Origin of the sequence: Paracoccus sp. SSK6 (assembly GCF_039770665.1) — a bacterium.
In the GTDB taxonomy this organism is placed as follows: Bacteria; Pseudomonadota; Alphaproteobacteria; order Rhodobacterales; family Rhodobacteraceae; genus Paracoccus.
Genome location: NZ_JBDPNJ010000004.1, coordinates 1 through 55,910 on the forward strand (window position 1 = coordinate 1; position 55,910 = coordinate 55,910).

Sequence of the window (55,910 nt, forward strand, 5' to 3'; positions counted from 1 at the left end):
CGGGCTTGCCTGCGGGCCGGATTTCCTGTGAATAACAGGCCATGAGCCAGCCCGACCGCATCCACCTTCGCGACCACATCACCCAGGCCGAGATCGGCGCCTTCCAGTCCGAACGCGGCCGCACGCAGCGGCTGCGGTTTTCCCTGACGGTCGATCTGCGCGATCCCGTGGACGCCGGGGACGACCATGTGGACCGCATCCTGTCCTATGACGTGCTGGTCCAGGCGGTGGACACGGCGCTTGCCGATCAGCGCTACAACCTGGTCGAAACCCTGGCCGAACGCATCGCGGCCGAGGTTCTGGCCCATCCGCAGGCCGCCCGGATCGTTGTCACGGTCGAAAAGCTGGACCGGGGGCCGGGGGCGCTTGGCATCACCATCAGCCGCGACGCGGGCCGCATGGCGGTCGCCGCACAGCATTGGCCGGTCCGCATGGTCGTGGGCCAGCCCGCCATGCTGCCCGAAGGCGCCGTGGTCCTGCTTCCCGAAGCCCCGGCTGGCCCCGTTCCACAGGGCGGCGATCCCCGGCGCCTCGCGCTGCTGGCCCTGGACCAGGCGGCCTGGATCCTTGCCGCCACCCTGGGCGTCGAGGTGGCCGAGACGCGGACCGAACTTGATGCCGCGATCCGCGACGAACGCCCGGTCGTCTGGGCGCCCGCGCGGCTGGCGGTCGAGGCGCCGGGCGTCGCGCCCGAGGCCCCTGCCCTGGCCTTCTGGCTGGCCCCCCGCCTGTCAGCGGACCGCGTCGATTTCGCGACAGCGGCACCGCTGCCTCCCGCGCCGGACGGACTTGCCATGGGCCGTCTTCCGGGGGCTGCCCGGTGACCGTTTACCACCGTCCCATTCCCATTCCCCATGGCCGCCATGTCCTTGCAGGCGGCTGGGCGCGCTTTTCGCAGGTCGAGATCCTGGAACGTGGCCGCCCGCCCCGGATCAGCGACGACATTCCCCCCGATGTCCTGGAGCGGCTGACGGCCCCGCGTCCCGGCATCGCCGAGCTGACCCTGGACAACCCGCGCGTGATGGGCATCGTCAATGCCACGCCCGACAGCTTTTCGGACGGCGGCCGCTATGATCCCGCCGCACATGGTCAGCAGTTGATCCATGACGGGGCCGATCTTCTCGACATCGGCGGCGAATCGACCCGCCCCGGCGCGGCCGAGGTACCGGTGGCCGAGGAGATCGGCCGCATCGCCCCCGCGATCCGCGCCCTGGCGCCCCATGCGCCCATCTCGGTCGATACGCGCAAGGCGGCTGTTGCGCAGGCCGCATTGGCCGCCGGGGCGGCGATGGTCAACGACGTGTCGGGTTTCGACTTCGACCCCGCCCTGGCCGCCGTGGTGGCCGACGCACAGGTGCCGGTCTGCCTGATGCACGCGCAGGGCCTGCCCGCGACCATGCAGGACGATCCGCGCTATGACGATGTCCTGCTGGATGTCTATGACGCGCTGGAAGCCCGCATCCGCCGGGCCGAGGCCGCGGGCATTCCGCGCGCGCGCATCGTCGTCGATCCCGGCATCGGCTTCGGCAAGACGCAGGCGCATAATCTTGCCATCCTGCGGCGGATTTCGCTGTATCATGGGCTTGGCTGCGCGATCCTGCTGGGCGTCTCGCGCAAGCGGTTCATCGGCACGATCGGCGGCGCGGAAGACCCCGCCGACCGTTCGCCCGGCACGCTTGCGATCACCCTTGCGGCGATAGTACAGGGCGTTCAGCTTCACCGCGTCCACGATGTGCGCGGCCTGGTTCAAGGACTGCGGCTGTGGCAGGCCGTCAACGACAACGAAAAGGCAGAACGATGAGCAGAGGCTTGTTCGGGACAGACGGCGTGCGCGGGCGCGCCAACAGCTACCCCATGACGGCCGAGATGGCGCTGCGCCTGGGCGCGGCGGCTGGCCGGTATTTCCGCCGCGCGGGCGACGACAGCGCCCATCGCGTGGTGATCGGCAAGGATACCCGGCTGTCGGGCTACATGCTGGAAAACGCGCTGACGGCGGGGCTGACCAGCACCGGCATGAACGTGCTGCTGCTGGGGCCGGTGCCGACGCCCGCCGTGGGCTTTCTGACCCGGTCGATGCGGGCGGATGTGGGCATCATGATCTCGGCCAGCCACAACCCGGCCGAGGACAACGGCATCAAGTTCTTCGGTCCCGACGGCTTCAAGCTGTCCGACGAGGCCGAGGCCGAGATCGAGGCCATCGTCGCCGGAGAGATCGTTCCGGCGCAGCCCTCCAATATCGGCCGCGCCAAGCGGATCGAGGACGGGCGCGGGCGTTACGTCGAATATGCCAAGACGACCTTCCCGGCGGGCCAGCGGCTGGACGGGCTGCGCGTGGTGATCGACTGCGCCAACGGCGCGGCCTATCGCGCCGCGCCGGACGTGCTGTGGGAACTGGGCGCCGAGGTGATCCCGATCGGCGTCGATCCCGACGGGCGCAACATCAACGCGGGCGTGGGATCCACCCACCCCGAGGCCTGCGCGCGGGCGGTCCTGGACCATGGCGCGCATCTTGGCATCAGCCTGGACGGCGACGCCGACCGGGTCATCATCATCGACGAGAACGGCCGCGTGGCCGATGGCGACCAGGTCATGGCGCTGATGGCGTCCCGCTGGGCCGCGCAGGGGCGGCTGCGGGGCAATGCCCTGGTGGCGACCGTGATGTCGAACCTGGGGCTGGAGCATTTCCTGGGCGGGCGCGGGCTGCGGCTGGAACGCACCAAGGTGGGCGACCGCTATGTGGTCGAACGAATGCGCGAGGGGGGCTTCAACCTGGGGGGTGAGCAGTCGGGCCATATCGTGATGACCGACTATGCCACGACCGGGGACGGGCTGATCGCGGCCATGCAGTTCCTGGCGGCCATGGCCGATACGGGCGAAAGCGCCAGCACGCTTGCGGCGCAGTTCGACCCCGTGCCGCAACTATTGAAGAATGTCCGCTATGCCGCGGGCGCCGACCCGCTGTCCGCCGCCGCCGTCCGCGCGGTGATCGCCGATGCCGAGGCGCGGCTGGCCGGGACCGGCCGCGTGCTGATCCGCAAGTCCGGGACCGAGCCCCTGATCCGCGTCATGGCCGAGGCCGAGAACGAGACCGTATTGCGCGAGGTCGTGGACGGGATCGTCGCGGCGGTGGAAAAGGCGGCCTGAGGCGGTGAGCGCCGGGGGCTTCGCGCCCCCGGACCCCCGCGGGATATTTAAGCACAGAAGATTCAGGCCGCTTCCGCCACCGGGTCGAAGTCATAGATCCAGTCGAAGCGCGACAGGATCGCCCCCGGCGCGACCTTGCCGCCGATGCGCAGCGCGGCATGGGCGGCCAGCCGTTTCGGCCCCGTCAGGTGATAGTTGCGCGCGTTGTCGTTTGCGGCGGCGACGATGCGGGTCGTGCGGGGCTTGCGCAGGTTCTGGTATCGGGACAGCGCGGCGCCCTGGTCGGGCGTCGCGTCCAGGCAGGCGGCCAGGATCCAGGCATCCTCGATCGCCATGCAGGCGCCTTGGGCCATGAAGGGCAGCGTCGGATGGGCGGCGTCGCCCAGGATTGCCATGCGGCCGTCCTGCCAGCGGGCCGCGACGTCGTGACGGAACAGGCCCCAGACATGGACGGCATCGACCCGCGCCAGCCAGCCGGGCACCGGGCCACCGAAGCCCGCGAAGGCCGCACGCAAGTTGGCGGGGTCGTCGGGGTGCGACCAGCCTTCGTCCTGCCAGTCGCGGGTTTCCAGCACGGCCACGATATTGCGCAATCCGCCCGCCAGCGGATAGCTGACCAAGTGACGGCCCGACCCCATGAAGACCTGCGCTTCGGGCGTCCCATCGGTGTCGGGAATGACGGCACGCCAGGCAGTCTGGCCGGTGAAGAAGGGCACCTCGCGCCCATTCAGCGCGGTGCGGATGCGGCTGTGCAAGCCGTCGGCCCCGATCAGCAGGGGGACTTCCGGGGGCGAGGCAATGTCGCGCCCCAGTTCGATACGCACCCCGGCCTGCCGCGCCGCCTGCTCCAGAACCTCGATCAGCCGGGCGCGGTGGATCAGGCGGAAGCGGTCGCCGGGACGGTGGCGGGCCAGATCCAGTCGCACGACATCCGCCCCCGAAGCGTCGCGCAGCCGGACCGCGCGGCTTGGCAGCGACACGACATCAAGCGCCGGGCCAAGGCCAAGCGCATCCAGCACGCGCATCGCATTGGGGGACAGTTGCAGGCCCGCGCCAACCTCTGCAATCGCGGGCGCGCGTTCCAGCACCGTCACATCGGCCCCCCGCAGGCGCAGCGCCAGGGCGGCGGTCAGGCCCGCGACACCGCCGCCGACGACGGTGACGGGTCGCGACTGCAATGCGCCATGCATCGGCCTAGTCGTCGCGGTGGACCCGTTCGCGCCGTTCGTGGCGTTCCTGCGCTTCCAGCGTCATGGTGGCGATGGGGCGCGCGTCAAGGCGGCGCAGGCTGATCGGCTCGCCCGTCATCTCGCAGTAACCGTATTCGCCCGTCTCGATCCGGCGCAGGGCCGCGTCGATCTTGCTGACCAGCTTGCGCTGGCGGTCGCGGGTGCGCAGTTCAAGCGCGCGGTCGGTTTCCTCGGACGCGCGGTCGGCCAGATCGGGGACGGAACGGGCGCTGTCCTGCAGGCCTTCCAGGGTTTCGGCGGATTGATCCAGCAGTTCCTGCTTCCACGCCTCCAGCTTGCGCCGGAAATATTCAAGCTGCCGGTCGTTCATGAAGGGCTCATCCTCGGCGGGACGATAGTCCTGGGGCAGGAAGGTCTGGGCTTTCATAAATCCTCTCCGGCGGCGCCGGGCTGGAACGCTGAACCGGCACCTTGCGCGCCCCCATAAAGTATGACGTGCTGCTTGTCACTAGGCGAAAAGATCAAGGGCGGATGACATGGCATACCACGCGTTGTTTGCCCGCAAGCAATTCACCTGAAAGGAGAGTTTGATGCAGTTCACCGGCACCGGCCGATATGTCGCCCCGCCCGACCTGGCGATTGCGGTCAACGCCGCCGTGACGCTGGAACGCCCCCTGCTGGTCAAGGGGGAACCGGGCACCGGCAAGACCGAACTGGCGCGCCAGGTGGCCGACAGCCTGAAGCTGCCGATCATCGAATGGCATGTGAAATCAACGACCAAGGCGCAGCAGGGCTTGTATGAATACGACGCCGTCAGCCGGTTGCGCGACAGCCAGCTGGGCGATGCGCGGGTCCATGATGTCGGCAACTATATCCGCAAGGGCAAGCTGTGGCAGGCTTTCGAGGCGCCGCAAAAGACCGTCCTGCTGATCGACGAGATCGACAAGGCGGATATCGAGTTTCCGAACGACCTTCTCCAGGAACTCGACCGGATGGAGTTTCACGTTTACGAGACGGGCGAGACGATCCGCGCCGCGCACCGGCCGGTGGTCATCATCACCTCGAACAACGAAAAGGAGCTGCCGGACGCGTTTCTGCGTCGGTGCTTCTTCCATTACATCCGCTTTCCCGACGCCGAGACGCTGCGCGCCATCGTGGACGTGCATTACCCCGGCCTGAAGCGCGGACTGCTGGATCAGGCGCTGACGCAGTTCTTCGAATTGCGCGAGACGCCGGGGCTGAAGAAGAAGCCCTCGACCAGCGAGCTTCTGGACTGGCTGAAGCTGATCCTGGCCGAAGATCTGGCGCCCGAGGATCTGCGACGCGATCCCCACACCATGCTGCCCCGCCTGCATGGCGCGCTGCTGAAGAACGAACAGGACGTGGCCCTGTTTGAAAAGCTGGCCTTCATGGCAAGGCGGCAGCGATGATCATCCGCCCCCTGCGCGCCGATGACAAGAACCAGTGGCAGGCGCTATATGACGGCTATCACCGCTTCTACGACCGGCCCGACCTGCCGCAGGATTTCTTCGATACGGTATTCGCCCGGCTGATGGCGGTTGATCCGCAGGACTTCCATGCCCTTGTCGCCGAAAGCGACGGCGACCTGCTGGGCCTGACCCATTACGTCTTTCACCCGCATATGTGGTTCCCCGAGGGGGTCTGTTATCTGCAGGATCTGTTCACGGCGGATCGGACGCGGGGCAAGGGCGTGGGCCGCGCGCTGATTGAGGGCGTCTATGCCGAAGCCGACAAGGCGGGCCGCCCGCGCGTCTATTGGCTGACGCAGGAACACAATTATGCGGGGCGGATGCTCTATGACCGCGTGGGCGTGAAGTCGCCCTTCATCCGCTATAACCGCCCGCTTTAGGACGGATCGACATTCATCCTTGCGCCGCCCTTGATCTGGCGAAGGCCATCGCCTTCGCTACGCGATGCGATTGCCACCCAACCCGCCGGGCCCCAAAACCCCGGTCAGCGCCCGCCCCGCCAGCGGTGGGCGCTTCACGCCTACCGGGTCGGGCGCCGGCCTCCCGTGGGTTTGAACGGCACTGTCTCTGATGGAACCCGATCACGTGGGCGGGGAAACGCATGCGTTTCCCGGTCCCGCCCGGTCATGGAAGGGGATCGCACCGCTTCTGTATCTACTGAATGTCGATTCTTCCCAAGACTCCCGTTCGGGCACCCCCCCCAAAAGAGATTTCTTTGCCGTTGCGTGACTTAGCCCCGTTCGCCTAGGCTTTGCCCCAACAGAAGGAGGGCCAGATGACACAGGGCTTTGACACGACCGCGATCCATGCCGGGGCGGAACCCGATCCCGCGACCGGGGCGCGGCAGGTGCCGATCTACCAGACCACGTCCTATGTGTTCCGGGATGCCGACCACGCCGCGCGCCTGTTCGGGTTGCAGGAGGTGGGCTATATCTATTCCCGCCTGACCAACCCGACCGTCGGCGCGCTGCAGAACCGCGTCGCGGCGCTTGAAGGCGGGGCGGGCGCGGTCTGCTGTTCGTCGGGCCATGCGGCGCAGATCATGGCGCTGTTCCCGCTGATGGGGCCGGGGCTGAACATCGTCGCCTCGACAAGGCTTTATGGCGGGACGGTCACGCAGTTCAGCCAGACCATCAAGCGCTTCGGCTGGTCGGCCCGCTTTGTCGATTTCGACGATCTGGAGGCCCTGCGTGCGGCCATCGACGGGGACACACGGGCGATCTTCTGCGAATCGATCTCGAACCCCGGCGGCTATGTGACCGACATTCCGGCGGTGGCCGAGATTGCCAATGCGGCGGGCATCCCGCTGATCGTGGACAACACGCTGGCCACCCCCTACCTGTGCAAGCCCATCGAAATGGGCGCGACCCTGGTCGTCCACAGCCTGACCAAATACATGACCGGCAACGGCACCGTGACGGGTGGCGCGATCGTGGACAGCGGCGCCTTCGACTGGTCGGCCTCGGGCAAGTTCCCCAGCCTGTCCGACCCCGAGCCCGCCTATCACGGGCTGCGCTTCCACGAAACCTTCGGCCCGGCGGCCTTCACCTTCCATTCCATCGCCATCGGGTTGCGCGACCTGGGAATGACCATGAACCCGCAGGGCGCCCATTACACGCTGATGGGGATCGAGACGCTGGGCCTGCGCATGGCCCGCCATGTGGAAAACGCGCAGACCGTCGCGGAATGGCTGGAAAACGATCCGCGCGTGACCGCCGTGACCTATGCCGGGCTGGAATCGTCCCCGTGGAACGCGACGGCGAAGCGGCTGTACCCGAAGGGGGCCGGGGCGCTGTTCACCTTTGCGGTCAAGGGCGGCTATGACGCGGCGGTCAAGGTGGTCGGCGCGCTGAAGCTGTTCAGCCATGTCGCGAACCTGGGCGATGCGCGGTCGCTGGTGATCCATTCGGCATCGACCACCCACCGCCAGTTGACCGAGGATCAGCAGCGCGCCGCGGGCGCCGCCCCCGATCTGTTGCGCCTGTCCATCGGGATCGAGGATCCCGCCGACCTGATCGCCGACCTGGATCAGGCCCTGGCGGCGGCGGTCGCATGAAAAAGGGGGCGTGACGCCCCCTTTCGTCGTTCAGTTGGCAGGCGCCGGGGCGTCCGGGGCCTCGCCCATCGGCAGGACAGGCTCGCCCGGTGCGGGGGCGCCGGTATCGGTACCCAGGGGCGGCGGCAGGTCGCCCGGAGCCGGAGCGGCGGGATCGCTGCCGGGAACGGGCGCGGCGGCGCCCCCTTCCGCATCCGGGGCTTCCATGCCGGGCACGGGCGGATGGCCGTGGGGCAGGCCGTCGCCATCGTCGCCGGGACCGTGATCCGGGCCGCGGCCCTCGCCATCAGGCTTGTGCATCGCGCCATGATCGTGGCCGCCCTTGCCGCCCATCGGCCCGCAATCCTGCCCCGACAGGGCGAACTGCATCTCGACCATCGCGGACAGGGCGACCTCTCCGGCGGCGACCGGCACCTTGGCCGCGTCCGAGGCGGCGCGGGCCTCCATCATCATCGGGCGCGGGCCTTCGGGCGTGGGCGTGTCGCGCAGCACCAGCACGGGGCCAAGCGTCAGGCCCGCGGCCTCGGCCAGGATCTCGGCCTTGTGGCGGGCGTCGGTGACGGCGGCGCGGCGGGCCTCATCCTCGGTCCCGGCGCTGTCGTCGCGGGTGAAGCCGATGCCGTTGATCTCGTTCGCGCCAGCCGCGACGATGGCGTCCAGAACCTCGCCCAGGCGGGCCACGTCCTTGACGCGCACCGCGACCATGTTGCTGGCCTGATAACCCGTCACGGTGGGCGCGCGCCCCTCGCCGTAATCCATCATCGGGTTCAGGTTCAGCCCCGAGGTCTGGATGTCGGCCTGCTCGATCCCCGCGCCCGTCAGCGCCTCGATCACGGCAGCCTGCTGGGTCGAGTTCTGGCGCATCGCCTCGGCCGCGCTTTGGGCCTGGGTGGTCACGCCCAGCTGGATCGTCGCCATGTCGGGGGCCACCCGCGCCTCGCCCTGGCCCGTCACCGTCAGGCGCGACATGCCCGGATGGCACATGCCGTGGCCGCCCTTGCCGGGCGCGGCCATGGCCGGCGCAGCAAGCGCGAATGCCGTCGATGCGGCCAGGGCGACCCGTGCCAGCCTGTGCGAAACCTTGGTCATGGTTTTGTCCTTTCTGCACAAAATCTCGTTCCCCAGCTAACAACGGGCCGGGGCGGACAGTTCAAGGCAATTCCGTTCACAGCTGCGCCAGATTCGCTTCCCCCACCCCGCGATTTCCGGTAGATCTGGGGCAATCCCCACCAAATCGCGGACCATCATAACACGCGATCGTAATCGAGCAGTGATCCAAGCCATGAACAGACATATCGCGCCGCCCGAATTCGCCATGAGCTTCACGCCCGAGGCGGTTCTGCTTGAACATCGCGACGGGCTTGGCTGGCGGCCCCTGGGCCAGGCGCAATTCGCGGGGCGCGAGATGACGGCCAGGCTGGCGGCGCTGCGCGACCAGGCCGGGACCGTGCCGAGCGATCTGGATACGGTGCTGGTCATTCCCGACGACCAGATCCTCTATACCACGCTGACGGTTCCCGTGGGGTCCGACACGCCCACAGCCATCGCCCGTGCGCTGGAGGCGATGACCCCCTATCCGGCCAGCGACCTGGCCTTCGACTGGTGCCCGTCGGAAACGGGCGACATCGAGACGCTGCGCGTCGCCGCCGTCGCCCGCCGCACGCTGGAGGAGGCCGAGGATTTTGCCCGCGCGCAGGGCTTCCGCCCGTCGGGCTTTGTCGCCCGGCCCGACGACGCGCGCTTCGACGGCCAGCCGGATTTCGGGCCCAGCCGTCTGGCCGAAGGTCATTTCACCCGCCAGCCCTTCAGCGAACCGGACCTGACCCAGGCCCGCGTGACCGATCCCGTGGTGGCCGAACCCGCTGCCGTGGTCCAGGCGCCAGCGGCCCCCGCAGCCGCAGCGCCGGTCGTGTCCCGCATCGTTCCCCATGTGGCGCTGCCTGTGGTTCAGGCGAATCCCGCTCCGCAGCCCAAGCCTGCCGCCGCTGAAACGGCGCCCCCCATCGCGCCTGTCGCGGAGGTGATCCGGCATAGCGAGCCCAAGGCCCCTGCCGCGCCGCGCGCCCTGCCGCCGCGCGCGCAGGCGGTGCATGAGCGTGCCCGGCAAGCCCGCGCGGTCCGCGCCACCTCCGCCGAGGATCAGGGCATGCCCGCCCCGGCCCTGCTCGACCGCCTGCGGCGGCTGGATCCCGGCCGCCTGCCGGTGATGATGGGGCTGCTGGTCCTGGGCCTTGTGATCGTGCTGGCCTTCTTCGGCGGCACGCCGTCGGAGGAAGCCGTGGCGCCCGCCGAAATCGCGGACACCGCGCCGGCCCCGCAGCCGGTGGATACCGCCGTTGCGACGCCCGAGCCCGTGACGCCCGAGCCGGTGGCGCCGGAACCCGCCGCACCCGTTGAAACCGCCGAAGTCCCTGCGGCAAGCGAGCCGCTGGCCGAGGCGGCGCCCCCCGCTGCCATGCCGCAGCCGGAAGCCCTGCAGCCGACCCTGGCCACCCCAGCCCCCGCGCCTGCGCCCGTGGCGCCGCAGACCGCCACGGCAGAAGCGACCCCGCCCGCCCCTGCCCCCGCGCAGGTCCAGCAGGACGCGGCAACGGCAAACGCCGTTTCAGGGGCCCGGCCTGTTCCCGCACCTGCGCAGGCGCCTGTGCAGGCGCAGGCGGAACCGGCGGCACCCGTCGCGCAAGGCGACGACCGGCTGAGCCAGGCCTTGACCCAGGCGATGAACAGCCGCGAACCGGCGGCCCCGCAAACGCCGATCAGCGCCGCAACCATGGCACGCGATCTGGAAAAGGCGCCGCGCCCGACAGCACCTGCAACCGCCAAGCCTGCAAGCCCTGCCCCTGCTGCGGCCAAGGCCCCGACCCCGGCTGCCCCCGCAGCCACGCCGCGCGCAGCGGCGCCGGCGCGTCAACTGGCAAGCTCGGCCCGTCCGCCGCGCGTGGCGCCCGTGCGGGCCTCTGCCCCCGCGCGGACCGATACCCGTCCGGCGGTGCCCGCGAATCCCCGCCCTTATACGGAACGCGCGCGGTCCGAACCTTCCCGGCAGACCGCGGCCCGTCCGCCCGAACGGCCTGCTGCGGCAGCCCCCGCCCGCACCCCGGCTGCGGTGCCGGCGGCCGCGAGCCCGTCACAACCCGCGGCCAAAGCGTCCCGCCCGCCCGCCCGTCCCCAGCGGCAAAGCAGCCTGGAGGAAGGCAGCCAAGCCGAGGACGGCCAGCCGACCCGCCTGACCCAGGCCGAAAGGCGCGCGCTGACCGAATTGCTGCGCGACCTGCGCACCGCGCAGGCGGGCGCATCGGGGCTGTCGCAGGCTGAACGCGGTGCCGTCATCCGCCTGGCCGATGCCCGTCCGACCCGCAAGCCTGTCGCGGTCAACGCGCCCTCGCAGCGCGCGGTCCGGGATGCGGTCGCCGCCGCCGTGGCGGAGAGCGGCCGCCCCGAAACCCGCGCCGCGTCCAAGCCTGCGGCATCGGCTGGGAAACTTGGCCGGTCGGCCCGCCCCTCCGCCCGTCCCGGCGGATCGCGCACGGCGGTTCGCAGCGATCCCGGCCCCGGCAATCCCAGCCTGTCCAGCGGCGCCATCGACCAGGCGGTCGCCGCAGCCGTTTCAGAAAGCTCTTCCCCGCGTGGCGCCGTCGCCTTGACGGCGCTTCGTTCATCTGCCCTTCCGCCACGCCGCGCGGGCAGGGCCGCCGCTGCGGCCACCGCGACCGTCACCGCCGCCGCAGCGCCCGTGGCGTCCTTGGCACCCACGCTTGGCGACCTGCGCTCTGCCGCCCAGGCCCAGTCCGAGGAAGCGGCGCTTGCCGAACAGCGCCGCCAGGACGCCGAGCTGCAGGCCCAGGCCGAGGCCCGCGCCCGCGCGCGCGCCGCCCAGGACGCCGCAGCCGAGGCGCAGGCCCGCGCCCAGGCCGAAGCCCGCGCCCGCGCCCAGGCCGAGGCCGAGGCCCGCGCCGCCGCCGCCCGCCAGCAGCGCTATGCCCCGCCCGAGGCCGAGGACGAGCCCGAGGTCGCGGCCAATATCCCCGACGGCCGCACGCCGACCACGGCAGGCAATGCCGCGACCGTCAAGGACGGCATCCAGATCAACCGCACCCAGATCATCGGCACCATCGGCGCGGGCAAGGCCAGCCGCGCCCTTGTGCGCCTGTCGAACGGCCGCGTCCTGACGCTGCGGCTTGGCGACAAGATCAACGGCGGCACCATCACCGATATCGGCGACAGCCGCATCACCTTTGTCAAAGGCGGCCGGCCGCAGGCGCTTTCGGTCTTGGGCGGGCGCTAAGGGTCAGCCGTCCAGCCGCTCGATCGTCCAGCCGTCCTTTTCCAGCAGGCGCAGCACGCCCCCTTCGCCCGGCAGGTGCAGCGCCCCAAAGCCCGCGACGATCCCCTTGCCTTGCGCCGCCGCCTTCCTGGCGCCTTCGCTCAGCGGCGCGATCCAGTTCTGGTTGCGCCGGTCTATCAGCTGGTCCTGCGCAAGCTGCATCTGCGCATCGACCTGAGCGCGCGTCAGCCCCGAGGTGCGATAGGCGTCGAAGCGGCCGAATTCCCAGATGGCCCAGACATCGCCCGCGAAATAGGCCTCGGTCAGCGTCACCGCGTAATCGTCGGCATAGGCTGCGACAGGCAGCGCGGTGCGTATCATCTCGATTTCCTGCTGGGGCGTCAGGTCGCGAAACAGGGTGAAGACCGTGTCCCAGGGCTCCAGCGCGCGAACGGGGATGTCCAGGGACTCGGCCCGTTCGACTAGCCGATGATCCAGCCCCTGGGCGCCGGATCGGGCCGCCTGTTCCATCATGCAGGGGCTGATCCCCAACATCATCGCCACATACCAGGGCCGCAGCTTCGAGGTGACGACGGCAGGCGTCCCGCGTTCCGCCATGGCCTTCGACAGCAAGGCCCAGTCCCGGTCGTCCAGCCGTTCCGGCAGGGTCGGCCCGGTCGGATCGACCATCAGCGTCGGATCGGCCGCCAAGGCCTCGGTCAGCTTCCGTTCCTCGGCGGGGCCTGCCTCGACGAAGAGGGCGGCGGCATCGGCGATGATCGGCGTCAGCCGATCCAGCATCGGATCATGGCGCGGATCGCCGAAGTGATAGGTGCCCACCAGCGTCATCGCCTGATCGCCCTTGCTGGCCCGCCACAGCAGTCCCTGGTGGAAGGGAACGCCCGCCACCGCCGCGTCGATTTGGGCGCGCTGATCGGGGGGCATGGTGTCGAACAGGTTGGTGCCCACACATTCGGACGCGGCACCCGCCCCCGCCCACAGCATGAAAATTCCCGCCAGAACAATGCGCATCGGGTTCTTCCTGTTTTTCGAACGCTGCAAGGCTGTCACATCAAGGCCCCCTTTGACCAGCCGGGCCATCGGCGATTTTTCACCATGCCACGCCGTTGACAGGCCAGGTCCAGTGGCCTAGATCACCGCCATTGGCACTCTCTGCCGGTGAGTGCCAACAACGACACTGCAACCTGAAACACGGAGTGTTCACCCATGGCATTCAAACCGCTGCATGACCGCGTTCTGGTCCGCCGCGTCCAGTCGGACGAAAAGACCAAGGGCGGCCTGATCATCCCCGACAGCGCCAAGGAAAAGCCCGCCGAAGGCGAAGTCATCGCCACCGGCGAAGGCGCGCGCAAGGATTCGGGCGAACTGATCACGCCCTCGGTCAAGGCGGGCGACCGCGTGCTGTTTGGCAAATGGTCGGGCACCGAAGTCACGATCGACGGCGAAGAGCTGCTGATCATGAAGGAAAGCGACATCCTGGGCGTCATCGCCTGATCCGCATCCTTCACCATTAATTTCAGGAGATTCACATGGCTGCGAAAGAAGTCAAGTTCAACACCGACGCCCGCGACCGGATGCTGAAAGGCGTCAACATCCTGGCTGACGCCGTGAAGGTCACGCTGGGCCCCAAGGGCCGCAACGTGGTGATCGACAAGTCCTTCGGCGCCCCGCGCATCACCAAGGACGGCGTCTCGGTCGCCAAGGAAATCGAACTGTCCGACAAGTTCGAGAACATGGGCGCCCAGATGGTCCGCGAAGTCGCGTCGCGCACCAATGACGAGGCCGGCGACGGCACCACCACCGCCACCGTCCTGGCCCAGGCCATCGTGAAAGAGGGCATGAAGGCGGTTGCCGCCGGCATGAACCCGATGGATCTGAAGCGCGGCATCGACCTCGCGACCTCGAAAGTGGTCGAGGCGATCAAGTCGGCTTCGCGTCCCGTGAACGACAGCGACGAAGTCGCCCAGGTCGGCACCATCTCGGCCAACGGCGAAGCCCAGATCGGCCGCTTCATCGCCGACGCGATGCAGAAGGTCGGCAACGAGGGTGTCATCACCGTCGAAGAAAACAAGGGCATGGAGACGGAAGTCGAAGTCGTCGAAGGCATGCAGTTCGACCGCGGCTACCTGTCGCCCTATTTCGTTACCAACCCCGACAAGATGGTCGCGGAACTGGAAGACGCCTTCATCCTGCTGCACGAGAAGAAGCTGTCCTCGCTGCAGCCGATGGTGCCGCTGCTGGAAGCCGTTATCCAGTCGGGCAAGCCGCTGGTCATCGTTGCCGAAGACGTGGAAGGCGAGGCCCTGGCCACGCTGGTCGTCAACAAGCTGCGCGGCGGCCTGAAGATCGCTGCCGTCAAGGCTCCGGGCTTCGGCGATCGTCGCAAGGCCATGCTGCAGGACATCGCCATCCTGACCGGCGGTCAGGTCATCAGCGAAGACCTGGGCATGAAGCTGGAAAACGTCGGCATCGACATGCTGGGCCGCGCCAAGAAGGTCTCGATCAACAAGGACAACACCACCATCGTCGATGGCGCCGGTGAAAAGGCCGAGATCGAAGCCCGCGTTTCGCAAATCCGCCAGCAGATCGAGGAAACCACCTCGGACTACGACCGCGAGAAGCTGCAGGAGCGTGTCGCGAAACTGGCCGGTGGCGTTGCCGTCATCCGCGTCGGCGGCATGACCGAAGTCGAAGTGAAAGAGCGCAAGGACCGTGTGGACGACGCGCTGAACGCGACCCGCGCTGCCGTTCAGGAAGGCGTGGTCGTCGGCGGCGGCGTGGCCCTGGTGCAGGGCGGCAAGGCGCTGGAAGGCGTGTCGGCCGAGAACTCGGACCAGGAAGCGGGCATCGCCATCGTTCGCCGCGCCCTGGAAGCCCCGATGCGCCAGATCGCCGAAAACGCCGGCGTTGACGGTGCCGTGGTTGCCGGCAAGGTGCGTGAATCGAACGACAAGTCCTTCGGCTTCAACGCGCAGACCGAAGAATATGGCGACATGTTCAAGTTCGGCGTCATCGACCCGGCCAAGGTGGTTCGCACCGCCTTGGAAGACGCGGCCTCGGTCGCCGGCCTGCTGATCACCACCGAAGCCATGATCGCCGAGAAGCCCGAGCCGAAAGCCGCTGCCGGCGGCATGCCCGACATGGGCGGCATGGGTGGGATGATGTAATCATCCCCGGCCTTCCGGCAGGAACGGAAAAGGGCGCCTTCGGGCGCCCTTTTTCAAGTCCCTTGTGCCCTGTTCTTCAGGCGCCGCTAACCTTGTGTTGATGATTGCCCTGTATCCAGGGGGAAGCCGCAGCCGCAGGGGATTGCCATGATTCGCGTCGTTATCGCCCTGATGGGGATCATCATCGGCATGACCGGCCCCGCGCAGGCTTGCAGCCCCAGGGCGAACAGCACCTTTTGCGCCGATGGCTGGGTCGCGGCGCAGCCGATGGGCAGGGCTGGGGCCGACGAACAGAACCTGGCCTTGGAAGGGGCCGGGGACGGCGCCTGGGATCCGCCCGCGACCGGCGGCGAAGACATCTATGTCGAAGGGGCCGTCATGATCGGCGATCCGCCCGCCCATGACGACGAACCGCTGTAGGGGCGGAACTGGCGGGACGGGGCGCCGGTCAGGCGATCTGCCCTTCCACTTCCAGGGCCCCGCACAGCGCCTTGAAGCGTGCCTCGGCGACCTCTCCCATCAGCTTGCGGCCCGTGGCGGTCAGCTTCAGGCGCAACTGCTTGCCGCTGAAGGTCAGCTTGCCCGCATCCGCCGGATCGTCAAGCGCCAGCATCGCGCCGAAGCGCATGGCCTTGCCCAGAACCTCGGCATCCTTGACCTCGGCCTCGGACAGCAGCTTGAACAAGGGCGCCATGGGCGAACCCGCGCGGCTGTTCTTGTAGCGGTGCAGCAGCGCCAGGCCCAGGAAGACACGCTCGGGGTGGCTCAGCGCGGCCATGTTGGCGCGGGTGACATTGTCGAAGCAGGCATCGGCGCGATAGTCAGGGTGCGCGCGCCAGCTTGTGTCGTGCAGCAGGCAGGCGGCGTGGATCAGGCGGTCGCGTTCGGGCGGCACGTCCTGGAACAGCGGCTGCAGGAACTGATAAAGCTTCTTGCCCGATCCCGGCATCCGGGCCATCTGGCGTTCGGTGAAGCGGGCGGCCTCGATCAGGGGGTCGCGCTTGCGCAGGCTGTCGGACATCTGCTCGTACAGCAGCCCCTCGCGGATGCCATAGCTGGACACGGCCAGTTCGGTCGGCGCAAAGGTTTCGGTCAGTTGCGCCAGCACCTGCGCGGCCAGCGGCACCAGCTCGATCCGCGACGACGACAGCCCGGTCCGCGCCTTGAGATCGCCGATGTCGTTGGCCCCGATCCAGGCCACCGTGTCCGCCACGGCCTTGGGCGTCATGCGGTATTCGTGCAGCACGGTCATGGGATAGGACACGCGCTCCATGTCCAGCCGGGCGATGGCGCGCCAGCTACCGCCGACCAGATAGATCCGTTCGTGATGCGTGCCCATCACCTCGGCCAGATGGGCGACGGTCTTCCTGATATGCTTGCGCAACCCATCCTTGCCGCCGGACACCTGTTGCAGCCGGAAGGGCCCGAGTTGCGAGGAGACGCGATTGCCGATCCGGCCATCCGCGACCTCGGCCAGTTCCATCGAGTTGCCGCCGATGTCGCAGACCAGACCCTTCGCGTCGGGCCAGCCCAGCAGCACCCCTTGGGCGGACAGCCGGGCCTCTTCCTCGCCGTCGATGACATGCATCCTGATGCCGGTTTCGCGTTCCACCCGGTCCTTGAAGGCGGGGCCGTCCTCGGCCTCGCGCACGGCGGCGGTGGCCACGCAGGTCAGGGGGTCGATGTCCATGCCGCGGGCCAGGGCCGCGAAACGCTGAAGGGCGGCAAAGCCGCGCTCGACCCCCTCGGGGTTCAGGCGCCCGGTCTGGGCCATCCTGGCGCCAAGCCCGGCCATGACCTTCTCGTTATAGAAATAGGCGGGGGATCGGGCAGCCCCGTCGAAGACCACCATGCGGATCGAGTTGGAACCCACATCGACCACGCCCACGCGCGACAGCGCCCGTTTTGGCAGTTTCTCGAACCTCTTGCCGAAAGGCTCGACCTTCTTGCCGGTCGTGGTGCGTACGCCGTTCATGGCCGCCTCTCCTGCTTGATCCGCATCGCGCAGTTCATGCCCCGCCGCGCCGGGTGCGTCAATCGTTCGAATGGGTCAGTGCCGGAACGTCGCCTGCCCCCGCCGTGCCCCGCCCGGACAGCGAGGGGTGGTCCATGAAGAAGCGGTGACAGTTGAACAGGTCGTCGCGCCCTTCGGGCAGATAGCGCACGAACCGGCCATCGGGTTGCAACAGCCAGCTTTGCGCCTCGTCCGCCATGTTGGCGGCCAGGATCTGGCTGACGATCTGCGCCTTGACCGTGTCGTTCATGCATTCCACCAGCGTTTCGACGCGGCGGTTCAGGTTGCGGTCCATCCAGTCGGCCGAACTGATGAAGACCCGCGCGCGCTTGGAGGGCAGGCCATGGCCGTTGCCGAAGCAGACGATGCGCGAATGTTCCAGGTAGCGCCCGACGATGGATTTCACGCGGATGTTTTCCGACAGCCCCCGGATGCCCGGCCGGATGCCGCAGATGCCGCGCACCACAAGGCTGATCTTCACCCCCGCAGCACTTGCGGCATAAAGCGCGTCGATCACGTCCTTTTCGATCAGCGAGTTCATCTTGGCCCAGATCGCGGCCGGGCGGCCCTGGCGGGCCAGTTCCGCCTCGCGCCCGATCAGGGACAGCAGGCGGTCCTTGAGGTCGATGGGCGAGATCGAGATGTTTTCCAGCCCGGCGGGCTGCACATAGCCCGACAGGAAGTTGAAGACCTTTGTCGCATCCCGCCCAAGCGCCGGGTCGCAGGTGAACAGCGACAGGTCGGTATAGATGCGCGCGGTGATCGGGTGATAGTTGCCGGTGCCGTAATGGGTATAGGTGACAAGGCTGTCGCCCTCGCGCCGGACAACGGTGCTGATCTTGGCGTGGGTCTTGTAGTTCACGAAGCCATAGACGACATGCGCGCCCGCCCGTTCCAGCCTGCGCGACTGGCGGATATTGGCGGCCTCGTCGAAGCGGGCCTTCAGTTCGACCAGGGCCGTGACGGACTTGCCGGATTCGGCGGCCTCGCACAGCGCGTCCACGATGGGGCTGTCGCGGCTGGTGCGGTACAGGGTCTGCTTGATCGCCAGCACGTTCGGATCGCGCGCGGCCTGGGCCAGGAAGCGCACCACCATGTCGAAGGTCTCATAGGGGTGGTGCAGCAGCATGTCCTTTTGCCGGATGGCCGCGAACATGTCGCCATCATGGTCCTGCACCCGTTCGGGAACGCGGGGCGTGAAGGCGGGCCACAGAAGGTCGCGGCGGTTGTCCAGCACCAGTTCGCGCAGGTCGGCCACGCCCAGCAGACCCTCGACCTCGATCACCTCGTCGGGGCCGACCTCCAGTTCCTCCATGATGAGGCGGCGCAGGCGGTCGGGGGCGCCGCGCGTGATCTTCAGCCGGATGACGCTGCCCAAGCGGCGGCGTTTCAGCGCGGTCTCGAATTCGCGGACCAGATCCTCGGCTTCTTCCTCGACCTCCAGGTCGCTGTCGCGCAGCACCCGGAAGGCGCAATGGCCGGTATCGCGATAGCCGGGGAACAGGCTGGACAGGTGCATCAGCAGCAGATCCTCCAGCTTGAAGAACCGCTCTCCCCCCGGCAGGGGAATGAAGCGGTCAAGCTGCGCGGGGATGGGCAGCAGCGCCTGCATCTGCCGCCCGTCGGTTTCGCGCGCCAGTTCCAGGCCCAGCGAAAAGCCGGTGTTGGGAATGAAGGGAAAGGGATGGGCCGGGTCGATGGCCAGGGGCGACAGGACCGGAAAGACCTTGCGTTCGAAATAGTCGTGCAGGAACTCCTCCTCGGCCCGCGTCAGGCGGGACCGGGACAGGATGACGATGCCCGCCTCCTCCATTTCCCGGCGGATGCGGTTCCAGACGCCCTGCTGCGCGCCCATCAGGCGGCGGGCGTCGGCGTTGATCATTGCCAACTGTTCCGCAGGCGTCAGCCCGTCGTCGGAGGGCGTGGCGTTCCCCTCTCGCACCAGTTCGCGCAGGCCCGCCACGCGGACGGTATAGAATTCGTCCAGGTTGGTCGCGCTGATCGACACGAAGCGCAGCCGTTCCAGCAAGGGCACGCGGGGATTGCGCGCCTCGTCCAACACGCGCCAGTTGAAGGACAGCCAGCTGATTTCCCGGTTGAAGAAGCGCGACCCGTTCTGCGGCACGCCTTCGGGCAGATCCTGCGGTTCGGGAAAGGGCGTTCGAAGGAAATCGGCTTGCGTCATGGGTCAACCTTGGGGACGGCGGTTCATGGCTCGGGCTCGCACAGGCCGGCCAGCAGTTCGGCCGCGATGCGGCGGGTGATCGGGCGCTTGTCGGCCATGGCGGCGCGGTCCATCGCGGCGACAAGCTGGCGGGCCAGCCCCAGGTCACGCGGCATGTGCAGGACCAGCCAGTCGATCAGGTCCGACGACACGTTCTGCTGGCGGTCCGCGAACAGCTTGACCAGCACGGCGGCCAGCAGGGTTTCATCGGGCGGCATCAGCCGGACCTGGGGCATCGCGTCCATGCGCGACCGCAGGTCGGGCAGCACCAGCCCCCAGTCGCGGGGCGGCGTGCGCGCGGTCAGCAGCAGCAGGCAGTCGCGCGGCGCGCACAGGTTCCACAGGTGGAACAGCGCCTGTTCCGCGCCCGCCGCCCGGCCCGTGCGGTCCGCGTCCTCGATCACCAGGGCGCCGCCTTCGGTAGCAAGATGGTCGGCGGCGTCGGGGCGCAGGGCCGCGGCCTTCAGTCGCCGCGCGCCATTCTCGGCCGCCCAGAAGGCGGCAAGGTGCGACTTGCCCGCGCCTTCCGGCCCGATCAGCAGCATCCGCCCCTGCGGCCAGTCCTGCGGCGCATCCAGCGCGGCAAGCGCCGCCCGGTTCGCCGCCGCAGGAAGAAAATCGGCGCGGGAATGGGCGGGCGGCGTCGTCAGGTCCAGCGTCAACTGACGAGAGGTCACGCCCATCTATCCGACATCGGGATGCTTGCGGGCCACTTCCTCGCGCATGATCTCGATCTGGCCCTGGGCGCGGTTCACGTCGGCGCGGATGCGCGCCTCGCGGATGGAATTGGCGACGGTGCCCTGGGGGACGACCTCGACCAGCAGGGGCTGGCCCGGATCAGGGGGCAGCGCCTGGCCGGTGAACAGCGCGCTTTCCTGATAGCGCTGCGTCAGGAACCGCCCGATCACGCCAAGCGCGGCAGCCAGCGGCACGGCCATGACCATGCCGACGAATCCGAACAGCGCGCCGAAGACCGACAGGGCCAGCAGCAGCCAGACCGGATGCAGGCCGACATGCTGGCCGACGATCTTGGGTTGCAGGTAATTGCCCTCGACCACCTGGCCGATGGCGAAGATCGCCACGACCAGGCCGATCCACAGCGGGTCGCCCCAGAAGCTGAACAGGGCGACGCCGATGGCCGTGGCCCCGCCGATCAGCACGCCCACGTAAGGAATGAAGGACAGCATCGCCGCCATGGCGCCGATGAAGAAGCCGAAGGGCAGGCCCACGATCATCAGCCCGATCGCATACCAGATCCCCAGGATCAGGATCACCATCCCCTGCCCGCGCACGAAGCCCGACAGCGCCTCGTCGATTTCCCGCGACAGGCGGCGCAGGGTGGGGGCGTGTTCACGCGGCAGCAGCGTGTCCACCCGGTCCACCAGATGGTCCCAGTCCAGCAGCAGGTAGAAGGCCACGACCGGCACGATCACCAGGATGGCGATGGCGCTGATGATGCCGCCCACCGACGACAGCAGGCTGGAGGCCACCGTGCCCATCTGCTCGCCCATGGCCGCGCCCAGGTCGGTCAGCGCGGTGCCGATGTCGCCGTTCGGGGGCAAAAGCTCGGGGAAGCGCGCCGACAGGAACAGGCGCGCCTGTTCCAGCATGGCGGGCGCGGTCTCGATCAGCGCTGTCGCCTGGCGCAGCATGACCGGCACGACCAGCACCACCACGGCGGCAAAGGCCAGCACGGCGGCCACGGTGATGACCACCACCGACATCACGCGCGACAGCCCCGCGCGTTCCAGCCGGTCGGCGACCGGGTCCAGCAGATAGGCCACGCCCGCGCCCAGGATGAAGGGCAGGATCGCGTTCCCCAGCAGCCACATGACCAGAAGCAGCACGACCGCCGCCACGCCCCACCACATCAGTTGCTTGTGTATCGGTATGCGCATGCCCGGTTCCTGGTGCGAATGTCGATGTGGAATGTGACCGCGACGCGCGGCAGTTGCAAGCGGCTGGCGCGGGTTCTTGGCAAGCAGGGACCGATCCGCTAACGCTGTGCGCCGAATGCCGTCAAAGGATCCCGCCCATGCGTCTGTCGCGCTATTTCCTGCCCGTCCTCAAGGAAGACCCGAAAGAGGCGCAGATCGTCAGCCACCGGCTGATGCTGCGCGCCGGAATGATCAAGCAGCAGGCGGCGGGCATCTATTCCTGGCTGCCGCTGGGCTACAAGGTTCTGCGCCGCATCGAGCAGATCGTGCATGAGGAACAGCAGCGCGCGGGCCACATTCCCCTGCTGATGCCGACGCTGCAATCGGCCGACCTGTGGCGCGAGTCGGGCCGCTATGACGATTACGGCGAGGAGATGCTGCGCATCAAGGACCGCCACAAGCGCGACCTGCTCTACGGCCCCACGAACGAGGAGATGATCACCGACATCTTCCGCAGCCATGTGAACAGCTACAAGGATCTGCCCCTGACGCTGTATCACATCCAATGGAAGTTCCGCGACGAGATCCGCCCGCGTTTCGGCGTGATGCGCGGGCGCGAGTTCCTGATGAAGGACGGCTACAACTTCGACCTGACGCGCGAGGCGGCGCTGCACGCCTATAACCGGCACTTGGTCAGCTATCTGCGCACCTATGAGCGGATGGGCCTGCAGGCGATCCCGATGCGCGCGGATGGCGGGCCGATCGGCGGGGATTACACCCATGAATTCCTGGTGCTGGCGGAAACCGGCGAATCGGAAGTGTTCTACGACAGCCAGATCACCGACCTGACCTTCGGCGACCGGCAGATCGACTATGACAGCGTCGAACAGTGCCAGGCCGTGCTGGAGGAGTTCACCAGCCGCTATGCGCGCACGGACGAAACCCATGACGAGGCGATCTTTGCGCAAGTCCCCGAGGAACGCCGCCGCACCGCGCGCGGGATCGAGGTCGGCCAGATCTTCTATTTCGGCACCAAGTATTCCGAGGCGATGGGCGCCACCGTCGTCGGCCCCGACGGGCAGCGCGTGCCGGTGGAGATGGGCAGCCACGGCATCGGCGTGTCCCGCCTGCTGGGCGCCATCATCGAGGCCAACCACGACGACAAGGGCATCATCTGGCCCGAGGGCGTGACGCCGTTCCACGTGGGCATCGTCAACCTCAAGCAGGGCGACAATTCGACCGACAGCGCCTGCGACGCGATCTATGCCGAATTGCAGGCGCGCGGGCTGGATCCGCTCTATGACGACCGCGACGAACGGGCGGGGGCGAAATTCGCCACCATGGACCTGATCGGCCTGCCCTGGCGCATCACCGTGGGTCCGCGCGGCCTGGCCGCGAACAAGGTGGAACTGACCAACCGCCGCACGGGCGCGACCGAGGAGATGTCGCCCAAGGACGCCATCGCCCGGCTGGAGCAGGTCTATGCCCCCGTCCTGGGCCTGACGGTGCAGGACAAGTGATCGGGCTGCTGCGGCTGGCGGTGGCGCTGTGTTTCGCCGCCGCCCTGTCGCAGTTCCCGGCCTTTTCCGACCAGTATGTCCAGCGGCTTGGCGGGCAGGTCGATGCCCTGTCCCGCGTCGCCGCCGAATTCGACGCAAGCGCCGAAGACACGGGCCTGACGCGCGATCAGGCCCTGGCCGACCTGTCGGGCAGCGCCTTCCGCGATGCGCATCAATCCAACATGCGCGATGTCTTCGCCCGCCTGGACCGGGCGCGCAGCGACCTACAGATGCTGCGCCTTGCCGGGCCGCTGGAACGGATGCTGCTGCCCCACCGGTTGCGCGACGCGGAAACCCTGGCCGCGACCTGGGGCGATTTCCGCCCCGCCGTTCCCGTGACAGTTGCAGGGCTGTGGGCGGCGGGGATCGGGCTTGCGCTGGGCTGGCTGATGACCGCCCTGCCCGGCCTGTTCCTGCGGCGCGACCGGGACCGCCTGGGCTGGCGCTGACGGCGCGTCATCCGTCCGAAAAGGCAGGGATTGTTCCTATTATCCTGCTTTTCTTTTGCAAAAGGCGCTTCTAACCTGCCCGGCAGGACATTGTTCCAACTGGGAGACAATCACATGAAAAAGCTTCTTCTGGCCACCGCCGCCGGGGCCCTTCTGGCCGGTGCCGCGCAGGCCGAGGATATCAAGCTTGGCACCTCGTTCGGGTTCACGGGGCCGCTAGAATCGATGGCGCCGCCGATGCAGAACGGCGTGGAACTGGCGGCGAAAGAGGTGACGGATTCCGGGCTGCTGCTGGACGGATCGACCGTGACCGTGGTGCGGGGCGATTCGACCTGCATCGACGCCGCCGCCGCAAGCGCCACCGTGGAACGCCTGATCACCGGCGAAAAGGTCAAGGGCATCATCGGCGGCATGTGTTCGGGCGAAACCATCGCGTCCCTGCAGAACGTGGCCGTGCCGAACGGCGTGGTGATGATCTCGCCCTCGGCGACCTCGCCCGCGCTGTCCACCACCGCCGATAACGGGCTGTTCTTCCGCACCTCGCCGTCGGATGCCCGCCAGGGCGAGGTGATGGCCGACATCATCATGGAAAAGGGCATCAAGTCGGTCGCCCTGACCTATACCAACAACGACTATGGCAAGGGCCTGGCCGACAGCTTCGAGGCGGCCTTCAAGGCGAAGGGCGGCACCGTGACCGTGAACGCCCCCCATGACGACGGCAAGGCCGACTATTCGGCCGAGGTCGCGGCCCTGTCGGCCGCGGGCGGCGACGCGCTTGTGGTGGCGGGCTATGTGGACCAGGGCGGATCGGGTATCGTGCGCGGTGCGCTGGACACCGGCGCCTTTGAAACCTTTGTCTTCCCCGACGGCATGGTCAACGACACCCTGGTCAGCAACTTCGGCAGCGAGATCGAGGGCAGCTTCGGCCAGAACCCCGCAGCCGAGGGCGAGGGCCGCGACAAGTTCGTGGAACTGGCCAAGGCCGCCGGTTTCGACGGCACGGCCACCTATGCGGGCGAATCCTATGACGCCGCCGCGCTGATCCTGCTGGCGATGGCCGCGGCAGGCAGCAGCGATCCCTCCACCTACAAGGACAAGGTGATGGATGTCGCCAACGCGCCGGGCGAAAAGATCCTGCCGGGCGAGTTGGGCAAGGCGCTGCAGATCCTCAAGGATGGCGGCGATGTCGATTACGTCGGCGCCACCGCCGTCGAACTGGTGGGCGAAGGCGAATCCGCCGGCGTGTATCGCCAGATCGAGATCAAGGACGGCAAAATGAATGTCGTCGGCTATCGCTGACGCGATGCTCATGCTATGGCCCGGCAGCCCTGCGGTTGCCGGGCCATTTTTTTATGACAAAAGCCGCTGAATGCGGTCACACTTCACCAATGGCGTGAAGACGGGGTAGAAAATGATAAGGGTCGAAGACCTTCACCGGCATTTCGGGGGCTTCCGCGCCGTCGATGGCGCCAGCCTGGCGATCGAGAAAGGCTCGATCACCGGGCTGATCGGCCCGAACGGGGCGGGCAAGTCCACGCTGTTCAACGTGATCGCGGGCGTGCTGCCGCCGACATCAGGCCGCGTCTTCATGGACGGAGAGGACATCACCGGCCTGCCGCCGCACCAGTTGTTCCACAAGGGCCTGCTGCGGACCTTCCAGCTTGCGCATGAGTTCAGCTCCATGACCGTGCGGGAAAACCTGATGATGGTGCCAGGCAGCCAATCGGGCGAGACGATCTGGAAGACCTGGTTCCAGCGCGGCCGGATCGAGCGCGAGGAAACCGCCCTTCGCAAGAAGGCCGACGAGGTTCTGGATTTCCTGACCATCCGCCACCTGACCCATGAAAAGGCCGGGAACCTGTCGGGCGGCCAGAAGAAGCTGCTGGAACTGGGCCGCACCATGATGGTCGATGCCAAGGTCGTCTTCCTGGACGAGGTCGGCGCCGGCGTGAACCGCACCCTGCTGATGACCATCGCGGATGCGATCCTCCGGCTGAACCGGGAACGCGGCTATACCTTCTGCGTGATCGAACACGACATGGATTTCATCGGCAAGCTGTGCGACCCGGTCATCGTCATGGCCGAGGGCAAGGTGCTGGCCCGTGGCAGCGCCGCCGACATCATGCAGAACGAGGCCGTGATCGAGGCCTATCTGGGCACGGGCCTCAAGAACAAGGACATGGTGGGCGCATGAGCGATCAGGACGCAGTCTTCGGCAACCGGGGCAACCGCGACCTGTCGGTCGTGAACCCCAAGGGACGCGGCAGCATCGACGGCACCCGCCGGTCCGGTCCCGTCGGGCCGGGCCAGGCGGGCGACCCCTTCCTGATCGGGGAAGGGATGACCGGAGGATACGGCAGGGGCCCCGATATCCTGCACGACTGCACCATCGCGGTCGAACGGGGCCAGATCGCCGTGATCGTCGGCCCCAACGGCGCGGGCAAGTCCACCGCCATGAAGGCGGTCTTCGGGATGCTGGACCTGCGCAAGGGCAGCGTCCGGCTGGACGGGCGCGACATCACCACCCTGAATCCGCAGGACCGCGTGAAGGCGGGCATGGGCTTCGTGCCGCAGGTCAACAACATCTTCCCGTCCATGACGGTCGAGGAGAACCTTGAAATGGGGGCCTTCATCCGCAAGGACGACATCCGCAGCACGATGGAGCAGGTCTATGACCTGTTCCCCGCCGTCGCCGCCAAGCGCCGCCAGGCCGCGGGCGAATTGTCGGGCGGGCAGCGCCAGCAGGTCGCGGTGGGCCGCGCGCTGATGACGCAGCCCTCGGTCCTGATGCTGGACGAACCGACTGCGGGCGTCAGCCCCATCGTCATGGACGAGCTGTTCGACCGCATCATCGCCATCGCGCGGGGCGGCCTGCCGGTGCTGATGGTGGAACAGAACGCCAAGCAGGCGATGATGATCGCCGACAAGGCCTATGTGCTGGTGCAGGGGGCGAATGCCCATACCGGCACGGGCAAGGAACTGATGCAGAACGACGAGGTGCGCCGCACCTTCCTAGGGGGCTGAGCCTTGGATATCCTCAACGCCCTCGTGGCCTTCCTGAATTTCGTCTTCATCCCCGCCGCCGCCTATGGCGCGCAGCTTGCGCTTGGCGCGCTTGGGGTGACGCTGATCTATGGCATCCTGCGGTTTTCCAATTTCGCCCATGGCGACACCATGGCCTTCGGCACCGCCATCACCATCCTGGTGACCTGGGGGCTGCAGGCGCTTGGCGTGTCGCTGGGGCCGCTGCCCACGGCGCTGCTGGCCCTGCCCGTGGGGATCGCCGCCACGGCCGTTCTTGTGCTGGCGACGGACCGGGCGGTCTATCGCTTCTACCGAGCGCAGCGGGCAGCGCCGATCATCTTCGTCATGGCCTCGGTCGGCGTGATGTTCGTGATGAACGGGCTGACGCGCCTGCTGATCGGCGTCGATGAACAGCGCTTCGACGACGGCGCGCGCTTCATCATCAACGTCCGCGATTTCCGCGACTGGACGGGCCTGGCCGAGGGGCTGGCGCTGCGGTCCACCCAAGCGCTGACGCTGGTCGTGACCGTGATCGTCTGCGTGGCGCTGTTCTGGTTCCTGAACCGCACCAAGTCGGGCAAGGCGATGCGCGCCTATTCCGACAACGAGGATCTGGCCCTGCTGTCCGGCATCGACCCCGAAAGGGTGGTGCGCATGACCTGGATCATCGCCGCAGCCCTGATGACCATCGCGGGCGTGCTGTACGGGTTGGACAAATCCTTCCGACCCTTCAACTATTTCCAGATCCTGCTGCCGATCTTCGCCGCCGCCATCGTGGGGGGCCTTGGCAACCCCGTCGGCGCCATCGCGGGCGGTTTCCTTGTCGCCTTTTCCGAAGTCGCGGTGACCTACCCCTGGGTCAAGGTCGCGGGCTATCTGGCGCCCGGCTGGGAACCGGGGGGGCTGCTGCAACTGCTGGGCACCGAATACAAGTTCGCCGTCAGCTTCGTCATCCTCATCGTGGTGCTGCTGTTCCGCCCGACCGGGCTGTTCCGCGGCAAGTCGATCTAAGGGGGGTTTGCCATGTCATCCAACCGTCAAGCCGCCCAAGCCAGCCCCTGGCGCGCGCCCGTCCTGTTCGCGGCCCTCGCCATCCTGTTCGTGCTGGAGGGCACGGTCAGGAACGGCATGTTCTCGGGGTCGTGGAACACGGCCCTGGCGATCCTGAACATGGGGCTGATCTCGGCCATCACGGCCCTGGGCGTGAACATGCAATGGGGCTATGCCGGGCTCTTCAACACGGGCGTCGTGGGTTTCCTCGCCATTGGCGGGCTTGCCCCGGTGCTGGTGTCCCTGCCTCCGGTCGAGGGCGCCTGGTCCGCGGGCGGGCCGCGCCTGATCCTGGCGCTGCTGGTGGGCCTTGGCACGCTGGCCCTGGCGCGCATCGTCTATGGGCGCACGCGCCGGGTCTGGGCCGTGGCCTTGGTGCTGCTGGCGGGCTTCGTCGCCTATCGCTGGCTGTTCGACCCCGCCGTCACCGCGATCGAAGCCAATGATTCCGCCCGCACCGGCAATATCGGCGGCCTTGGCCTGCCGATCCTGCTGTCTTGGCTGATGGGCGGCGCCTTCGCCGCAGCCGCCGCCTGGGCCGTGGGCAAGGTCGCGCTTGGGCTTCGCTCTGACTACCTCGCCATCGCGACGCTGGGCATCGGCGAGATCATCGTGGCCGTCCTGAAGAACGAGGACTGGCTGGCGCGCGGCGTCAAGAACGTCGCCGCCATTCCCCGGCCCGTGCCCTATGAGACCGACCTGCAGCAGAACCCGGCCTTTGCCGATTTCGCCGCCCGCTGGGGTTTCGGCGTGGCCGAGGCCTCGGGCATCTGGGTCAAGCTGTGCTACATGTCGCTGTTCCTGGTCGTGCTGCTCGCGCTCATCCTGCTGGCGCAGCTGGCGCTGAAATCGCCCTGGGGCCGGATGATGCGGGCGATCCGCGACAACGAAACCGCGGCCGCAGCCATGGGCAAGGACGTGACCGCCCGCCATCTTCAGGTCTTCGTCCTGGGGTCGGCGGTGATCGGCATCGCGGGCGCCATGATGATCACGCTGGACGGGCTGATGGCGCCCACCAGCTATGGTCCGCTGCGCTATACCTTCCTGATCTGGGTGATGGTGATCGTGGGCGGGTCCGGCAACAACTGGGGTTCGGTCCTGGGGGCCGTGCTGATCTGGTTCCTGTGGATCAAGGTCGAGATCTGGGGCCCGAACCTGATCGGCCTTCTGGTCAGCCCCCTGCCCGATGGCGACATCAAGGCGCATCTTCTGGGCAGCGCGCCGCATATGCGCTTCATTGTCATGGGCCTGGTTCTGCTTCTGGTGCTGCGCTTCGCGCCACGCGGCCTGGTGCCCGAGAAATAAGGAAGGGGCCGCAAGGCCCCTTTCTTCATCGGCAGTTGTCGCCCAGGACCACGCTGTAATAGGACAGGCCATCGGCGCCCCTGGCATAGCCGCTGCCCACCTGCCGGCTGGGCTGACCCAGCAGCTCGGTCCGCTGCGCCTCGGCGGCAAGCCAGCGCGCGACGGCGTCCGCCGGGCTGCCGCCCCGGCCGACAAGCTGCACGACGCCGCAGGTCGGATAGCCGACGGCCCGCGCCCGGTCCACGACGCTGGATCCGTTCGACCCTTCGACATCCACCCGCCCCAGCAGCGCCATGTCGCAGGCATGGCTTTGCGCGATCCGCGTCAGAAGCGGGGCCGTGGTCAGCGGGATCTTGCCCCCGCCTTCGCGCGCGGCGTTGATGGCGGCGTCCATCTGCGCGGCAATTGCCGGGTCGCCCGCGCATTGCGCCGCCAGCGCTTCCTCGGCTGGGGGAACGGTGGGCGTTTCCCAGGGCATGGCCGTACGGATGCCCTGCTGGCAAGCGGCAAGGGCAGCCAGGCTGGCGGCGGCGGCAAGGGTGCGGAAGACGGACATGGGAACCTCGGCTATTGCTGCTGGGAACGCGGCCCCGACTGTGGCAGTTCCGGGTGCCAAATCCCTTGCGCGGCGGCATGGGCGCGCTTAAAGCGCATCCATGACCCAGCATCAACGCCTTCTGATCATCGACTTCGGCAGCCAGGTGACGCAGCTGATTGCGCGCCGCCTGCGGGAACTGAACGTCTATTGCGAAATCCACCCCTATAACCTGCTGACCGACGACATCCTGCGCGGGCTGAACCCGCAGGCGGTGATCCTGTCGGGCGGGCCGGACAGCGTGACGCGCGAGGGCAGCCCCCGCGCCCCGCAGGCGGTCTTCGACCTGGGCGTGCCGGTCTTCGGCATCTGCTATGGCCAGCAGGTGATGATGGAGCAATTGGGCGGCAAGGTCGAGGCGGGCCACCACGCCGAATACGGCCGCGCCTTCATCGCCCCGGCCGAAGGGCACAAGGGCGACGGCATCTTCGCGGGCCTGTTCGATGCGACCAACAAGGATGGGGGCCGCGAGGAAGTGTGGATGAGCCACGGCGACCGCGTGACCGCCCTTGCGCCGGGCTTCGAGGTGATCGGCACCTCGCCCAACGCCCCCTTCGCGATGATCGCGGATGAGGCGCGCCGTTTCTACGCGGTGCAGTTCCACCCCGAGGTGCATCACACTCCGCGCGGGCGGCGGATGCTGGAAAACTTCGTCCGCATGGCGGGCTTTACCGGCGACTGGACCATGGCCGGTTACCGGGATGAGGCGATCCGCAAGATCCGCGAACAGGTGGGCGACAGGAAGGTGATCTGCGGGCTGTCGGGCGGCGTGGACAGTTCCGTCGCCGCCGTGCTGATTCACGAAGCCATCGGCGACCAGCTGACCTGCGTCTTCGTGGACCACGGGCTTCTGCGGCTGAACGAAGCCGAGGAAGTCGTGACGATGTTCCGCGACAACTACAACATCCCGCTGATCCACGCGGACGAATCCGAGCTGTTCCTGGGCGCCCTGGAAGGCGTCAGCGACCCCGAGGTCAAGCGCAAGACCATCGGGCGGCTGTTCATCGACGTGTTCCAGCGTTACGCATCGGGCATCGAAGGGGCCGAGTTCCTGGCGCAAGGCACGCTTTATCCCGACGTGATCGAAAGCGTCAGCTTCAGCGGCGGGCCTTCGGTCACGATCAAGTCGCACCACAATGTCGGCGGGTTGCCCGAGAAGATGGGCCTGAAACTGGTCGAGCCGCTGCGCGAGCTGTTCAAGGACGAGGTCCGCGCCCTTGGCCGCGAACTGGGCCTGCCGGAAAAGTTCATCGGCCGCCACCCCTTCCCCGGCCCCGGCCTCGCCATCCGCTGCCCCGGAGAGATCACCCGCGAAAAGCTGGATATCCTGCGCAAGGCCGACGCGGTCTTCATCGACCAGATCCGCAAGCACGGGCTTTACGACGAGATCTGGCAGGCCTTCGTGGCGATCCTGCCGGTCCGCACCGTGGGCGTGATGGGCGACGGGCGCACCTATGACTATGCCTGCGCGCTGCGGGCGGTCACGTCGGTCGATGGGATGACGGCGGATTACTATCCCTTCACCCACGACTTCCTGGGCGAGACCGCGACGCGCATCATCAACGAGGTCAAGGGCATCAACCGCTGCACCTATGACATCACCTCGAAGCCGCCGGGCACGATCGAGTGGGAGTGATCGCGGCCTGACGCGGGACATCCTGCGATCCGGCGCTGAAACCAGTATTGCCCAGACAGGAGCGGCACTCAGCCGCTCCTGTCATTTATGTCAAAAATGATAGCGCAGGGCCGACCGGATCGGTCGGGGTTTGACAGTATGCCTTGTCAGACCATGGGCAGCGCATTTGCGCCAGACCATGCCTGGCGCGGCACGACCCGCCCGCCGCCTTAAGGCAGGGAACCAGCGCGATCTATCTCCGTCCCGTCGCGAACATCGGCCCGCCCTTCCATCGCGGAAATCCGTATCCGTGGACCTTGACCAGGTCGATGTCGGCGACCTTTGCGGCGATGCCTTCGTCCAGGATCGCCTGTCCTTCGGCGGCCATTTCGCCGACCAGGTGGCGGGCGATGGCGGCGCGGTCCATCGCGGCACTGCCGGTGATGCGGTCCGCCAGCAGCGCGGCGGCAGTGGCCGAGGGCTGCGGCCTGCGGTCGCCGGGCGCATAGTCGTACCAGCCGCCGCCGGTCTTCTGGCCCTTGCGGCCCGCGCGGACCAGGAGGTCGGCCAGGGTTTCCGGCACCTCCTGCCCCGCCGCCCGCGCCCCTTCGCGCTGCAGATATGCGATGTCGAGCCCGCCCAGATCCTGCGCCTCGAAGGGGCCCATGGCCAGGCCGTAGCCGCGCATGGCGGCGTCGATCTCGGCAATGGCGACGCCCTGGCGGACCAGGGCCTCGGCCGAGGCGCGGTAGCGTTTCAGGATGCGGTTGCCGATGAAGCCCTCGCAGATGCCGGATTGCACGGGGATCTTGTCCAGCAGCCGGGCCAGGGCAAAGCCGGTGGCCAGCGTCCGGTCCGAGATCTGGGGCGCCGGCACGATCTCCAGCAGGCGCATGACATTGGCGGGGCTGAAGAAGTGCAGCCCGATGAAGCGGTCCGGGTGGGGCAGCCCGTCCGCGATCAGCCGGGGGTCGAGATAGGAGGTGTTGGTGGCCAGCACCGCATCCGCGCGGCAGGCTGTGGCAAGCCGGTCGAAGACGGCGCGCTTGACGCCGATCTCCTCGAACACGGCCTCGATGATCAGGTCGGCATCGGACAGGGCGGCGTAGTCGGTGGTGGCCGTGACGCCCGCCATGCGGTCTGCGGCCTGCGCGTCCGTCAGCTTGCCGCGCTTGACGGCGCCCTCGAAGATGGCGCGCAGGTTCGTCAGCCCACGCGCCACGGCCTCGTCGTCGCGCTCGATCAGGGTGACGGGCAGCCCCGCATCGCGCAGGGCTGCGGCGATGCCCGCGCCCATGGTGCCGCCGCCGATCACGCCCACCTTGTGCAAGGGCAAAGGCTCCACGCCCTTCAGATGCGCGGGCCGGGGCGCGGCGCGTTCGGCGAAGAAGACGTGGCGCAGGGCCGCGGCCTGCTCCGATCCGCGCAGGTCCAGGAAGGTCTGGCGCTCGAAGGCCATGGCCTCGGCAAAGGGCGCCTCGGCCGCCTTGCGCAGGCAGTCGAGCGCGCGCAGCGGCGCCTCGGCGCCCTTGGCGGCCTTTGCCACGGCCTTGCGCTTCTCCTCCCAGAAGGCCGGATAGGGCGCGATGATCGGACGGGCCGAGACGGGGGGCGGCAGGTCGCGGGTCAGCGCGTCGCGGGCGAAGGTGATGGCACCCGCCTGCAGGTCGCCCGAGACCACCGCGTCGATCAGCCCCAGCGACAGCGCCTTCGCGGCCCGCACGGGCTTGCCCGAGGTGACCAGATCGACGGCGGCCTCCACCCCCGCCAGGCGCGGCGTGCGCACGGTGCCCGACGCGCCCGGCACGATGCCGAGCGTGACTTCGGGCAGGCCGACCGAGGCGCTGTCCACCGCCACGCGGAACCGGCAGCCCATCGCCACCTCGAAGCCGCCGCCCAGGGCGGAGCCGTGGATCGCCGCCACCCAGGGCTTTGCGGCGGCCTCGATCCGGTCCACCAGATCGGGCAGATGCGGCGCAAGCGGGGGCTTACCGAACTCGGTCACGTCCGCCCCCGCGATGAAGGTCCGGCCCGCGCAGATCAAGACCACGGCGCGGACCGAGGCATCGGCGTCCAGTGTGGCGACCGCATCCCACAAGCCCTGCCGCAGCCCCTGCGACAGCGCGTTCACCGGCGGGTTGTCCACGGTGACAACGGCGATCCCGCCCTCGCGGGTGATGGTCACAACTGACATGCTATATTCCCAGGTATGCTTCGCGGATGCGCGGGTCGGCGATCAGGTCTTCCGCCGCGCCCGACATGGTGATGCGGCCGGTTTCCATGACATAGCCCCGGTCCGCGATCTTCAGCGCGCCAAAGGCGTTCTGCTCGACCAGCAGCACGGTCACGCCAAGCGCCTTGAGCCCGCTGACCACGTCGAAGATCTGCTGCACGATGATCGGGGCCAAGCCCATCGACGGCTCGTCCAGCAGCAGGCAGGATGGGCGACCCATCAGAGCGCGGGCCATGGCCAGCATCTGCTGCTGCCCGCCCGACAGCCCGCCCGCCGCCAGGTTGCGCTTTTCGCGCAGGATCGGGAACATCTGGAAGGCGTCCTCCATGTCCTTTTCCACGCGGTCGTCGGTGAAGAGATACGCGCCAAGGCGCAGGTTCTCCTCGACCGTCAGGTTGGTGAAGATCTGGCGTCCCTCGGGCGATTGCGTCAGGCCCCGCGCCGGGCGGCGATGGGCGGGAACGCCGGTCAGCGTCTCGCCCCGGAAGGTGATCGTTCCGCCGGACACCGGCTGCGTGCCCGACAGGCATTTCAGCAGCGTCGTCTTGCCCGCGCCATTGGCGCCGACCACCGTGACGATTTCCCCGGAATCCACCGTCAGGTCGATGCCATGCAGCACCTCGATCCGGCCATAGCGCGACCGCAGGCCCTCAACCGTCAGCATGGGCGGCCCCCGTTTCTGCATCAGTTCCAAGGTATGCAGCGATGACCGCCGGGTTGCGGCTGACGCTGGCGGGATCGCCCTCGGCGATTTTTTCGCCATGGTCCAGCACGACGATGTGGTTGGAAATCCGCATGACCATCTTCATGTCATGTTCGACCAGCAGGATCGCCACGCCGGATGCCGCGACCTCGGCGATCAGGTGGTCGATCTCCTCGGTCTCGACCGCGTTGCAGCCTGCGGCGGGTTCGTCCAGCAGCAGGATTTTCGGCGACAGGGCCAGGGCGCGGGCGATTTCCAGCCGTTTCAGCGCGCCATAGGACAGGTTCCCGGCCTCACGCTCCGCCGCGCGGTCAAGACCCACGCGGGCCAGAAGCTCGCGCGCACCTGCCTCGGCCTCGGCGGCACGGCGACGGGATGCAGGCAGGCCCAGCAGGTCCGCCAGAACCGGCCCGCGTTCCTTGAGGTGATAGCCCGAGATCGCGTTTTCCAGCACCGTCATGGACTGGAAGATCTGCAGGTTCTGGAAGGTCCGCGAAAGCCCTCGCCGGGCCAGCAGATGCGGGGCCCTGCCGGTCACGTCCTCGCCCCCCAGCACCACGCGGCCCCGGCCCGGCTGGTAGACGCCCGAGATCATGTTGAACAACGTGGTCTTGCCCGCGCCGTTCGGACCGATGACCGAAGTAATCTCTCCGGGTTGCACGGTGAAGCTGACATCGTTCACGGCCTTGAGGCCGCCGAAGCTGATGCCAAGCCCCTCGACTGACAGAAGCGCGGTCATTCGTCTTTTCCCCGGACCTTGCGCAGGATCGACGGCAGCAACCCCTGCGGCAGGAAGATCATCACCAGCATCATCACCAAGCCCAGCACAAGCTGTTCGTATTCGGCAAAGACCGTCAGCACCTGCGGCAGCAGCGTCAGCACCGCCGCGCCGAAGATCGCGCCCAGCACCGATCCGACGCCGCCCAGGACGGCCATCGTCACCATCTCGATCGAGTGCATGAAGCCCGCCACGTCCGGCGTGATGAATTTGTTCTGCAACGCCAACAGCGAGCCGGACACGGACGCAAAGACCGCCGAGATCACGAAGGCCTGCAGTTTCAGCCGCGCCACATCGACGCCCACGGTCCGCGCCGCGACCTCGGACCCGTGGAGGGCGCGGAGCGCGCGGCCGGTCGGGCTGTTGTAGAGGTTCAGCGCCAGCCAGGCGGCAAGGATCAGGACGATGCCGCAGAAGAAATACCAGAACTGGCCGTTGGTCAGGTCCAGGCCCGCGTCCTTCAGCAGCCCGCGCAGGCCCAGGTCCGGCACTTCCATCCCGTCGGGGCCGCCGGTCAGTTGGCGTTCGTTGTTCAGGACCATCGAGACGAGGATGCCGAAGCCCAGGGTGGCGACGCCCAGGTAATATCCCTTCAACCGCAGGATCGGGCGGCCGACCAGAAAGGCCAGGACGGCGGAAATCGCCGCGCCCAGAACAAGTGCCAGCGCGGGATACAGCCCCAGATGCACGGGGGCCAGCGCGCAGGCATAGGCGCCGATCCCGGCGAAACCGGCATGGCCCAGGCTGATCTGGCCCGCGTATCCGGTCAGGATCACGATACCGGTCACGGCGATGGCGTTGACGAAGATCAGCGCGCCCACGCGGTAGTAATAGCCCGAGGGGAACAGGATGGGCGACAGCAGGATCAGGACGACCAGCACCAGCAGCGTGGCGGATTTGGGGGTCAGCTTCATGTCACACCCGCTCGGTCGATTTGCGGCCGAACAGGCCCTGCGGCATGAAGAACAGCACCAGCAGGATCACGACAAAGGCGGCGGCGTCCTTGTATTGCGACGACAGGTATCCCGCCGTCAGCGCCTCGAGCAGGCCCAGCAGGAAGCCCCCGGCAAGCGCGCCCTTCGGGTTGCCCATCCCGCCCAGCATGGCGGCGGCAAAGCCCTTCAGCGCGAAGGCCAGGCCCACGTCATAGGATGTCAGCGTGATCGGCGTTGCCAGCACCCCGGCAAGCGCGCCGATGCCCGCCGACAGCGCGAAGGACAGCGTCATCACGAAATTGGTGTTGATGCCCACCAGCTGCGCAGCCAGGCGGTTGTTCGACGTGGCAAGCACCGCACGCCCGGTCAGCGTGCGGGTGAAGAACAGCCACAGGCCGATGAAAACCACCACCGCGCCGCCGATCACCCACAGGCTTTGCGGCAGGATCGTGGCGCCGCCGATGCGCAGGGGCGTGTCGCCCGAAAACGCCGGGAAGCTGTGGATCTGCTTGCCGAACAGTAGCTGCGCCCCGCCCCGGATGAAGATGGATGCGCCGATGGTGATGATGATCAGCGACACCACGGGCGCGCCGCGCGCGGGCTCGATGGCCAGCTTGTTCATCGCGACGCCGATGGCGGATGTCACGACAATGGCGATCAGCGCCGCCAGGGGAAGCGGCAGGCCCGCCGCATGGCAGACAAAGGTCAGCATCCCGCCCAGCATGACGAATTCGCCCTGCGCGAAGTTCACCACGTCGGAGGCGTTGTAGATGATCGTGAAGCCAAGCGCGACAAGCGCATAGACCGCGCCCACCGTCACGCCCGAAAACAGGAATTGCAGCAGTTCCGCCATGGCGACCCTTTCTGGCAGGAATGCCGCGCCCTTGGATCGGGCGCGGCGGTCAGCGGATCATTCCACCACGGTCCATTCGCCGCCCTTGATCTGCAACATGCGGAAGGCGGAGAGATCCAGGCCCAGGTGGTTTTCAGGCGACATGGTGTAGATGCCGGTGGTGCCCGCAAGGCCGCTGGTCGCCTCGATGGCGTCGCGGATGGCCTGCGGCTCGGCCTCGCCCGCCCGCGTGATGGCGTCGGTCAGGATCAGGAAGGCGTCGTTGGCATAGCCGCCGAAGGTGCCGACCGCGGTGCCGGTCTTTTCCTCGAAGGCGGTCTTGTAGGCATCCACCACCGGCTTCTGCGGGTCATCCGCGCCAAGCTGGTCCGCGATCAGCAGCGCGGTGCCGGGCAGGCGCACGCCCTCGGCAGCCTCGGCCCCCGCCAGTTCGATGAAGCCGTCGGATGCCACGCCGTGCGACTGATACAGCGGCAAGTCGATGGCAAGCTGGCGATAGTTGCGCGTGACGATCGACGGGCCCTGGCCAAAGCCGGGGTTCAGCACGGCCTGCACGCCGTCGGTGTTGCGGATCTTGGTCAGCTGCGTGGTCATGTCGGCGTCGGTCGGGTTGTAGGTCTCGTCCGCAGCGACGGTGATGCCGTATTCGCCCACCACCTCCTTGCACTGCGCCTGCATCGACGCGCCGAAGCCGTCGGTGCCCGAGATCATGCCGATGGTGGTGATGCCCTGCTTCTGCATGTCCTCGAAGATCTTCTGGCAGGCCATGCGGTCGGTATGCGGGGTCTTAAAGGTGAAGGGTTTCACGGGGTCGATGATCTCGATGGCACCGGCCAGCGAGATGAAGGGGATCTCGTTGTCCTCGGCGACCGAGAGGATCGACATGGAGGTGCCGGTGGTCGATCCGCCGATGATCGCCACGACCTCGTCATCCTCGATCAGGCGGGTGGCGAAGGTGCGCGCCTTGTTCGGGTCGCCGCCGTCGTCGTAAAGGGTCAGCGCGATTTCCTCGCCATTGATGCCCCCCTTTTCGTTGATCTGCTCGACCAGCATTTCCAGGGTCTTGGCCTCGGGGTCGCCCAGGAAGGCGGCGGGGCCGGTCGCGGACAGGGATGCGCCGATGCGGATTTCGGCGCTGGCGGCGGTCGCGCCAAGCGCCAGAGCGGTGGCAAGGGCCGTGGTGGTCAGGATCTTCTGCATTGTTTATCTCCTCCCCAGAGAACTTGGTTAAACGGCGGCGGCGGGCCTGCGCCACATCACGCGGCGAAAGCGGGTCGCGACAAAGGCGGTGTCGGTCAGGCTGGCGTTTCCGGCCGGGTTGGCGCCGGTGACGTGGAAATCGCTGAAGGCCGCCGACTGGTTGACGAAGATGTTGCCGGTCAGGTTGACCGACAGGTTCACGCCCGCACGGGCGAAGGCCCGGACGGCACGCGTGATGCGCGCTTCGTCGGTGTCATAAAGCGCAGCGGTGATGGCGCCCTTTTGAGCCGCCCGATCGGCGGCGCGGGTGATGCCGTTGTCGGCATCGGTGCAGGGGATGACGAAGGCCACGGGGCCGAAGCATTCGTCCTGCGCCACGGGAGCGTCGGCATCCACCGCCAGCAGCAGCGGCGTGCCATCGCGGATGACGCGACCTTGGGCGCGGGCCTGCTCCACACGGCCCCGCGTGGCCGGATTGGCGATGGCGCCGCAGATGCCTGCCGCCTGCTTGGGATCGGCCAGCAGCGAGTCGATGGCCTGGGCCAGTCCCTCGGCGACCTGATCGAAGGACTTGTGCCCTTGGTCCGTGTCGATCCCGTCCTGCGGCACATAGATGTTCTGCGGCGAGGTGCACATCTGCCCGGAATAGAGCGACAGCGAGAAGGCGAGGTTCGCGCACATTCCGTCGAAGTCGTCGGTCGCGGCGATGACGCTGCTGTTGACGCCGGTTTCCTCGGTGAACAGTTGCGCTTGCCGCGCGTTTTCCCGCAGCCAGTCGCCGAAGGTGGACGACCCGGTATAGTCTATCAGCCGCATGGCGGGATCGGTTGCCAGATCCTTGGTGATCTCGGCCCCCGGCTCGTCCACGGCCAGCAGGATCGCGTCGGCGGGAAGGCCGGCCTCGGCCAGAACCTCGCGCGCGACCTGCACGGTCAGGGCCAGCGGCAGGATCGCCGCCGGGTGCGGCTTCACGATGACCGGGTTGCCGGTGGCAAGGCTGGCGAAGATGCCGGGATAGCTGTTCCAGGTCGGGAAGGTGTTGCAGCCGATGGCCAGTGAAACCCCCGCAGGCACCAGCGTCCACTGCTTGTCGATCACCAGCGGCGCGGCCTTGCCCTGCGGCTTTTCCCAGCGGGCGGCGTCGGCAAAGCGGGTCATTTCCGTATAAGCGACCGCGACAGCCTCCAGCCCGCGATCCTGCGCATGAGGGTCGCCCGCCTGGAAGGCCATGGCGAAGGCCTGGCCCGTGGTGTGCATCGTTGCATGGCCCAACAGGAAGCTGATCCGGTTCAGCCGAGACAGGATTTCTAGGCAGGCGCCGACGCGGGTTTCCACGCCAGCCGCCGCCAGATCGTCAGCTGCCGCCTGCGCTGCCGCGATCAGCGCGGGCGCATCCGCCGCCGGATAGGCGATGCCCAGCGTATCACCCCAGGGCGAAACCTCGGCCCCCAGGCGGCGCTGTTCGGGATGACCGGGAAGGGCGAAGTCGCTGCCCAACAGCGCCGTGAAAGCTGCCTCGCCATCCGCCTTGGCGGTCTCGCCATAGATTTTGCCGCTGGGCACCTCGGGGAACGGGGTCCAGAATGTCCGCGCGTGAAGCACCTGAACGGCGTCATCCAGCATCTGGCGATGGCGGGCAAAGAAATCGGTCATGGGCTCCTCCGCCGGTTCCTCCTCCGGCTTGCGAATATCATTGACCGGCCGGTCGGTCTATGCAACACATTTCTTCGAGGAGGCCGAGAAATCGGCGCGCAGGGAGAAGACCATGACCACATCCCCCACGGTGCTGTCGGCCCTTGCCGATGGCGTGCTGACGCTGACGCTGAACCGGCCCGACAAGCTGAATGCCCTCAACGAGGAGATGCACCTGGCGCTGCGCGAAGGCATCCAGCGGGCGCATGACGACGCGGCGGTGCGGGCGGTGCTGCTGACCGGGGCGGGGCGCGGCTTCTGCACCGGGCAGGATCTGGGCAACCGCGATCCCCGCAGGGGCGGGCCTGCCCCCGATCTGGGGCATACGCTGGAGACCTTCTACAACCCGACGGTGCGGCTGATCCGGTCGCTGGAAAAGCCGGTGGTCTGCGCGGTCAACGGCGTGGCGGCGGGTGCGGGCGCCAATATCGCCTTCGCCTGCGATATCGTTCTGGCGGCGAAGTCGGCGAAATTCATCCAGGCCTTCGCGAAAATCGGCCTTGTCCCCGACGCGGGCGGCACCTGGTCGCTTTCGCGCATCCTGGGCGAACCCCGCGCCAAGGCCCTGATGCTGACCGCCGAACCCCTGCCTTCTGAGACGGCCGCCGACTGGGGCCTGATCTGGAAGGCCGTGAACGACGAAACACTGATGGCCGAGGCCGAAGCCCTTGCCAAATCCTTGGCGGCAGGCCCGACCCTGGGCCTGGGCCTAACCAAGCGGCTGATCCAGGACGCCGCGACCAACAGCCTTGACCAGCAGCTTGACGCCGAACGCGACGCGCAACAGCAGGCGGGCCGCAGCGCCGATTATGCAGAAGGCGTCACCGCCTTCCTGGAAAAGCGCCCGGCGAGGTTCAGCGGCAAATGAAATCCGTCAGCGAGATGACCCCGCAGGAAATCGCCGAAGCCTCGGCCCAAGCCATGTGGAACGACGATTCCGCCAGCCAGCGGCTTGGCATGACCCTGGATCACATCGCCCCCGGTCAGGCCACGCTGTCCATGACCATTACGGACGCCATGTCGAACGGACACGGCAACTGCCACGGCGGCTATATCTTCACGCTGGCCGACAGCGCCTTCGCCTTTGCCTGCAACAGCTACAACCAGATGGCCGTGGCGCAGCACTGTTCCATCACCTACCTGATCCCCGGCCGCATCGGCGACCGGCTGACCGCCACCGCCACGGAAACGTCCCGCCGGGGCCGGTCGGGCATCTACGACATCCGCATCACCAACCAGGACGGCGACCACGTGGCCGAGTTCCGCGGCCATTCGCGCACCGTCAAGGGCACCCACCTGCCCGCCTGATCCGCATTCCAGGGAGGAGAACCATGGAAGACCTGACCCCGAACCCCAAGGATCTCGACCCGATCGAGACCGCCTCGCGCGATGAAATCGAGGCGCTGCAATTCCACCGCATGAAGCGGTCGCTGAAACACGCCTTTGAAAACTCGCCTTTCTACCGCAACCAGTTCATCAAGGCCGATGTCCACCCCGAGGATCTGAAGTCGCTGCGTGACATCGCCAAGTTCCCCTTCACCGTGAAGCAGGATCTGCGCGACTGCTATCCCTTCGGCATGTTCGCCGTGCCGCAATCCAAACTGGTGCGGATCCACGGATCGTCCGGCACCACCGGCAAGCCGACCGTGGTGGGCTATACCCAAGCCGATATCGACCATTGGGCGAACCTGATCGCTCGGTCGATCCGGGCGGCGGGCGGACGGCCCGGCGACATGCTGCACAACGCCTATGGCTATGGCCTGTTCACCGGCGGGCTTGGCGCGCATTACGGGGCGGAAAAGCTGGGCTGCACGGTCGTTCCCATGTCGGGCGGCATGACGGAACGGCAGGTGACGCTGATCCACGACTTCAAGCCGCGCATCATCATGGTGACGCCATCCTACATGCTGTCGATCCTGGACGAGTTCCGCAGGCAAGGCCTGGACCCGCGCCAGTCGTCGCTGCAAGTGGGCATCTTCGGGGCCGAACCCTGGACCAATGCCATGCGCCAGGAAATCGAGGACGCCTTCGACATGCACGCCGTCGATATCTATGGCCTGTCCGAGGTGATGGGTCCGGGCGTCGCCCAGGAATGCGTGGAAACCAAGGACGGGCTGCATGTCTGGGAAGACCATTTCTACCCGGAAATCATCGATCCCGTGACCGGCGAAGTCCTGCCCGATGGCGAGATGGGCGAGTTGGTCTTCACCACGCTGACCAAGGAAGGCCTGCCGATGGTGCGCTATCGCACCCGCGACCTGACGCGGCTGCTGCCGGGAACCGCCCGGTCCATGCGCCGGATCGAGAAGATCACCGGACGCTGCGACGACATGATCATCCTGCGCGGCGTCAACGTCTTCCCCACCCAGATCGAGGAGCAGATCCTGAAATGCGCGGGCCTTGCGCCCCATTTCCAGATCGAACTGACCCGGTCGGGCCGCATGGACACCATGACCGTCCATGTCGAATGCGCCGAGGATCACGCCGCAGTGGATGCCCGCGCGATATCCGCCAAGGAACTGTCCCATCACATCAAGTCGGTCGTGGGCGTGTCCACCCGGATCGAGGTCCGCGACCCCGGCGGCATCGCCCGGTCCGAGGGCAAGGCCAAGCGGGTGATCGATAACCGCCCGAAGGAATGAACCCGCGCCGGGGTCGGTGATGACTTTGCCGCAACCCCCGGTTAAAGCGGCGGGCAGGACGCAGGGAAGGAACGGCATGGCCAGGACGCGGGCACAGGATTTCGAGGAAAAGCAGCGCAGCATCCTGGATCATGCGGCGTTGGTCTTTGCCGAACAGGGCATGGACAAGGCGTCGATGGCGCAGATCGCCCAGCAGGCCCAGGTCAGCAAGGCGCTGCTGTATCATTATTACCCCTCCAAGGACGCGCTGATCTTCGCGATCATCATGACGCATCTGGAGGAATTGCAGGACGCCATCGGGGCCGCCGACGACCCCGCCCTGCCCCCGCACCAGCGGTTGCGCAGCCTGGTCGGCGCGGTCCTGGAAAGCTATCGCGGCGCCGACAACCAGCACAAGGTCCAGCTGAACGCGACCGCCGCGCTGACCGACGACCAGAAGGCGCGGATCATGGCGGTGGAACGCGGTATCGTGAAGCGGTTCTCGGCGGTGCTGGACCAGATCAACCCGGACCTGAACACCCGCGAACGCCCGCTGCTGATGCCCGTCACCATGTCGCTGTTCGGCATGATGAACTGGGTCTATATGTGGTTCAAGGATGGCGGCCGCATCAGCCGTGAGGATTACGCGGACGTGGCGACGACGCTGATCCTGGAGGGGATCAAGGCGGTGCGGTAAGGGGCGGTGGTCCGGCCCCCGCGATCAGTTCGAAAATGCGTCGATCAGGTTGATGACCGCCAGGATCTTCCGGGTGTTGCTGTCCACGCGATAGACGCTGTTGTTGTCCTGATAATAGTCCCAGCCCCTGCGGGATTCGAGGTCATAGCGGCGGGGATCGCGGATTAGGACATAGTCGCGGGTGCGCAGGACATCCCCGACCCGGCTGCCGTATTCGACCGAATGCTTGCGCGCCTGTCCGGGCGGGACGCAGGGCGGGTTCTTCTTGGCAAGGCCGGGGGGGCAATCGGCGACATGGACGGTGCGGTGGCGGCGATCATCCCGGCGGTCGTCCCGATGTCCGCGCGTCTCGGCATGACGGGCATGAGCCTTGCCGTGGCCTTTGCCGTTGCCGGGATCGGCCAGGACCGGGCTTGCCGCGACCGAAGCGGCGATCAATCCGGCGGCTGCGAGGATGGAGGCAAACTTCATTCCGATGCTCCTGAAGAACGGGACCGCGATATAACGCGCAACCGGCTGAAAACACCCATCACATTTTGCCGAACCGGCAACAAAGCGCCGTAGGGTGCGTGCCTGCACGCATCCTACCGTTCGAACCCCTTTCGCGCCATGACCAGAGGGTCGTAGCGCGGCGCCTCGGCCCGGCGGCGGTCCGGCTCGGCCTCGGTCAGCGCCTCCGCCGGGGCCAGCCTCTCGCGCGCCTCGACCGCAAGCTGCTGATAGACGCCGGTGCCCTGCCGCTTCCAGGCGATCTCGTCCGCCGACAGTTCCCGCACGACCTTTGCAGGTGATCCGACCGCGAGGCTGTTCGGCGGGATCTGCGCACCGGCCTTCACGAAGGCCATGGCGGCGATGATGGTGTTCTCGCCCACCACCGCCTCGTCCATGACCACGGCGTTCATGCCGACCATGGCGTTCTTGCCGATATGGCAGCCGTGGAGGACGGCGCCGTGGCCGACATGACCGGATTCCTCGACCACGACATCCTTGCCGGGAAAGGAATGGACCACGCAGGTTTCCTGCACGTTCGACCCTTCGTGCAGCACGATGCGGCCGAAATCCCCGCGCAGGACCGCGCAGGGACCGACATAGACGCCGGGGCCGATGATCACGTCGCCGATCACCACGGCCTCGGGGTGGACGAAGGCCTGCGGGTCGATCACCGGCACGATGCCGTCCCAGGAATAGACCCTCGCCATCACGCGACCTGCGGCCAGGTTTTCGCCACCATGGTCAGCACGTCGTATTGCGCGACCACGGCCCCGTTCTGGTTCGTCACCTGGCAGTCCCAGCGGACCTCTCCGTGACCGGCATTTTCGCGCGGGTTGATCTCCTTGCAGGTCAGGCAGACCTGCAGCGTGTCGCCGAAATAGACCGGGGTCAGGAAGCGCAGGTTGTCCACGCCATAATTCGCCAGCACCGGGCCGGGATTGGGCTCCACGAACAGCCCCGCCGCGAAGGAGGCGATCAGATAGCCATGGGCCACACGGTCGTCGAAGAAGGGGTTGGCCTTGGCGGCATCGCTGTCCATGTGGGCATAGAAGGTGTCGCCGGTGAACTGGGCGAAATGCTCGACATCCTCTTGCGTGACCTTGCGCGCCGCCGTGACCAGTTGGTCGCCGATGCGCAGTTCCGCCAGCGATTTGCGGAACGGGTGGGTGCCCTGCTGGGTGTCCGCGCCCTCGATCCAGCGGCCCGTCACCGCCGACAGCAGGCGCGGCGTGCCCTGCACGGCGGTGCGCTGCATGAAATGCTTGACGCCCCGGATGCCACCCATCTCCTCGCCGCCGCCTGCGCGGCCCGGACCGCCATGGACCAGCGGCGCCAGCGGCGAGCCGTGCCCGGTGGAGGACTTGGCCGAAAGACGGTTGCCGATCAGCACCCGCCCGTGGAAGGGGGCCACGCCCAGAACCACGCGTTCGGCCACGTCCTTATCGTCGGTGAAGACGGACGACACCAGCGACCCGCGCCCCCGTGCGGCCAAGGCGACCGCTTCATCCAGATCGTCATAGGCCATGACGGTGGAGACCGGGCCGAAGGCTTCGCAGTCATGCACGGCGTCGGCTTCGAACGGCTTGTCGGCATAAAGCAGGACCGGGTTCAGGAACGCGCCCTTGTCCGCATCGCCCGACGTGATGCGCACATCGTCGGGATTGCCCGCCACGATCTCGGCCACCGCCTGCAATTCGCGGATGCGCGCCCGCACCTCGTTCCGCTGGCCGAGGCTGGCTAGCGGGCCCATGCGCGTGCCTTCATCCCCCGGCAGGCCAAGTGCGGTCTTGTCCAGACGGTCGCGCAGGGCAGCGATCAGGGCGTCCACCTGGCCGCGCGGCGCGATGACGCGGCGGATGGCGGTGCATTTCTGGCCCGCCTTCGAGGTCATTTCCCGCGCGACCTCCTTCACGAACAGGTCGAATTCGGGCGTGCCCGCCACCGCGTCAGGGCCAAGGATGGTGGCGTTCAGGCTGTCGGCCTCCATCGTGAAGCGGACGGAATGCTGGACGATCGCGGGATGCGTCTTCAGCTTGCGACCGGTATGGGCGGACCCGGTGAAGGTCACGGCGTCCTGTTCGGTCACGTGGTCCAGCAGGTCGCCCACCGATCCGCAGACCAGTTGCAGCGCGCCGTCGGGCAGGATGCCGGTTTCCACGATCCGCCGCACGACCAGTTCGGTCAAATAGGCGGTCTGGCTCGCGGGCTTCACCAGGCAGGGCACGCCCGCCAGCAGCGTCGGCGCAATCTTTTCCAGCATCCCCCAGACGGGGAAGTTGAAGGCGTTGATGTGGATCGCGACGCCATGCAGCGGCGACAGGATATGCTGCGCGCTGAAGCTGTTGTCACGGGACAGCGGCTCCACATCGCCATCGGTCAGCACGCGGGTGTTCGGCAATTCGCGCCGGCCCTTCGAGGCGAAGGTCAGCATGGTGCCGATGCCGCCCTCGATATCCACCCAGCCATCGGCGCGGGTCGCGCCGGTGTGCAGGCTTTCGGCGTAGAACTCCTCCTTCTGCGCCATCAGGGCAAGGCCCAGGGCCTTGAGCATCCCCGCGCGCTCATGGAAGGTCATGGCCCGCAGTTTTGGCCCGGCCTTGGCGCGCCCGTAGTCAAGCGCCGCCGCAAAGTCGATGCCGGTCGAATCGATGGTCGCAACCGGATTCCCGGTGGCGGCGTCCAAAAGGGTCTGCCCTTCTTTCGCGCCGGGCACCCATTCCCCGCAGACAAAGCTTTCCAGGCGGCGCGGGGCGCGAAGCGTGATGGTCATGGCAGTTCCTTTATCGTCAATGGCGCGCGGGTCAGAGACCCAGGGCGGCCAGATGTTCGTTGGTCAGCTTTTCCCAGCGGGCCAGCAGCGCCTCGTTCGGGGTGTGGCGGATGCCGAATCGCGCCTGCGTGGCGTAACGCGCCGACTTTGCCGTCCCGAAGCCCGCCGCGACGCGGGGGCGCCAATAGGCAAGGCTGGCCTGCACGTCGGACTGCCCGCCGTTCTCGACGATGCGGGCCAGGCCTTCCAGACCCAGTTCGGCATGGCGCGCCTCGCGCGGGGCGATCTCGCGGAAGACCTCGGCCAGGGGGGCATAGGAGACGCGGGTCAGTTCCGTCATCTGCACGCCTGTCGCCAGCCCTTGCAGGACGTTCATCACCACCGCATCGGTCCAGCCGTTGATCGGGTAATGGAAGACCGACAGCCGCATGTCGCCTTCGCGGCGCGTGGCGCCCAGGTCGGTGTCGCGGTCCACGCGGGCAGCCCAGTCGTGCTGGGTCTGGTAGCGGCGCGTATCCGTACCGAAATCGCCCATGACCGCCAGCACGCGTTCGGCGTGGTCGGCCTTTTCCAGCGTGATCCGGCTGGCGGCGATGCGTTCGCGGATTCCCGGAGCGAAGTTGATGGAGGATGCGAAACCAGCAGAGGCCGCCAGTTCGCTGTCCACGAAGGACGACATCAGCCGCAGCAGCTCTCCGCGATAGCGGGCGGGCACGTTGCCGGGCGCGGTCAGGACACCGCCCTGGGCCAGATAGTCCTCGATGTTCATCGTCTCAGACATGGGCGCCTCACTCATCATAGGTCACGACAACGCGGTCGGTCAGCGGATAGGCCTGGCAGGACAGGACATAGCCCGCGCGGACCTCATAGTCCTCAAGCGCGTGGTTCACTGCCATCTCCACCTCGCCTTCCAGCACCTTGCAGCGGCAGGTGGAACACACGCCCGCCTTGCAGGAATAGGGCGCGTCCATGTTGCTGGCGATGGCGGCGTCCAGGATCGTCTGGCCTTCGCGCGGCATGGAAAAGCTGCGGGTGGCGCCGTCCAGCGTGACGGTGGCCTGCGTTCCCTCGCCCGCCTCGGTGGCTTTCGACACCGGGCGGGCCTTGGCGCGGCCCGGCTGGCCGCTGGCGAACAGCTCGAACCGGATCTGGTCGTCGCGCAGCCCGTGGTCGCGCAGCGACTGCGCCACGGTCAGCATCATCGGCTCGGGCCCGCAGATGAAGGCCGCGTCAACAGATTTCGCGTCGATCCAGCGGTCGAACAGCGCGGTCATCTTGTCGGCGTCGATGCGGCCGGTGAACAGGTCGATCTCCTGCGCCTCGGACTCCAGCACATGCAAAACCGAGAAGCGGCCGAGATAGAGGTTCTTCAAATCCTCAAGCTCCTCGCGGAACATGATGCTGCTGATCTGGCGGTTGGCATAGACCAACGTGAAGCGCGACCTGGGTTCGCGCCGCAGCACGGTCTTGACGATGGACAGGACGGGCGTGATCCCCGACCCTGCGGCAAAGCCCACGTAGTGCCGCGCCGCCTGCGGATCCAAAGGCATGGAAAACTTGCCCATGGGCGGCATCGCCTCGATCTCGTCGCCGGGCGCCAGGTTTTCGTTGGCCCAGGTGGAGAAGGCCCCGCCATCGACGCGCTTGATGCCCACCTGCAGACAGCCGTCATCGACGCCCGCGCAGATGGAATAGGACCGGCGCAATTCCTCGCCATCGAAGCTGCGGCGGAAGGTCAGGTATTGGCCTTGGGTAAAATCGAACAGCGCGCGGTCTTCGTCGCGCGGGGCCAGCGTCACCACGACCGCATCGCGGGTCTCGCGGCGCACATCGGTGACCTTCAGGGGCAGAAAGCGTGCCATCGGGGTGTCTTTCCTTGGGCGTGCAGTCAGATGCACTTGAAATAGTCGAAGGGTTCCAGGCAGTCGGTGCAGCGATAGCTGGCCTTGCAGGGGGTCGAGCCGAACTGGCTGACCTTTTGCGTATGGGTCGATCCGCAGCGCGGGCACTGGATGGTCAGGTTGTTGCCCATCAGCCGCGACACGCGCCCCGCCAGCACCCCCTCCGCCGCCGTGCCGTCCACCGGGGGCGCGATGCCATAGGCGCGCAGCTTCTCGCGCCCTTCGGCGGTGATCCAGTCGGTCGTCCAAGCGGGGGCAAGCTGGCGCTTCAGTTCCACCTTCTCGATGCCGTGGGCGCGGAGCGCGGTTTCGATGTCGAGGTTGATGATGCCGGTCGCGGGGCAGCCGGAATAGGTCGGCGTGACCGTGACGACCAGCGTATCATCCCGCCACTCGACATCGCGGATGATGCCCAGGTCGGTCAGGCTGATGACGGGGATTTCCGGGTCCGGCACCTGCGACAGCCATTCCCAGATCCGGTCGGTATGGGGCAGCGTGGTGACGGACATGGCATCACCACCTGGCGCCGGGATAGGCGCGCTGCAGGAACTGCATCTCGGCCAGGATATAGCCCAGGTGTTCGGTGTGGATGCCCTTCTTGCCGCCCTTGTGTTGCCAAGCGCCTGTGGGCGCGGCCAGCGTGGCCTCGTCCAGGACCGCCGCGACGGTCTTGTCCCACGCGGCTTGCAACGAGGACGGCAGGGGCGCGATGCCCGCATCGGCCATGGCCTGGTCAACGGCATCGTCCACGAACATCTCGCCCGTATAGGACCACAGCTTCGTCAGCGCGGCCTGCATCCGCTGACGGCTTTCGTCAGAGCCGTCGCCCAGCCGGATCACCAGATCGGCGGAGCGTTCCAGGTGATAGGCGACTTCCTTCTCTGCCTTGGCGGCAATGTCCGCCACGCGGCTGTCCGAGGATGTCTTCAGCGCCCGCAGCAGTTCGATATGGAAGGCGTCGAACAGGAACTGGCGCATCAGCGTCACGCCGAAATCGCCGTTCGGCAGTTCCACCAGCAGCAGGTTGCGGAAGGCGCCCGCGTCGCGCAAGTAAGCCAGCGCGTCGGCATCGCGGCCCTTGCCCTCGACTTCGGCGGCAAGGCCCAGCCACAACCGGCACTGGCCGATCAGGTCAAGCGCCTGGTTGGCAAGCGCGATATCCTCCTCCAGCGCGGGCGCATGGCCGCACCATTCGGACACGCGGTGGCCCAGGATCAGGCAATTGTCGCCCATCCGTTGCAGGAACTCCACGAATTCCGGTTGGCCCGCATCCGGAGCGGGCACCGTCACATGGCCGCTGTCAGACAAGCCCTGACCGGCAAGCGCGGTCAGGTTCGGGGTGGTCATGTCGGGAAGGGACGGCATCACATATGCCCCACTTCGTCGGGAATGTCGAAGAAGGTCGGGTGGCGATAGACCTTGCTGTTCGACGGATCATACAGTGGCCCCTTCTCGGACGGGCTGGAGGCCGTGATGTCGTTCGATTTCACCACCCAGATCGACACGCCTTCGTTGCGGCGGGTGTAAACGTCGCGGGCATTGCGGATCGCCATTTCCGCATCAGGCGCGTGCAGGCTGCCGACATGGCGATGGTTGAGGCCGTGCTGACCCCGGATGAAGATTTCCCAAAGCGGCCATTCGCTGGACATGATGACTCCTCCCAGTGCTGCGGGGATGTGGCGGGCAGAGGCGGGCACCCATCCGTAAAGGACTGGCGCCCGTCGTTATTCGGCGGCGTGGCGGGCGGCGCGGGCGCGTTCGTCGGCCTTGGCGGCGTGGGCCATCAGCCCGTCGCGGAACCAGGCGCCATCCTCCCAGGCCTTGACGCGGGCGCCCAGGCGTTCGGCGTTGCAGGGGCCGTTCCCGGCGATCACGGCGAAGAACTCGGACCAGTCGGGTTCGCTGAAATCATAGCCGCCCTTGTCCTCGTTCCATTTCAGGTCCGGGTCGGGGACGGTCAAGCCCAGGTATTCGGCTTGCGGGACGGTCTGGTCCACGAATTTCTGGCGCAATTCGTCATTGGTGTTCATCTTGATCTTCCACGCCATAGACTGCGCGGAATGGACCGAGGCCTTGTCCGAGGGCCCGAACATCATCAGCGCCGGATACCAGAAGCGGTTGAGCGCGTCCTGCGCCATCGCCTTCTGTTCCGGGGTGCCCGCGCACATCTTCATCATGATGTCATAGCCCTGCCGCTGGTGGAACGATTCCTCCTTGCAGATGCGGATCATCGCGCGGCTATAGGGCCCATAGGACGTGCGCTGCAGCGGCACCTGGTTCATGATCGCCGCGCCATCGACCAGCCAGCCGACCGCGCCCATGTCGGCCCAGGTCAGCGTGGGATAGTTGAAGATCGACGAATACTTCATGTTGCCGCTGTGCAGCTTTTCCAGAAGCTCGTCGCGGCTGACGCCCAAGGTTTCGGCGGCGCAATACAGATACAGGCCGTGCCCCGCCTCGTCCTGGACCTTGGCCAGCAGGATCGCCTTGCGTTCCAGCGTGGGGGCGCGGGTGATCCAGTTGCCCTCGGGAAGCTGGCCCACGATCTCGCTATGCGCGTGCTGACCGATCTGGCGGATCAGCGTCTTGCGATAGCCTTCGGGCATCCATTCCTTCGGCTCGATCTTCTCGTTGCGGTCGATGCGCTCCTGAAAGGCGATCTCCTCGGGCGTCATCTCCTCGCGGGACTTCGAACCTTCGGATTTGACCATCTGTGCATACATGGCAGTTCCCCCCTTCAGACGCGTTCGATGATGATGGCGATGCCCTGGCCCACGCCCACGCACATGGTGCAAAGCGCGTATCGTCCGCCGCTGCGGATCAGTTGGTACATCGCGGTGGTGACAAGCCGGGCGCCGGACATGCCCAGCGGATGGCCGATGGCGATGGCCCCGCCATTCAGGTTCACGCGCGGGTCGTCGTCGGCAAGTCCCAGGTCACGAAGCACGGCCAGCCCCTGTGCAGCAAAGGCTTCGTTCAATTCTATCACATCCATCCGGTCCAGCGACAGGCCCGCGCGCGCCAGAACCTTGCGCACGGCAGGCACCGGGCCGACGCCCATGATGCGGGGTTCCACGCCCGCCGCCGCCATGGCGATGATCCGCGCCTTGGGGGTCAGTCCCTGCGCCCTGGCCGCTTCCTCGGACAGGATCGCAAGCGCGGCCGCACCATCATTCACACCGGATGCGTTGCCCGCCGTCACCGTCAGGTCGGGGCCGTTCACGCCGCGCAGCTTGGCCAGCGTTTCCACCGTGGTGCCGGGACGGGGGTGTTCGTCGGTGTCCACCGTGACATGATCGCCCTTTTTCTGCGGGACATGCACCGGCACGATCTCGTCGCGAAAGACGCCCGCCGCCTGCGCGGCAGCCCAGCGGTCTTGCGACCGGGCGGCAAAGGCGTCCTGGTCGGCGCGGCTGATGCCGTAATCGGCGGCCACGTTGTCGGCGGTTTCGGGCATCGAGTCCGTGCCGTAAGCCTTGCGCAGCGCCGGGTTCGGGAAACGCCAGCCGATGGTGGTGTCGTAGACGGCATTGCTGCGCGAAAAGGCGGTTTCCGCCTTGGGCATCACGAAGGGCGCGCGGGTCATGCTTTCCACGCCCCCGGCCACCATGAAGTCGCAATCGCCCGCCCGGATCGCGCGTGCCGCCATGCCGATGGCGTCCATGCCCGACCCGCAGAGCCGATTAACGGTGGTCCCCGGCACGCCGATCGGCATCCCCGACAGCAGCACGGCCATGCGGGCCACGTTGCGGTTATCCTCGCCCGCCTGGTTGGCGCAGCCCAGGATCACGTCGTCCACGGCGGACCAGTCCACATCGGGATTGCGCGTCATCAGCGCCTGCAACGGAAGCGCGGCCAGATCGTCGGCGCGGATCGTCGCCAAGGCACCGCCATAACGGCCGACCGGCGTGCGGATCGCGTCGCAGATGAAGGCATCAGGCATGCAAGACCCCCTTGGAATGTTCAGATGGCGGCGATGATTCTCCCAATTCACCGACCGATTGGTCAGCTTATAGCAGGTGACACATTACATCGCCAAGAGAAATGTGGATGATGATGTAATGTTTCAAGCCAGGGCGGCCAGCCTTGCCTGCGTCCGGGCCGTGACCTTGGCCAGCGGCCCGTCCTCCCCTTCCATCACTTGGGCGATATGCGCCTCGGCCAAGGGGGTCAGGGCGGTGTAAAGATCGCGGAACAGCGCCTGCGCCCTGGTTCCCGGCCAGTCGCGCGGCAAGGCATCCGGCGGCAGGCCGGGGTCGCGCAGCAGCACGCCGCGATACAGATGAACCAGCAGCAGCCGGGCGATCAGCGCATCCTCGGGGGCAAGGGCCGGACCATCGGCCAGCGGCCCGAAGCGGTCCAGCACGATGCGATACCCGGCAGCCAGCGCGTCCAGATCCCAGAAGGCGGCGAGGTCCGGCAGATGGTTCATTCCGGCCACCGGCACCCCGCGCAGAACCAGGCCCCCGGTCGCCGGCAATTCGCCCCGCGCGGGGCAGAGCCACAGGTCGCCCCCCATCCGGGCCATGCGGTAGCGGCGGGCCAGATCCTCGGGCATGTCGGGGTCCAGCACCACCAGCCAGTCGCCCGAGGGCTGGTGCCGCGCATAAAGCAGCCGTGCGGCATCGGCAAATTCCGCGCGGGCCGAGGGTGCCAGGCGATAAAAGCTGCGCCGCCCCACCCGCTCGCCCTCCAGCCGTCCCGCAGCCACCAAGCGCGACACGGCGGTGCGGACCAGGTTTTCGCGGATGCCGATGCGGGCGCAGATCGCGATCAGGCTGCCGATCCACAAGACCTCGCCGCGCGGCACGACCACGTCGCCATAGACGGTGACGATAAAGGATCCGGCCGTCAGCGGCAGGTCATCTGTCAGCGCTTCGACAAGGGAGGTGCGGGACACGGGTTATCCTGATCCTTGCCACGGTGTCCCTTCGGATAATCCGGCGGCCGGCAGGAAGTCAAACAGCCAGCCCCTGCCCCGGTCTTCCGCCGATGGCGGTCCCGTCCCAGACCGTTCCTTCTGCAAGGCCACCGGATGTGGATTGCCAAGGAGCTTCCGCGTGCATCTGTTTGTCGGCACCCTCGGCTACTCGCGCCGGATGCATATCCGTCCGTCGCTCCGCGAGCGGCAGATGGATTGGTTCGAAGGTATGGAGGAGACCTTTCTGCACTTTGGAGGCGTGCCAACCGAGATCCTGTTTGACAACGCCAAGGCCTTGGTCGAGCACCATGACACGGCAACGCGAGAGGTCCGGTTCAACGGCCGGCTTCACGCTTTCGCCCGCTACTGGGGCTTCAAGCCGAAGGCCTGTGCTCCCTATCGAGCCCGCACAAAGGGCAAGGACGAACGCGGCGTCGGCTATGTGAAGCACAATGCGATCGCCGGACGGCGCTTCCCGTCCTGGGGCGCGTTCGTTGCCCATCTTGACCAGTGGAACCGAGAGATTGCCGATCAGCGTGTGCATGGCACGACCGGCGAGTTGCCGATCGCGAGGTTTGCCGATGAGGCCGGCGCGCTGCGCCCCTTGGGCAGCCGTGCTCCGTTCGGTCAGTTGCGCGATCTGATCCGCAAGGTTCGTCCCGACTGCGCAATTGACCTTGATACCAACAGCTACTCGGTGCCCTCGCGCCTGGTCGGCGAGACCGTGCAGGTCATGGTCATTGCTGGCCGCGCAATCGTGCGTCACGCCGACGACGTTGTGGCCGACCATCCCGTCTGCGAGAGCCGCCGCCAGCGGATCACCGACAAGGCGCATCTGATCGGGCTGATTGGTAACGGGCCGGGCCAGAAAGAACCGACGCCGAGCATCCAGGTACCTGCCTTGCTGCGTCCGCTTGCCGAGTATGAAGCGGTTGTCGGAGGAGGCTGGTGATGACAGCGGTTGATCACGAAACGCTGGTGGCAATGCTCGACCGGTTCAAGCTGACGTCAATCCGGGACCAGCTCGATACCTCTGAGGAGCAAACTCGTTTAGAACCTCAATGCTGCCGACGCCGGGCAGCGTTTTTTCGCGGCGTGCCTTGACTACGGCACCCGCCATAGCGCACAGGCTGCCCCCCGCCTCACCCGTCCCCTGCGATGACGCTTTCGACCTCTGGCGCGGCGACGAAGCGCCAGGCGCGGCGCGGGCCTGCCATGACGTTGAGGTAGTAGAGCTCGAACCCATGCGGGGCGCCGCAGGGGTGGTGGCCGCGCGGGACCAGCACCACGTCGCCGTCCCTGACCGCCATCACCTCGTCGAGCGAGCCGTCATCGGTGTAAACCCTTTGCACGGCCCAACCATCCTTGGGGTTCAGGCGGTGGTAGTAGGTTTCCTCCAGATAGGTGATGCGGGGGAAGTCGTCCTCGTCATGGCGGTGGCTTGGGTAGCTGGACCAGTTGCCGGCGGGCGTGAAGACCTCGGTCACCAGCAGGCTGTCGCACCAGTCCTCGGCCTCCATGGCGATGTTGTTGATCCAGCGGGTGTTGGGCCCCGTGCCCCGCTGCGTGAGCGTGATTCCGTCCGGCCCGATGCGGCGCGCGGGATGCCCGCCCCGGCCCGGCGCGGTGCAGACGGCGATGGTGCAGTCGGTCGCGGCCTCGGCCCGCCAATCCTGGCCGTTGGGGACATACAGGCAATGCGGCGGGGTCTTTTCGAAGACATCCATGCGGTCCCCCAACTCGCCCCAGTCCTGGCCTGCGGCCTGGATGCGGGCCTTGCCCTCGACCATCACCAAGATCGCCTCGTTCCCGCCGGTGGCATCGGTCGCCGTCTCGCCCGCGCGCAGGCGGTGGAGCGTGAAGCCCACATAGCGCCAGCCCGCCGATTGCGGCGTGATGCGGTGGACCTCGCCATGGCTGCCGAAGGGTCTGCGAAGAAGGTTGGGCATCGGGGTCTCCTCGGGTGGGGGCGCAACGGGCGCGCGCTGCCTGTTGCGCGGGAGCGGCGGGCAGAGCCGCCTGGGCCAGCAAATGCTGGGTCTTGCGCGGCACGGGCGGTGCGGCGCGGGTGCACGGGCCGTACACAGCCCGTACACCGGAATCGCCGCCGGGACGGCGGGTTCCGCTCAGGCCGCCGCCGCGCGGTCCAGTCCGGCTTCGCGCGCTGCGGCCTTGAGCGACTTCAGCCCCAGCGACTGGTATTCCAGCGGGTTCCGCTTGTCGGGATCCTGCTCGGCCTCGATCACCAGCCAGCCGTCATAGCCGCTCTCGGCCAGGATGCGCAGCAGGGGCACGAAGTCGATGGCGCCTTCGGGATCGCCCGGCACGGTGAAGGCCCCGGCCAGGACGCCTTGCAGGAAGGACAGGTTCTCGTCGCGGACCCGCTGCGTGACGGGGCGGCGGATGTTCTTGGCGTGGAAATGGGCCACGCGGGCGGCGTGCTTGCGCAGGACCGCCTCGGGGTTGCCGCCGCCGAAGGTGCAGTGGCCCGCGTCGAACAGCAGATGCGTGGCGGGTCCGGTGGCGGCCATGAAGGCGTCGATCTCCTCGGGCGATTCCACGACCGTGCCCATGTGGTGGTGATAGGCAAGCGTGATGCCCTGGGAGGCCAGGTAGGCCGCGAAGGCCTCGATCTTGGCGCCGAAGGCTGCCATCTCCTCTGCGTCCAGGCGCGGGCGATCGTTCACCGGCACGCCGGGATTGCCATGCACGGTGTTCGAGCATTCGCAGGCGATGCAAACCGTGCAGCCATTGGCCTTGAGCTTGGCCAGATGCGGCTGGACCGCCGCGATCTCGTCCTCGACGCTGCCCACCAGCAGGTTGGTCGAATACCAGCCCGAGATGAACTTCAGCCCATACCCTCCCAGCAGTTCCTTGAGCGCCTGCGGGTCGTCGGGCCAGCGATGGCCGTTCTCGATGCCATCGAAGCCGATCACCTCGCCCGCCTCGTGCAGGATCTGCTCGGTCGGGATATGGGCGCCGATGGTCTGGTCGTCGTCATTGGCCCAGGCGATGGGGTTGGTGCCATAGCGGATCATGGGTGTCTTTCCTCAGTTCACCAGCCGCGCGC

Annotated in this window: 53 protein-coding genes and 1 pseudogene (1 of these 54 running past the window's edge); 24 read left to right on the plus strand and 30 right to left on the minus strand. The window is 67.3% G+C overall.

Annotated features, from left to right (window positions below; all coding sequences use genetic code 11):
- Positions 1–41 precede the first annotated feature (41 nt).
- From AAIL68_RS04255 to glmM, 3 genes are read left to right on the plus strand one after another with little or no spacing between them, the layout of a single operon-like run.
- Entirely contained in the window at positions 42–824 is a 783-nt protein-coding gene (locus tag AAIL68_RS04255) for a dihydroneopterin aldolase (RefSeq protein ID WP_347138303.1), read from the plus strand.
- On the plus strand, positions 821–1,801 hold the full coding sequence (gene folP, locus AAIL68_RS04260; protein WP_347138304.1) for a dihydropteroate synthase: 981 nt from the start codon (positions 821–823) through the stop codon (positions 1,799–1,801). The genes AAIL68_RS04255 and folP overlap by 4 nt, the downstream gene beginning before the upstream one ends.
- On the plus strand, positions 1,798–3,144 hold the full coding sequence (glmM, locus tag AAIL68_RS04265; RefSeq protein WP_347138306.1) for a phosphoglucosamine mutase: 1,347 nt from the start codon (positions 1,798–1,800) through the stop codon (positions 3,142–3,144). Before folP ends, glmM begins: the two co-directional genes overlap by 4 nt.
- A 62-nt stretch (positions 3,145–3,206) precedes the next feature.
- Here glmM and AAIL68_RS04270 read toward each other — a convergent pair whose 3' ends face one another.
- Both AAIL68_RS04270 and dksA read right to left on the minus strand, forming a co-directional pair.
- Complete coding sequence (locus AAIL68_RS04270) at positions 3,207–4,334, minus strand: FAD-dependent oxidoreductase (protein ID WP_347138307.1); 1,128 nt, start codon at positions 4,332–4,334, stop codon at positions 3,207–3,209.
- 4 nt (positions 4,335–4,338) lie between these two features.
- On the minus strand, positions 4,339–4,761 hold the full coding sequence (gene dksA, locus AAIL68_RS04275; RefSeq protein ID WP_347138308.1) for an RNA polymerase-binding protein DksA: 423 nt from the start codon (positions 4,759–4,761) through the stop codon (positions 4,339–4,341).
- 163 nt (positions 4,762–4,924) lie between these two features.
- Here dksA and AAIL68_RS04280 point away from each other — a divergent pair, with 163 nt between their 5' ends.
- From AAIL68_RS04280 to AAIL68_RS04290, 3 genes are all read left to right on the plus strand, one after another.
- Positions 4,925–5,764, plus strand: a complete 840-nt coding sequence (locus AAIL68_RS04280) for a MoxR family ATPase (RefSeq protein WP_347138310.1) — start codon at positions 4,925–4,927, stop codon at positions 5,762–5,764.
- Positions 5,761–6,204, plus strand: a complete 444-nt coding sequence (locus AAIL68_RS04285) for a GNAT family N-acetyltransferase (protein ID WP_347138311.1) — start codon at positions 5,761–5,763, stop codon at positions 6,202–6,204. Before AAIL68_RS04280 ends, AAIL68_RS04285 begins: the two co-directional genes overlap by 4 nt.
- Before the next feature lie 395 nt (positions 6,205–6,599).
- Positions 6,600–7,880, plus strand: a complete 1,281-nt coding sequence (locus AAIL68_RS04290) for an O-acetylhomoserine aminocarboxypropyltransferase/cysteine synthase family protein (protein ID WP_347138312.1) — start codon at positions 6,600–6,602, stop codon at positions 7,878–7,880.
- A gap of 30 nt (positions 7,881–7,910) precedes the next feature.
- On the opposite strand, the gene AAIL68_RS04295 is transcribed toward AAIL68_RS04290, so the two are convergent.
- Positions 7,911–8,969 (minus strand): SIMPL domain-containing protein, encoded by a 1,059-nt coding sequence (locus AAIL68_RS04295; RefSeq protein ID WP_347138313.1) that lies wholly within the window; start codon positions 8,967–8,969, stop codon positions 7,911–7,913.
- Between the two features lie 193 nt (positions 8,970–9,162).
- Between AAIL68_RS04295 and AAIL68_RS04300 the strand changes: the two genes are divergently transcribed.
- Positions 9,163–12,165, plus strand: a complete 3,003-nt coding sequence (locus AAIL68_RS04300) for a hypothetical protein (protein WP_347138314.1) — start codon at positions 9,163–9,165, stop codon at positions 12,163–12,165.
- A gap of 3 nt (positions 12,166–12,168) precedes the next feature.
- On the opposite strand, the gene AAIL68_RS04305 is transcribed toward AAIL68_RS04300, so the two are convergent.
- The gene (locus AAIL68_RS04305) at positions 12,169–13,176 is read right to left on the minus strand and encodes a TraB/GumN family protein (protein WP_347138315.1); all 1,008 of its coding nucleotides are present in this window, start codon (positions 13,174–13,176) and stop codon (positions 12,169–12,171) included.
- Positions 13,177–13,371: 195 nt separating this feature from the next.
- Between AAIL68_RS04305 and AAIL68_RS04310 the strand changes: the two genes are divergently transcribed.
- The 3 genes from AAIL68_RS04310 (at position 13,372) to AAIL68_RS04320 (ending at position 15,752) form a co-directional block, all read left to right on the plus strand.
- Complete coding sequence (locus tag AAIL68_RS04310) at positions 13,372–13,659, plus strand: co-chaperone GroES (RefSeq protein ID WP_347138316.1); 288 nt, start codon at positions 13,372–13,374, stop codon at positions 13,657–13,659.
- Positions 13,660–13,694: 35 nt separating this feature from the next.
- Positions 13,695–15,332 carry a chaperonin GroEL gene (groL, locus tag AAIL68_RS04315; protein WP_347138317.1) on the plus strand — a complete coding sequence of 546 codons (1,638 nt, stop codon included), beginning with the start codon at positions 13,695–13,697 and terminating at the stop codon, positions 15,330–15,332.
- A gap of 147 nt (positions 15,333–15,479) precedes the next feature.
- On the plus strand, positions 15,480–15,752 hold the full coding sequence (locus tag AAIL68_RS04320; protein WP_347138318.1) for a hypothetical protein: 273 nt from the start codon (positions 15,480–15,482) through the stop codon (positions 15,750–15,752).
- 28 nt (positions 15,753–15,780) lie between these two features.
- Here AAIL68_RS04320 and AAIL68_RS04325 read toward each other — a convergent pair whose 3' ends face one another.
- The 4 genes from AAIL68_RS04325 to AAIL68_RS04340 are packed head-to-tail and all read right to left on the minus strand — an operon-like array spanning position 15,781 to position 21,468.
- On the minus strand, positions 15,781–17,307 hold the full coding sequence (locus tag AAIL68_RS04325) for a Ppx/GppA family phosphatase (RefSeq protein WP_347138319.1): 1,527 nt from the start codon (positions 17,305–17,307) through the stop codon (positions 15,781–15,783).
- A gap of 58 nt (positions 17,308–17,365) precedes the next feature.
- Positions 17,366–19,531 (minus strand): RNA degradosome polyphosphate kinase, encoded by a 2,166-nt coding sequence (locus AAIL68_RS04330; RefSeq protein WP_347138320.1) that lies wholly within the window; start codon positions 19,529–19,531, stop codon positions 17,366–17,368.
- Positions 19,532–19,554: 23 nt separating this feature from the next.
- Positions 19,555–20,253: a chromosomal replication initiator DnaA gene (locus AAIL68_RS04335; RefSeq protein WP_347138321.1), complete on the minus strand. Its 699-nt coding sequence runs from the start codon at positions 20,251–20,253 to the stop codon at positions 19,555–19,557.
- On the minus strand, positions 20,254–21,468 hold the full coding sequence (locus AAIL68_RS04340) for an AI-2E family transporter (RefSeq protein WP_347138322.1): 1,215 nt from the start codon (positions 21,466–21,468) through the stop codon (positions 20,254–20,256).
- 137 nt (positions 21,469–21,605) lie between these two features.
- Here AAIL68_RS04340 and proS point away from each other — a divergent pair, with 137 nt between their 5' ends.
- From proS to AAIL68_RS04375, 7 genes are all read left to right on the plus strand, one after another.
- Positions 21,606–22,967 (plus strand): proline--tRNA ligase, encoded by a 1,362-nt coding sequence (gene proS / locus AAIL68_RS04345; protein WP_347138323.1) that lies wholly within the window; start codon positions 21,606–21,608, stop codon positions 22,965–22,967.
- Positions 22,964–23,455: a DUF2937 family protein gene (locus AAIL68_RS04350; protein WP_347138324.1), complete on the plus strand. Its 492-nt coding sequence runs from the start codon at positions 22,964–22,966 to the stop codon at positions 23,453–23,455. Before proS ends, AAIL68_RS04350 begins: the two co-directional genes overlap by 4 nt.
- A 114-nt stretch (positions 23,456–23,569) precedes the next feature.
- Positions 23,570–24,754 carry an ABC transporter substrate-binding protein gene (locus AAIL68_RS04355; protein ID WP_347138326.1) on the plus strand — a complete coding sequence of 395 codons (1,185 nt, stop codon included), beginning with the start codon at positions 23,570–23,572 and terminating at the stop codon, positions 24,752–24,754.
- A 112-nt stretch (positions 24,755–24,866) separates the two neighbouring features.
- Positions 24,867–25,649, plus strand: a complete 783-nt coding sequence (locus AAIL68_RS04360) for an ABC transporter ATP-binding protein (RefSeq protein ID WP_347138327.1) — start codon at positions 24,867–24,869, stop codon at positions 25,647–25,649.
- The gene (locus AAIL68_RS04365) at positions 25,646–26,479 is read left to right on the plus strand and encodes an ABC transporter ATP-binding protein (RefSeq protein ID WP_347138328.1); all 834 of its coding nucleotides are present in this window, start codon (positions 25,646–25,648) and stop codon (positions 26,477–26,479) included. The genes AAIL68_RS04360 and AAIL68_RS04365 overlap by 4 nt, the downstream gene beginning before the upstream one ends.
- 3 nt (positions 26,480–26,482) lie before the next feature.
- Entirely contained in the window at positions 26,483–27,490 is a 1,008-nt protein-coding gene (locus AAIL68_RS04370) for a branched-chain amino acid ABC transporter permease (protein ID WP_347138329.1), read from the plus strand.
- Between the two features lie 12 nt (positions 27,491–27,502).
- Positions 27,503–28,834: a branched-chain amino acid ABC transporter permease gene (locus AAIL68_RS04375; RefSeq protein WP_347138331.1), complete on the plus strand. Its 1,332-nt coding sequence runs from the start codon at positions 27,503–27,505 to the stop codon at positions 28,832–28,834.
- Positions 28,835–28,859: 25 nt separating this feature from the next.
- Here AAIL68_RS04375 and AAIL68_RS04380 read toward each other — a convergent pair whose 3' ends face one another.
- Positions 28,860–29,390: a CAP domain-containing protein gene (locus AAIL68_RS04380; RefSeq protein WP_347138332.1), complete on the minus strand. Its 531-nt coding sequence runs from the start codon at positions 29,388–29,390 to the stop codon at positions 28,860–28,862.
- Between the two features lie 100 nt (positions 29,391–29,490).
- Between AAIL68_RS04380 and guaA the strand changes: the two genes are divergently transcribed.
- Positions 29,491–31,065: a glutamine-hydrolyzing GMP synthase gene (guaA, locus tag AAIL68_RS04385; RefSeq protein ID WP_347138333.1), complete on the plus strand. Its 1,575-nt coding sequence runs from the start codon at positions 29,491–29,493 to the stop codon at positions 31,063–31,065.
- Positions 31,066–31,297: 232 nt separating this feature from the next.
- Here guaA and AAIL68_RS04390 read toward each other — a convergent pair whose 3' ends face one another.
- Genes AAIL68_RS04390 through paaN form a run of 7 tightly spaced genes read right to left on the minus strand, consistent with a single transcriptional unit; the run spans position 31,298 to position 39,399 of the window.
- Entirely contained in the window at positions 31,298–33,238 is a 1,941-nt protein-coding gene (locus AAIL68_RS04390) for a 3-hydroxyacyl-CoA dehydrogenase NAD-binding domain-containing protein (RefSeq protein ID WP_347138334.1), read from the minus strand.
- Between the two features lies 1 nt (position 33,239).
- Positions 33,240–33,941: an ABC transporter ATP-binding protein gene (locus AAIL68_RS04395; RefSeq protein WP_347138336.1), complete on the minus strand. Its 702-nt coding sequence runs from the start codon at positions 33,939–33,941 to the stop codon at positions 33,240–33,242.
- Positions 33,928–34,719 carry an ABC transporter ATP-binding protein gene (locus AAIL68_RS04400; protein WP_347138337.1) on the minus strand — a complete coding sequence of 264 codons (792 nt, stop codon included), beginning with the start codon at positions 34,717–34,719 and terminating at the stop codon, positions 33,928–33,930. Before AAIL68_RS04400 ends, AAIL68_RS04395 begins: the two co-directional genes overlap by 14 nt.
- The gene (locus AAIL68_RS04405) at positions 34,716–35,672 is read right to left on the minus strand and encodes a branched-chain amino acid ABC transporter permease (RefSeq protein WP_347138338.1); all 957 of its coding nucleotides are present in this window, start codon (positions 35,670–35,672) and stop codon (positions 34,716–34,718) included. Before AAIL68_RS04405 ends, AAIL68_RS04400 begins: the two co-directional genes overlap by 4 nt.
- Before the next feature lies 1 nt (position 35,673).
- Positions 35,674–36,546, minus strand: a complete 873-nt coding sequence (locus AAIL68_RS04410; RefSeq protein WP_347138339.1) for a branched-chain amino acid ABC transporter permease — start codon at positions 36,544–36,546, stop codon at positions 35,674–35,676.
- Positions 36,547–36,603: 57 nt separating this feature from the next.
- Positions 36,604–37,746, minus strand: coding sequence for an ABC transporter substrate-binding protein (locus tag AAIL68_RS04415; protein ID WP_347138340.1), 1,143 nt, complete (start codon positions 37,744–37,746; stop codon positions 36,604–36,606).
- A gap of 27 nt (positions 37,747–37,773) precedes the next feature.
- Positions 37,774–39,399 carry a phenylacetic acid degradation protein PaaN gene (paaN, locus tag AAIL68_RS04420; protein ID WP_347138342.1) on the minus strand — a complete coding sequence of 542 codons (1,626 nt, stop codon included), beginning with the start codon at positions 39,397–39,399 and terminating at the stop codon, positions 37,774–37,776.
- Positions 39,400–39,511: 112 nt separating this feature from the next.
- Between paaN and paaG the strand changes: the two genes are divergently transcribed.
- From paaG to AAIL68_RS04440, 4 genes are all read left to right on the plus strand, one after another.
- A complete protein-coding gene (gene paaG / locus AAIL68_RS04425) occupies positions 39,512–40,306 on the plus strand; it encodes a 2-(1,2-epoxy-1,2-dihydrophenyl)acetyl-CoA isomerase PaaG (RefSeq protein WP_347138343.1) in 795 nt (264 codons plus the stop codon).
- Positions 40,307–40,320: 14 nt separating this feature from the next.
- On the plus strand, positions 40,321–40,746 hold the full coding sequence (paaI, locus tag AAIL68_RS04430; RefSeq protein WP_347138495.1) for a hydroxyphenylacetyl-CoA thioesterase PaaI: 426 nt from the start codon (positions 40,321–40,323) through the stop codon (positions 40,744–40,746).
- A 23-nt stretch (positions 40,747–40,769) separates the two neighbouring features.
- Positions 40,770–42,080: a phenylacetate--CoA ligase PaaK gene (gene paaK, locus AAIL68_RS04435; RefSeq protein WP_347138344.1), complete on the plus strand. Its 1,311-nt coding sequence runs from the start codon at positions 40,770–40,772 to the stop codon at positions 42,078–42,080.
- Between the two features lie 76 nt (positions 42,081–42,156).
- On the plus strand, positions 42,157–42,756 hold the full coding sequence (locus AAIL68_RS04440) for a TetR/AcrR family transcriptional regulator (protein ID WP_347138345.1): 600 nt from the start codon (positions 42,157–42,159) through the stop codon (positions 42,754–42,756).
- A gap of 24 nt (positions 42,757–42,780) precedes the next feature.
- Here the strand turns inward: AAIL68_RS04440 and AAIL68_RS04445 are convergent, their stop codons facing one another.
- The 11 genes from AAIL68_RS04445 to AAIL68_RS04495 all read right to left on the minus strand — a co-directional run bounded on the left by AAIL68_RS04445 (position 42,781) and on the right by AAIL68_RS04495 (position 52,819).
- The gene (locus tag AAIL68_RS04445; protein WP_347138346.1) at positions 42,781–43,227 is read right to left on the minus strand and encodes a hypothetical protein; all 447 of its coding nucleotides are present in this window, start codon (positions 43,225–43,227) and stop codon (positions 42,781–42,783) included.
- A gap of 113 nt (positions 43,228–43,340) precedes the next feature.
- Positions 43,341–43,955 (minus strand): transferase hexapeptide repeat family protein, encoded by a 615-nt coding sequence (locus tag AAIL68_RS04450; RefSeq protein WP_347138347.1) that lies wholly within the window; start codon positions 43,953–43,955, stop codon positions 43,341–43,343.
- Complete coding sequence (gene paaZ, locus AAIL68_RS04455) at positions 43,955–46,018, minus strand: phenylacetic acid degradation bifunctional protein PaaZ (RefSeq protein WP_347138348.1); 2,064 nt, start codon at positions 46,016–46,018, stop codon at positions 43,955–43,957. Before paaZ ends, AAIL68_RS04450 begins: the two co-directional genes overlap by 1 nt.
- A 31-nt stretch (positions 46,019–46,049) precedes the next feature.
- Positions 46,050–46,799, minus strand: coding sequence for a Phenylacetic acid catabolic protein (locus AAIL68_RS04460; protein ID WP_347138349.1), 750 nt, complete (start codon positions 46,797–46,799; stop codon positions 46,050–46,052).
- A gap of 7 nt (positions 46,800–46,806) precedes the next feature.
- Positions 46,807–47,880, minus strand: a complete 1,074-nt coding sequence (gene paaE / locus AAIL68_RS04465; protein WP_347138350.1) for a 1,2-phenylacetyl-CoA epoxidase subunit PaaE — start codon at positions 47,878–47,880, stop codon at positions 46,807–46,809.
- A 26-nt stretch (positions 47,881–47,906) separates the two neighbouring features.
- On the minus strand, positions 47,907–48,428 hold the full coding sequence (gene paaD / locus AAIL68_RS04470; RefSeq protein ID WP_347138351.1) for a 1,2-phenylacetyl-CoA epoxidase subunit PaaD: 522 nt from the start codon (positions 48,426–48,428) through the stop codon (positions 47,907–47,909).
- A gap of 4 nt (positions 48,429–48,432) precedes the next feature.
- Positions 48,433–49,284, minus strand: coding sequence for a 1,2-phenylacetyl-CoA epoxidase subunit PaaC (paaC, locus tag AAIL68_RS04475; RefSeq protein WP_347138352.1), 852 nt, complete (start codon positions 49,282–49,284; stop codon positions 48,433–48,435).
- Positions 49,284–49,568: a 1,2-phenylacetyl-CoA epoxidase subunit PaaB gene (paaB, locus tag AAIL68_RS04480; RefSeq protein ID WP_347138353.1), complete on the minus strand. Its 285-nt coding sequence runs from the start codon at positions 49,566–49,568 to the stop codon at positions 49,284–49,286. Before paaB ends, paaC begins: the two co-directional genes overlap by 1 nt.
- Before the next feature lie 75 nt (positions 49,569–49,643).
- A complete protein-coding gene (gene paaA / locus AAIL68_RS04485) occupies positions 49,644–50,642 on the minus strand; it encodes a 1,2-phenylacetyl-CoA epoxidase subunit PaaA (protein WP_347138354.1) in 999 nt (332 codons plus the stop codon).
- 14 nt (positions 50,643–50,656) lie between these two features.
- Positions 50,657–51,862 (minus strand): 3-oxoadipyl-CoA thiolase, encoded by a 1,206-nt coding sequence (gene pcaF / locus AAIL68_RS04490; protein WP_347138355.1) that lies wholly within the window; start codon positions 51,860–51,862, stop codon positions 50,657–50,659.
- Between the two features lie 123 nt (positions 51,863–51,985).
- Positions 51,986–52,819 (minus strand): PaaX family transcriptional regulator C-terminal domain-containing protein, encoded by an 834-nt coding sequence (locus tag AAIL68_RS04495; protein ID WP_347138356.1) that lies wholly within the window; start codon positions 52,817–52,819, stop codon positions 51,986–51,988.
- A 157-nt stretch (positions 52,820–52,976) separates the two neighbouring features.
- On the opposite strand from AAIL68_RS04495, the pseudogene istA reads away from it, so the two are divergent.
- Both istA and AAIL68_RS04505 read left to right on the plus strand, forming a co-directional pair.
- Positions 52,977–53,792: pseudogene (gene istA, locus AAIL68_RS04500) on the plus strand (IS21 family transposase); the annotation flags it as partial.
- Positions 53,792–53,944: a hypothetical protein gene (locus tag AAIL68_RS04505; protein ID WP_347138357.1), complete on the plus strand. Its 153-nt coding sequence runs from the start codon at positions 53,792–53,794 to the stop codon at positions 53,942–53,944. The pseudogene istA and the gene AAIL68_RS04505, both read left to right, overlap by 1 nt.
- A 38-nt stretch (positions 53,945–53,982) precedes the next feature.
- Here the strand turns inward: AAIL68_RS04505 and iolB are convergent, their stop codons facing one another.
- The 3 genes from iolB to iolD all read right to left on the minus strand — a co-directional run.
- Entirely contained in the window at positions 53,983–54,789 is an 807-nt protein-coding gene (iolB, locus tag AAIL68_RS04510; protein WP_347138358.1) for a 5-deoxy-glucuronate isomerase, read from the minus strand.
- A 177-nt stretch (positions 54,790–54,966) separates the two neighbouring features.
- Positions 54,967–55,878 carry a myo-inosose-2 dehydratase gene (gene iolE, locus AAIL68_RS04515; protein ID WP_347138359.1) on the minus strand — a complete coding sequence of 304 codons (912 nt, stop codon included), beginning with the start codon at positions 55,876–55,878 and terminating at the stop codon, positions 54,967–54,969.
- A gap of 12 nt (positions 55,879–55,890) precedes the next feature.
- Positions 55,891–55,910, minus strand: partial view of a 3D-(3,5/4)-trihydroxycyclohexane-1,2-dione acylhydrolase (decyclizing) gene (gene iolD / locus AAIL68_RS04520; RefSeq protein ID WP_347138360.1) — the final stretch only. Its footprint extends 1,819 nt past the window's final position; only the last 20 of its 1,839 coding nucleotides appear in the window; the start codon falls outside the window, past its right edge; its stop codon occupies positions 55,891–55,893.

Coding starts and splice junctions, on each gene's coding strand:
- AAIL68_RS04255 (WP_347138303.1), top strand. CDS start 42: ATGAGCCAGCCCGACCGCATCCACCTTCGCGACCACATCACCCAGGCC.
- glmM (WP_347138306.1), top strand. CDS start 1,798: ATGAGCAGAGGCTTGTTCGGGACAGACGGCGTGCGCGGGCGCGCCAAC.
- AAIL68_RS04270 (WP_347138307.1), bottom strand. CDS start 4,334: ATGCATGGCGCATTGCAGTCGCGACCCGTCACCGTCGTCGGCGGCGGT.
- dksA (WP_347138308.1), bottom strand. CDS start 4,761: ATGAAAGCCCAGACCTTCCTGCCCCAGGACTATCGTCCCGCCGAGGAT.
- AAIL68_RS04280 (WP_347138310.1), top strand. CDS start 4,925: ATGCAGTTCACCGGCACCGGCCGATATGTCGCCCCGCCCGACCTGGCG.
- AAIL68_RS04285 (WP_347138311.1), top strand. CDS start 5,761: ATGATCATCCGCCCCCTGCGCGCCGATGACAAGAACCAGTGGCAGGCG.
- AAIL68_RS04290 (WP_347138312.1), top strand. CDS start 6,600: ATGACACAGGGCTTTGACACGACCGCGATCCATGCCGGGGCGGAACCC.
- AAIL68_RS04295 (WP_347138313.1), bottom strand. CDS start 8,969: ATGACCAAGGTTTCGCACAGGCTGGCACGGGTCGCCCTGGCCGCATCG.
- AAIL68_RS04300 (WP_347138314.1), top strand. CDS start 9,163: ATGAACAGACATATCGCGCCGCCCGAATTCGCCATGAGCTTCACGCCC.
- AAIL68_RS04305 (WP_347138315.1), bottom strand. CDS start 13,176: ATGCGCATTGTTCTGGCGGGAATTTTCATGCTGTGGGCGGGGGCGGGT.
- AAIL68_RS04310 (WP_347138316.1), top strand. CDS start 13,372: ATGGCATTCAAACCGCTGCATGACCGCGTTCTGGTCCGCCGCGTCCAG.
- groL (WP_347138317.1), top strand. CDS start 13,695: ATGGCTGCGAAAGAAGTCAAGTTCAACACCGACGCCCGCGACCGGATG.
- AAIL68_RS04320 (WP_347138318.1), top strand. CDS start 15,480: ATGATTCGCGTCGTTATCGCCCTGATGGGGATCATCATCGGCATGACC.
- AAIL68_RS04325 (WP_347138319.1), bottom strand. CDS start 17,307: ATGAACGGCGTACGCACCACGACCGGCAAGAAGGTCGAGCCTTTCGGC.
- AAIL68_RS04330 (WP_347138320.1), bottom strand. CDS start 19,531: ATGACGCAAGCCGATTTCCTTCGAACGCCCTTTCCCGAACCGCAGGAT.
- AAIL68_RS04335 (WP_347138321.1), bottom strand. CDS start 20,253: ATGGGCGTGACCTCTCGTCAGTTGACGCTGGACCTGACGACGCCGCCC.
- AAIL68_RS04340 (WP_347138322.1), bottom strand. CDS start 21,468: ATGCGCATACCGATACACAAGCAACTGATGTGGTGGGGCGTGGCGGCG.
- proS (WP_347138323.1), top strand. CDS start 21,606: ATGCGTCTGTCGCGCTATTTCCTGCCCGTCCTCAAGGAAGACCCGAAA.
- AAIL68_RS04355 (WP_347138326.1), top strand. CDS start 23,570: ATGAAAAAGCTTCTTCTGGCCACCGCCGCCGGGGCCCTTCTGGCCGGT.
- AAIL68_RS04360 (WP_347138327.1), top strand. CDS start 24,867: ATGATAAGGGTCGAAGACCTTCACCGGCATTTCGGGGGCTTCCGCGCC.
- AAIL68_RS04365 (WP_347138328.1), top strand. CDS start 25,646: ATGAGCGATCAGGACGCAGTCTTCGGCAACCGGGGCAACCGCGACCTG.
- AAIL68_RS04375 (WP_347138331.1), top strand. CDS start 27,503: ATGTCATCCAACCGTCAAGCCGCCCAAGCCAGCCCCTGGCGCGCGCCC.
- AAIL68_RS04380 (WP_347138332.1), bottom strand. CDS start 29,390: ATGTCCGTCTTCCGCACCCTTGCCGCCGCCGCCAGCCTGGCTGCCCTT.
- guaA (WP_347138333.1), top strand. CDS start 29,491: ATGACCCAGCATCAACGCCTTCTGATCATCGACTTCGGCAGCCAGGTG.
- AAIL68_RS04390 (WP_347138334.1), bottom strand. CDS start 33,238: ATGTCAGTTGTGACCATCACCCGCGAGGGCGGGATCGCCGTTGTCACC.
- AAIL68_RS04395 (WP_347138336.1), bottom strand. CDS start 33,941: ATGCTGACGGTTGAGGGCCTGCGGTCGCGCTATGGCCGGATCGAGGTG.
- AAIL68_RS04400 (WP_347138337.1), bottom strand. CDS start 34,719: ATGACCGCGCTTCTGTCAGTCGAGGGGCTTGGCATCAGCTTCGGCGGC.
- AAIL68_RS04405 (WP_347138338.1), bottom strand. CDS start 35,672: ATGAAGCTGACCCCCAAATCCGCCACGCTGCTGGTGCTGGTCGTCCTG.
- AAIL68_RS04410 (WP_347138339.1), bottom strand. CDS start 36,546: ATGGCGGAACTGCTGCAATTCCTGTTTTCGGGCGTGACGGTGGGCGCG.
- AAIL68_RS04415 (WP_347138340.1), bottom strand. CDS start 37,746: ATGCAGAAGATCCTGACCACCACGGCCCTTGCCACCGCTCTGGCGCTT.
- paaN (WP_347138342.1), bottom strand. CDS start 39,399: ATGACCGATTTCTTTGCCCGCCATCGCCAGATGCTGGATGACGCCGTT.
- paaG (WP_347138343.1), top strand. CDS start 39,512: ATGACCACATCCCCCACGGTGCTGTCGGCCCTTGCCGATGGCGTGCTG.
- paaI (WP_347138495.1), top strand. CDS start 40,321: ATGACCCCGCAGGAAATCGCCGAAGCCTCGGCCCAAGCCATGTGGAAC.
- paaK (WP_347138344.1), top strand. CDS start 40,770: ATGGAAGACCTGACCCCGAACCCCAAGGATCTCGACCCGATCGAGACC.
- AAIL68_RS04440 (WP_347138345.1), top strand. CDS start 42,157: ATGGCCAGGACGCGGGCACAGGATTTCGAGGAAAAGCAGCGCAGCATC.
- AAIL68_RS04445 (WP_347138346.1), bottom strand. CDS start 43,227: ATGAAGTTTGCCTCCATCCTCGCAGCCGCCGGATTGATCGCCGCTTCG.
- AAIL68_RS04450 (WP_347138347.1), bottom strand. CDS start 43,955: ATGGCGAGGGTCTATTCCTGGGACGGCATCGTGCCGGTGATCGACCCG.
- paaZ (WP_347138348.1), bottom strand. CDS start 46,018: ATGACCATCACGCTTCGCGCCCCGCGCCGCCTGGAAAGCTTTGTCTGC.
- AAIL68_RS04460 (WP_347138349.1), bottom strand. CDS start 46,799: ATGTCTGAGACGATGAACATCGAGGACTATCTGGCCCAGGGCGGTGTC.
- paaE (WP_347138350.1), bottom strand. CDS start 47,880: ATGGCACGCTTTCTGCCCCTGAAGGTCACCGATGTGCGCCGCGAGACC.
- paaD (WP_347138351.1), bottom strand. CDS start 48,428: ATGTCCGTCACCACGCTGCCCCATACCGACCGGATCTGGGAATGGCTG.
- paaC (WP_347138352.1), bottom strand. CDS start 49,284: ATGCCGTCCCTTCCCGACATGACCACCCCGAACCTGACCGCGCTTGCC.
- paaB (WP_347138353.1), bottom strand. CDS start 49,568: ATGTCCAGCGAATGGCCGCTTTGGGAAATCTTCATCCGGGGTCAGCAC.
- paaA (WP_347138354.1), bottom strand. CDS start 50,642: ATGTATGCACAGATGGTCAAATCCGAAGGTTCGAAGTCCCGCGAGGAG.
- pcaF (WP_347138355.1), bottom strand. CDS start 51,862: ATGCCTGATGCCTTCATCTGCGACGCGATCCGCACGCCGGTCGGCCGT.
- AAIL68_RS04505 (WP_347138357.1), top strand. CDS start 53,792: ATGACAGCGGTTGATCACGAAACGCTGGTGGCAATGCTCGACCGGTTC.
- iolB (WP_347138358.1), bottom strand. CDS start 54,789: ATGCCCAACCTTCTTCGCAGACCCTTCGGCAGCCATGGCGAGGTCCAC.
- iolE (WP_347138359.1), bottom strand. CDS start 55,878: ATGATCCGCTATGGCACCAACCCCATCGCCTGGGCCAATGACGACGAC.